Raw genomic sequence first — 57,671 nt, forward strand, 5'->3', positions numbered from 1 at the left:
ATCTGCCATACGAAAAACCCTCCCCAACCATTGAACGTGAGGCTAAGCCCTCACGAGATCGGGCGATGGATGCCGGTGTCCAGGTAAGGAGACTCGGGGGAGGGGCCCCGTTTTCCGTGCTGGGCACCGGCATCCAACGCCGTACAGCGAACTAGACGCGGGGCTTTTCCTTCAGCTCGATCGTCTCGATCTCATCCCCGATCTGGATGTCGTTGAACTTGCCGAGCCCGATACCGGCCTCGAAGTCCGTGCGAACCTCGGTGACGTCATCCTTGAAGCGACGCAGCGACTCGATGGCCAGGTTGTCGCCGACGACGATCCCGTCGCGGATGACGCGCGCCTTGGCGTTTCGCGTGATCGTTCCCGACCGCACGATGACACCAGCGACGTTGCCGAACTTGGAGGAGCTGAAGACCTCGCGGATCTCCGCGACGCCCGACTGCACCTCCTCGTACTCCGGCTTGAGCATTCCCTTGAGGGAGTTCTCGATGTCGTCGATGGCCGCGTAGATGACCGAGTAGAACCGAACATCCACGCCCTCGCGCTGTGCGCGGTCGCGGGCCTTCGGGTCAGGGCGAACGTTGAAGCCGATGATGATGGCGTTGTCGACCGTTGCGAGGTTGACGTCGCTCTCGGTGACAGCACCGACACCGCGGTGGATGATGCGCAGCTGCACGCTGTCGTCGACCTCGATCTTGAGCAGCGACTCCTCGAGCGCCTCGACGGCACCGGAGACGTCACCCTTGAGGATGAGGTTGAGCGACTCGACCTTGCCGTCTTCGAGGGCCTTGGTGAAGTCCTCGAGGCTGATGCGCTTGCGGCTGCGGGCCAGCAGCGCGTTGCGCTCCACTGCCTCGCGCTTCTCGGCGATCTGGCGGGCCGTGCGGTCGTCGTCGGTCACGAGGAACGTGTCACCGGCTCGGGGAACGGACGTGAGTCCGAGCACCGAGACGGGGCGCGCTGGCGTGGCGAACTCGACCGGGTTGCCGTTCTCGTCGAACATCGCGCGAACGCGGCCGTAGGCCGTTCCTGCGACGATCGGGTCTCCGACCTCGAGGGTTCCCGACTGGATGAGCACGGTCGCGACTGCACCGCGCCCCTTGTCGAGCTTGGCCTCGATCGCGACGCCGCGGGCATCCTTGTTCGGGTTTGCCCGCATGTCGAGACCGGCGTCTGCCGTCAGCAGCACGGCGTCGAGCAGCGTGTCGATGCCGATGTTGTTGAGAGCAGAGACGTCGACGAACATCGTGTCTCCGCCGTACTCCTCTGCCACGAGGCCGAACTCGGTGAGCTGCTGGCGCACCTTGGCCGGGTTCGCGCCGTCCTTATCGATCTTGTTGACGGCGACGACGATCGGAACACCGGCGGCCTGGGCGTGGTTGAGCGCCTCGACCGTCTGCGGCATGATGCCGTCGTCAGCCGCGACCACGAGGATCGCGATGTCGGTGACCTGCGCACCACGAGCACGCATGGCGGTGAACGCCTCGTGACCCGGCGTGTCGATGAAGGTGATGGCGCGCTCGATGCCCTCGTGCTCTGCGACGACCTGGTAGGCACCGATGTGCTGGGTGATTCCACCCGCCTCACCGGCGACGACATTGGCGTTGCGGATCGCGTCGAGGAGCTTCGTCTTACCGTGGTCGACGTGGCCCATGACGGTCACGACCGGCGGACGGATCTCGAGGTCCTCGTCGTTCTCGTCCTCTAGCTCCTGGTCGAGGTCGAGGTCGAAGCCGGCGAGCAGCTCGCGGTCCTCATCCTCTGGCGAGACCATCTGGATCTTGAAGCCGAGCTCGTCACCGAGGATCTCGAAGGTCGCCTCGTCGAGGGACTCCGTCGCCGTGGCCATCTGGCCGAGGTGGAAGAGGACCGTGACGAGGTTTCCGGGGCTGGTGTCGATCTTGTCGGCGAAGTCGGTGATCGACGCGCCACGACGAAGGCGGATGACGGTCGAGCCATCACCGCGGGGAACACTGACACCACCGAGCGACGGGGCTTCGCGCAGCTCGAACTCGGCGCGCTTCGTGCGCTTCGACTTGCGTGCCTTGCTCTTGCCGCCACCGCGGCCGAATGCTCCAGCGGTTCCACCGCCGGGACCGCGACCGCGACCGCCTGCTGGCGGACGGTTCGGGCCGAAGTTGGATCCGGGTGTTCCCGGTGCTCCACCGGCTCCACCGGGGCGGAAGCCGCCGGCACCGGCCGGACGACCCGCGCCACCCGGGCGCTGGCCTGCACCACCCGGGCGCTGCCCGGCTACACCGGGACGGAAGCCGCCCTGGCCGGGGCCGCCGGGACGCGGGGCTCCGGGACGCGGGGCTCCCGGGCGCGGGATGCCGGTCGCCGAGGCGCCCGGTCGCTGCATGCCCTGGTTCGACGCGAACGGGTTGTTGCCAGGACGCGGGATGCCGGGGCGTGCCGCGCTCTGGGTCGTGCCGAAGGGGTTGTTGCCAGGGCGCGGAATGCTCGGGCGCTCTGCGTCAACGGGAGCGGGGTTCGCGGCAGCCGCCTCGGCCTGGGCCTGGCGCTCTGCAACGGTCAGCGGAGCGGGGGCGGGAGCCTCAGCCTCGTCGTGGGTCTCTACAACCGGGGCTGCAGGGGCGGCGGGAGCCGGCTTGGCCGCGGCCGGCTTGGCCGGTGCTGCCTTGGGGGCGGCGGGGGCGGCTGGCTTGATGCCCTCCGCCTCGAGGGCTGCCTTCACCCGTCGTGCGACGGGCGGTGCGATGCTGGAGGACGGTCCCTTGACGAACTCGCCCATTGTCTTGAGGTGCTCAAGAACGATCTTGCTTTCAATGCCGAGTTCAGCTGCGATCTCGTGCACGCGTGGATTAGCCACAAATTCTCCTGTCTGGGTCTGCGCCCAGAGCAGGGAGCAGACATTTAGTGGACGGAACTCATTTCGAGCCGCTCATTAGTTGTCCATGTGTTTTCAGCCATTTCGTCTCGGGGAGTCGGTCGACTCCCCTGCCAATGCCAGAACTCGTGCCGTGTCGAGCGCCGTCGAGACCCGCAGCGCCCGGCCGAAGGCCCGGCGCTTGATCGCGGTCTCAACGCACTCGCGCGTGGGATGAACCCACGCGCCTCGACCGGGAAGTGTCGCAGACGGATCTGCGACAACCGCGCCATCCCGCGCGACAACCCTCAGCAGGGAGGGTTTGTCAGTGCGAAGACGGCAACCGATGCACGTTCTAACGGGATACAGCCTACTCCTCCAAAATGGAGTCGGGCTGTGTTTGCAGCGTTCCGGCGCGAGACAACGCTCTACGCGTTGTCCCGGCCGCGCGCGAATGGATATTCACGCTCTGCTAACCCTCAAGGATTGAGTCGGGTTGAATATCGATTCGCGCGCCCGTGAGCTTGGCCGCGAGGCGGGCGTTCTGGCCCTCCTTGCCGATCGCGAGCGAGAGCTGGTAGTCGGGAACGAGGGCGCGAACCGCCTTCGTCGACTCGTCGATGACGTACGAGCTCGACACCTTGGCGGGTGAGAGCGCGTTGGCGACGAAGGTCGCCAGGTCGTCGGAGTAGTCGACGATGTCGATCTTCTCGTTGTTGAGCTCTGCCGTGACCGCGCGCACGCGCTGGCCGAGCTCTCCGATGCAGGCACCCTTGGCGTTGATTCCGGCCTCGGTGGCACGAACCGCCATCTTGGTGCGGTGACCGGCCTCGCGGGCAACAGAGGTGATCTCGACGAGTCCGCTCGCGATCTCCGGAACCTCAAGGGCGAAGAGCTTGCGCACGAGGGAGGGGTGCGTGCGGCTCACCGTGATCTGCGGGCCCTTGAGACCGCGGGCGACACTCGTGACGTAGACGCGGATGCGGGATCCGTGCGCGTAGTCCTCGCTCGGCACCTGCTCCTCTGGCGGCAGGATCGCCTCGATCGACCCGAGGTCGACGTGGATCATGCGCGGGTTCGGGCCCTGCTGGATGACGCCGGCGACGATATCGCCCTCGCGCCCCTTGAACTCGCCGAGCACCTTGTCGTCGCCGATGTCGCGCAGGCGCTGGTTGATGACCTGCTTGGCCGCGAAGGCGGCGATGCGGCCGAAGTCGCGAGGGTCTTCCTCCGCCTCGCCGATGACATTGCCCTCGTCGTCATGCTCTGCGACGAATACAGAGACCTTGCCGGTCTTGCGGTCGAGCGAGACTCTGGCGTGCGATGCGTGCTCGCCGTCGCCCGGCTTGCGGTCGCTCTCGCCAGTGTGCTTGAGGTAGGCCGTGAGGATGGCCTGCTCGATGATCGCAACGAGTTCCTCGAATGGAATCTCGCGCTCACGTTCCATGAGTCGCAGTACGCTCAGGTCGATTTCCACTGAGGGCCTCCGATATTTTATTGTTGTCATCAGGCTGCGAATGCGCAGCCACCCAAGGATACCCGCTTAGCCTGCGAGGCGCGCCACGGCATCCGCGACGCTCAGTGCGGTGCGCTCGCCCGTGCGGCGATCCCAGTGCTCGACCATGCCGTCGGCCGCGCTGCGGCCGACGATGATGATCTCTGGAACACCGAGCAGTTCTGCGTCGCCGAACTTGACGCCGGGCGAGACCTTGGGCCGGTCGTCGAGCAGCACGTCGAGCCGGCGTGCCTCGAGATCCGCGGCAAGCTTCTCCGCCACCTCGTAGACGACCTCCTCGCGGCCCGCGGCGATGACGTGCACGTCGTATGGCGCGACGTTCTTTGGCCAGATGAGGCCCTTCTCGTCATTGTTCGACTCGGCGATGACGGCCATGATTCGCGTGACGCCGATGCCGTAGGAGCCCATCGTGACGGTGACGAGTTTGCCGTTCTCATCGAGCACCTTGAGGCCGAGGGCCTCTGCGTACTTGCGACCGAGCTGGAACACGTGCCCGATCTCCATACCGCGAGCGAGCTCGACAGGGCCGGAGCCGTCGGGAGCCTCATCCCCGGCAACGACCTCGGCGACCTCCACCGTGCCATCGGCGGCGAAGTCTCGGCCAGCCACGAGGTTGAAGACGTGACGCCCCTCCTCGTTGGCACCGGTGACCCAGCTCGTGCCCTCTGAGACGCGGGGGTCGAGGAGGTACGGGATCGTGGTGGTCGATGCCTCGCCGAGCACAGCTCCGGCGGCAGACCACGGCCCGATGTAGCCCTTCACAAGTCCCGGGTTCACGGCGAAGTCGGCCTCGGTTGCCGGTTCGACCTCCGAGGGGGCGAACGCCACCTCTGCGCGCTTGAGGTCGACGCCGCGGTCGCCGGGCAGCCCGACGACCACGAGCGAGCGGTTGCCCTCGAGGTCGGTCAGCGCGAGCACAACGTTCTTGAGGGTGTCGGACGCGGTGTAGCCACGTGCGGGGTCGATCGAGTTGGCCACAGCGACCAGCGTGTCGATGGTGGGGGTGTCGGGTGTCTCGTGCACGACGGCCGCAGGCAGCGCGTCGAACGCCACGGCAGCGGGAGCGGCGGTGGTGAATGCCTCCACGTTGGCGGCGTAGCCGCCCGCGGAGCGAACGAAGGTGTCCTCACCGACCGGGGTGGGGTGCAGGAACTCCTCGCTGCGCGATCCGCCCATCGCACCGGCATCGGCCTTGACGATGACGTAGTCGAGACCGAGGCGGGTGAAGATGCGCTCATAGGCGTCGCGGTGCTGCTGGTACGACACGTCGAGTCCGGCATCCGTGTGGTCGAAGCTGTAGCTGTCCTTCATCGAGAACTCACGACCGCGCAGCAGTCCCGCGCGGGGCCGCGCCTCATCCCGGTACTTGTCCTGGATCTGGTAGATCGAGAGGGGAAGGTCTTTGTAGCTCGAGTACAGGTCTTTCACGAGCAGCGTGAAGACCTCCTCGTGTGTCGGCGCGAGCAGGTAGTCGGCGCCCTTGCGGTCTTTCAAACGGAAGATGCCGTCGCCGTACTCCGTCCAGCGGTTGGTGACCTCGTAGGGCTCCCGGGGCAGGAGTGCGGGAAAGTGCACCTCCTGCGCGCCGAACGATCCCATCTCCTCGCGGATGATGTCCTCGATCTTGCGACGCACCTTGAGCCCCAACGGCAGCCACGCGAACACGCCGGGAGCCTGCCGGCGGATGTAGCCGGCCCGCACCAGGAGGCGGTGGCTGGCGACCTCGGCGTCAACCGGGTCTTCACGGAGCGTACGGACGAAGAGCTGCGAGAGGCGAGTTGGCACCCGCCTATGTTACTTGCGAGCTACGCCGTGACGACGACGGGGCTGCCCGTCGCGCTCGCTGGCATCTCTGCGGCGAGGCGGTTGGCCTCCTCGATGAGGGTCGCGACGATCTCTGCCTCTGGCACGGTCTTGATGACCTCGCCCTTGACGAAGATCTGGCCGCGGCCGTTGCCGCTAGCCACGCCGAGGTCGGCCTCACGCGCCTCGCCCGGTCCGTTGACCACGCAGCCCATAACGGCGACGCGCAGCGGAACGGTCATCTTCTCCAGGCCCGCGGTGACGTCGTTGGCGAGCTGGTAGACGTCGACCTGGGCGCGACCGCAGCTCGGGCAGGAGACGATCTCGAGCTTGCGCTCGCGCAGGCCGAGCGACTGCAGGATCTGCAGGCCGACCTTGACCTCCTGCGCCGGCGGCGCAGAGAGGGAGACACGGATGGTGTCGCCGATGCCCTCGGACAGCAGCACGCCGAAGGCGGTTGCGCTCTTGATCGTGCCCTGGAACTCCGGCCCTGCCTCGGTGACACCGAGGTGCAGCGGCCAGTCGCCGCGCTCGGCGAGCAGCCGGTAGGCCTTGATCATGGTCACGGGATCGTTGTGCTTGACCGAGATCTTGAAGTCGTGGAAGTCGTGCTCCTCGAAGAGGCTCGCCTCCCAGACGGCGCTCTCGACGAGAGCCTCTGGCGTTGCCTTGCCGTACTTCTGCAGCAGGCTCGGCTCGAGGGAGCCGGCGTTGACGCCGATGCGGATGCTGATGCCGGCATCCTTCGCCGCTTTCGCGATCGCGCCGACCTGGTCGTCGAACTTGCGGATGTTGCCGGGGTTCACGCGCACGGCGCCGACACCGGCGTCGATCGCCGCGAACACGTACTTCGGCTGGAAGTGGATGTCGGCGATCACGGGGATCTGGCTCTTCATCGCGATGATCTTGAGCGCGTCGGCGTCGTCTTGGTGGGGAACCGCGACGCGCACGATGTCGCAGCCCGTGGCCGTGAGCTCGGCGATCTGCTGCAGCGTTGCATTGATGTTCGTGGTCTGCGTCGTCGTCATCGACTGCACGCTGACCTGCGATTCACTGCCAACCCCGACCTTGCCAACGGCAATCTGGCGAGTCTTGCGGCGCGGGTGGAGGGTCTCGGGGGCTTTGGGCAGACCCAAATTGACGGCAGGCACGACAACAATTCTATCGGCCCCGGCTGGTGGCCGCGTGGGCCGTGTGCCTCCGGATTGGATTCGGCGGCGCAGCCAGAGAAAAACGCGGCTACAAGATCGAGATCGGCTTGACGATGTCTGCGTAGATCAGCAGCACGCTCATGAGGCCGAGCACGATCACGACGGCGAACGTGAGGGGAATCAGCTTCGCCACGTCGAACGGCCCGGGATCCGGCTTACCCCGCAGGGTCGCGATGCGCCGCCTGACCGCATCGAAGAGCGCGTTCGCAACGTGCCCGCCGTCGAGAGGCATGAGCGGGATGAGGTTGAAGACGAAGAGCGCGACGTTGAGCGAGGCGAGCACCTGGATGAGGGCAGAGGCGCGATCCGCGACGGGGACGCTGTCGAGGCTCGTGATCTCTCCCGCGATGCGCCCGACGCCGACGACGCTGATCGGGCCCTCCGGATCGCGCTCGTCTGGACCGAATGCCGCATTCCAGACATCGACGAGCCGCTGAGGAAGGTGAAGGATGATGTTGACAACCCGAACGATGTTGTCGCCGACCAGCGGCAGCACCGCCGTCACCGGCTGCTGCACCGTCTCGTAGGCGGAGCCGATGCCGAGGAATCCGACCTTCTGCACGATGGGCTCGCCGTCGGCATCCTTCTCGACCACGCCGTTCTCGTCGGCAACGTAGCGCTCGGTCAGCAGCGGCGTGGCGACGAGCGTCAGCGTTAAGCCGTCGCGCTCAACGACGATGTCGATATCGGTGCCCGCCGAGTCGCGGATGATCTCGGTCGCCTCATTCCACGAGTCGACCTCTGTGCCGTCGACGCTGAGGATGCGGTCGCCCGGCGCAAGTCCGGCCGCGGCTCCCGGTGCCTGCTCGTCATCGGGCGCGCACTCCGTCGCTGAACTGGTCGACGGGATGACGCACTCGCTCACCGAGCCGATGGTCGTGCTCGCCTGCGGGATTCCGAACCCGCACAGCACAACGGCATAGAGCAGGATGCCGATGAGCAGGTTCATGAACGGCCCGCCGAGCATGATGATGATGCGCTTCCAGGTGGCGAGGCTGTAGAAGACGCGGTTCTCGTCAGCGGCGACCGTGTCTGCGCTTGGTGTGCGGGCATCCTGCATGAGGGTCTCGAAGAAGCCGGTGCTCGCGGTGCGCGCACGGCCGCCCGGCTGCAACGGCGGGTACATTCCCGACATCGAGATGTAGCCGCCCATCGGGATGGCCTTGACGCCGTACTCCGTCTCGCCGAACTTTCGCGACCAGAGTGTCGGGCCGAAGCCGATCATGTACTGGCCGACGCGAACGCCGAACCGCTTGGCCGGCACGAGGTGCCCGATCTCGTGCAGCCCGATGGAGAGCGTGATGCCGACCACCATGATGAGGATGCCAAGGATGTACAGCAGCACGGTTTCCACGCGCTAACCATAGACCCGTTGATTCGAGAGGACGCTGAGTCGCGCGAATACCGGTCAGTGGATGCCGGGCGCGACCGCGTAAACTTCGGGCCAATGACTAGCAGCGACGCACACACACCCGGCATCGGCGATCTCGTGGCCGGCCGCTACCGCATCGAATCGGTCATCGGCACCGGAGGAATGGCGGTCGTCTACCGCGCCCTCGACGAGGAGCTCGGCAGAGCCGTCGCACTCAAGGTGTTCCGCGACAGCGTCGTTGACGCCGCGAGCGTTGCTCGTCAGGCAGAGGAGATCCGCCTGATCGCGAGCCTCGACCACCCCGCTCTCGTGACTCTCTACGACGCGGTACCCGGAGTGCCAGACGACCCGCACGCCACCGGGGTGCTCGTGATGCAGCTCGTCGAGGGCACGGACCTTCGTCACCTGATTGCCGCGGAGGGCCCGGTATCGCCGCAGAGGGTTGCCGCGATCGGAGCGGATGTCGCCGGGGCCCTGGCCTATGTGCACGGGCGTGGCGTCATCCACCGCGATATCTCACCGGCCAACCTGCTGCTGCCGGACCTTCAGGAGGATGGATCGCCCGCAGCCCGACTTGCCGACTTCGGCATCGCCCGGCTCATCGACTCTGCCGGGCTGACCCAGACCGGCACCGTGATCGGCACCGCGACCTACATGAGCCCGGAGCAGGCGGAGGGCAAGCCGCTCACCCCTGCGAGCGATATCTACTCGCTCGGACTCACGCTCCTGGAGGCGCTCTCTGGCGAGCGCGCCTTTGCGGGCACCGCCATCGAGTCAGCGATGGCGAGACTGAGCAGTGATCCGGTGATTCCCGGCTCGCTCGGAGCGGGTTGGGGATCCCTGCTCACCGCCATGACTGCCCGCTCCCCCGATGACCGCCCGACCGCGCTCGACGCGCTGGCATCGCTGCGAGAGCTCGCGCTCGTGAGCGATGCGGACGTGACCGCCGCGACGGCGCTGCTGCCCGCTGCCACCGCGGTGCTTCCCGCTGCCACGAAGCTCATGCCAGCGGCCGCGCTGGCATCGGCAGACGCGGCCACGGAGGTGCTGCGATCCAGCGCGCCAGCCGCGACGGAGGTGCTGCGGAAAGAGACAACGACCTCGACCCCACCGAAGGCCAAATCCTCGCCCGATCGCCGTCGCGTGATACTCATCCTCGTAGTCGTGGCCGTCATTGCCGCCCTGATCACCGTCTCCCTCATCGCCGCGAGCCTCTCTGGCCTCGGCGGACAGGTCGCGCCGCCAGAGACGCAGTCCTCCCCCAGCGTCGAGCCGGAGCCCGTCGTCGAGGAGCCCGTCGAACCGGTCTACCCGGCCGTCGAGGGCGAGCTCGGAGCCTCGCTCGCTGCCCTCCAGGAGCTCGTCGCCTACGGCCGCTTCGACGACACTCTCGCCGGAGCCCTGCAGCAGCAGGTGCTCGCTGTGTCGACGAGCGCGGCTGCCGGCGACTTCGAGTCGGCGCTGTCTCAGCTGGAGTCGCTCAAGGATGCCGTTGACGACGCTCGGGATGCCGGCACGATCGACGGGCCAGTCGCCGACGAGCTGCGCCGCGCCATCGACGAGGTCAAGAAAGACCTCGAGGAGGCGCAGGACGCCGCCGACGGTGGCCGCGACAAGCCGGGCAAGGGGCCGAAGGACGGCTAGGAGGCGGCGATCCGCTCGTCTGCGGTTCTGCGCCCCCATGCCTCGGCGTCGAGAACGACATCGAGGCTGAGCTCTGACGACTCCGAGTGGGCGTCCACCGTCGCTCTGACGACGTCGAGGATGCCAAGGTAGCCGATGCGGCCGGCATGGAACGCGAGCACCGCCTGCTCGTTGGCGGCATTGAACACGGCGGGGAATGTTCCGCCAGCGACGCCTACCTGCTTTGCGAGCGCAACGGCCGGGAACGCCTGCTCGTCGAGGGGGGCGAAGGTCCACTCGCTCGCCACGGTCCAGTCGAGCGGGGCACCAACGCCGGCGACGCGGTTAGGCCAGTCCAGGCCGAGCGAGATGGGCAGCTTCATGTTGGGAGGGCTCGCCTGCGCGATCGTCGAGCCGTCGATGAACTCGACCATGGAATGGACGATCGACTGCGGATGCACGGTCACGTCGATGCGGTCGTACGGAACGTCGAACAGAAGGTGCGCCTCGATCACCTCAAGGCCCTTGTTGACGAGAGTCGCGGAGTTCGTCGTGATGACGAGGCCCATGTCCCAGGTGGGGTGGGCCAGTGCCTGGGCTGGCGTGACATCGCGCAGCGACTCCCGGCTTCGACCGCGGAACGGGCCACCCGATGCCGTCAGCACGAGCCGTCGCACCTCGCTCGCCGACCCGCTGCGCAGGGCCTGCGCGATCGCAGAGTGCTCCGAGTCGACGGGAACGAGCTGACCGGGAGCCGCGCGGCCGGTGACAAGAGCGCCGCCGACGATGAGGCTCTCTTTGTTGGCGAGGGCGAGGGTCTTGCCCGACTCCAGTGCGGCGAGGGTGGGGGCGAGGCCGACAGAACCGGTGATGCCGTTGAGAACGACCTCTGCATCCACGTCTCTGGCGAGCTGCGCCGCCTCCGCGGCACCGACCGCGAGCGCGCTGACGCCGAACTCCGCTCCCTGCTGCTCAAGCACGACCCGGTTGGTGCCCGCGGCGAGCCCGACGAGCTCGAAGCGATCCGGGTTCTCTCTGATCACCTCGAGAGCCTGCACGCCGATCGACCCGGTCGAGCCGAGAACGATGACGCGACGGGCGGTCACGGTGGGCCTAGCCGGCGGCTGCTGGCGCGGTGGCGAGGATGTCGATGACGAAGACGATCGTGTCTGTCGCGGAGATCGATCCGTCGCTGCTGCCGCCGCTCGGGCCGTAGCCCAGCTCTGGCGGGATAACCACGAGCACCTGGGATCCGACCTTCTGGTCGACGAGGGCCTGGGCGAAGCCCGTGACGACACCGGTCGTGGCGAAGCTGCGGGCGCCGGAGCCCCAGCTCTGGTCGAAGACGGTCTTGGTGTTCCAGTTGATGCCCTGGTACTGCATCGTCACGGTGTCGCCGTCGCCGACGACGTCGCCATCGCCCTGCTTGAGCACGGCGAGCTTGAACTCGGCTGGCGGCGCTGCATCGGGGATCGTGATGGTGGGGGTGCCGTCCTCGGCGAGGTCGACGGTCGGCAGCGTGTCGTCCTCGACCTCGACGGGCTCGCCGTCGGCAACGCCGGATGCAACCGTGTCGACATCGATCACGAACAGCAGGCCCTCATTGGCACCGACGCCGAGGTCGGCGGAGCCGGTCTCGCCGAACGCCTCCGACCCGGGGATGACGCCGACGATGCGCGAGCCGGCCGTTGCACACTCGAGGGTCTTCGCGAGACCGACGAGCAGAAGGGACTCGCTTACCGTGAACTGCGGACGGGTCGCGGCGGTGTAGTCCGTGGCGTCGAGCTTGACGCCCGTGGTCGCGTTGTAGACGGCGAAGTCCACGAGAACGAGATCGTTGGTCGCTGCCGCCTTGCCGTCGCCCTCGATAGCCACGGTGCGCTGGGTCGACTCGACCGTCAGCGGCGCGTCGAAGGTGACCTCTGGCTCTGAGCCGAAGTCGCCCTTCACCGTGACGGCGTCCGAGACGGCGCCAGACGGGGTGCAGCCCTCCGGGGTCGGGCTTGGCGTTGGCGTCGAGCAGCCGGCAAGGGTGCCGACAAGGCCCGCCACGAGAACGAGGGCTACTGCAGTGCGCACGACGCACCCTTCTGTTGGGACTGTTTCCGGCATCCAGTCTGGCCTATTCCGGCTGTGGCTTTGCCACATAGACGCGACGGGGCCTATCTTGCCCGTCGACGACCGCGGAAGTGGCCGATGACGAGCCCGATGCCGATGAGCGTCCAGACAACCACGAGGGTTCCCACCGGCAGACCGAGCAGCGTCACCGGCCGGTAGTCGGTCACCGTCGGCAGCACGGAATCGTCGCTGATGGACTCGAAGAAGCCGATGTCGCTCGTGACCTGGTTCTTGGGATCCACGTAGGTGATGTCGAAAGCAGAGAGGTAGGCGCCGAGCTGCACGAGACGGGAGTCTGTCACCGGCCCGGCGTAGAGGTCCTCGATGTCGGCGTCGATATCGAGGGTCGGAGCGGCAGCTTGAGTGACGTCGTTGCGATGGTCGTCGAACACGAAGACGCGCACGTTCTGTTGAACAGTCTCCGACCGGGCGAGGCGCATCGGATAGACGAGGCGGTTGGTGTCGAAGGTGAGCCGGATGGGATCGATGTGCCCGTCGATCACGTCCTCACTCGTCAGCGAGATGAGGGTGAACGACCAGCCGTAGTCGGCGTAGGTCTTGATCGCGCTCGCCATCGCGTCGGAGACGACATAGCCATGGACGGTAAGCCACGCCTGCAGGCCGATGGGGTCGGATGCGGAGATGGTGGTTGTCGTGATGGGGTTCAGCGGAACCCGCTCGAGGGTGTCGGCCGCAGTCGGGAGCTCGTCGTCGACGAAGTAGTCGATGCCCCACCAGTCCTTCTCGACGAGCACTCTCGGTCGGATGACGCTCTCGATGACGTCGAAGGTTCGCAGGTCTCCAGCAGAGATCGCCGCCGGAGCAGGGGTCGGCACGATGAGTCCGGCCGACAGACTGTCGGAGTCGACGTCGAAGGTGAGCTCTATCGTCTCCTTCTCGCCGTCCCAGCTGACGATGGCGCGCTCACTCGAGGCCGTGACCGTGGTGTCGGGTGGACCGACAACACCACCGCACCCGCACGCATTGGCCGGCGCGACCGCGGAGGTAGCGAGGAGTGCGAGCGTGACGAAGCCAACCGCAAGAACTCGACGCATGACCCCAATCCTGCCAGAGGCAGAGCACAGAAGGGTTCGCGCCTAGCCGCGAACGACAACCTCCGGCTCGTGGGCGACGGCAAAATTCACCGAGGCTGCGATGAAGCACTTCTCACTCGCCTCGTGGTGGATGGCGAGGGCTACCGCAGGATCCCCCGCGCTGATCGTCACAACGGGTCGCAGGGTGGCCGAGGTGAAGTGGCCGCCACCGCCCGCTGTCTGCTCCATGGTGCCGGTCGCAGCATCCGTGTACTCCTCGACCACGATGCCGTGCAGGGTCGCCACGTGGAGGTAGCTCAGCATGTGGCACTGGCTGAGCGCGGCGAGCAGCAGCTCCTCCGGATTCCAGCGGTCAGGGTCTCCGTGGAAGACCCTGTCGCTGGAGCCCGCGATGTCGTGCTTGCCCTCTGCACTCACCACGTGGTCGCGACCGTAGGCGCGGTACGAGCTGGTTCCCGTGCCGCGATTGCCCGTCCAGCGCAGATTCATCGCGTAGTGATGCGCAAGGTTCATAGGATGAGTCCATCATGACTACCGTCGCCATCGCTGCCGAAAGACTCATCAGGACTGCCATTCCCGGTCCCCGCTCGCAGGAGCTGCAGGCCCGCCGCCTCGCCGTCGTCTCAACTGGCGTCTCCTCTGCGCTGCCCGTCTTCATCGACCGCGCTCACGGCGCGATCGTCGTCGACGTCGACGGCAACCAGTTCATCGACCTCGGCTCCGGCATCGGCGTGATGACCATCGGACACACCGACGAGGGCGTCGTCGCGGCGGCGCAAGGCCAGCTCGAGCTGCTGACGCACGCGATGTTCACCATCACGCCGTACGAGTCCTACGTTCGTGTCTGCGAACTGCTCGCAGAGCACACCCCTGGCGACTTCGCCAAGAAGTCGGTGCTGCTCAACTCCGGCGCAGAAGCCGTCGAGAACGCCGTCAAGATTGCCCGCAAGTTCACCGGTCGCAGCGGCGTCGGCGTGCTTGACCACGCCTACCACGGACGCACCAACCTCACCATGGCCATGACCTTCAAGTCGATGCCATACAAGCTGGGCTTCGGACCGTTCGCCCCCGACGTGCACCACGCGCCGAACTCCTACCCCTTCCACGACGGGCTCAGCGGCGCGGAGGCGGCAGCCCGCACGATCTCCTACCTGGAGAAGAAGGTCGGCGCCACCGATCTCGCGTGCGTCGTCGTCGAGCCGATCCAGGGCGAGGGCGGGTTCGTGGTTCCGGCTCCTGGCTATCTCGCTGCGCTGCAGGACTGGTGCACTGCCAACGGCATCGTCTTCATCGCCGACGAGATCCAGAGCGGCATGGCGCGCACCGGCCGCTACTACGCCAGCGAGCACATGGGGCTCACCCCGGATATCGTGCTGAGCGCCAAGGGAATCGCGGGAGGGCTTCCCATCGCCGCCGTCACCGGGCGGGCGGAGATCATGGATGCCTCCCACCCCGGCGGACTCGGCGGCACCTTCGCCGGCAATCCGGTCGCCGCCGCTGCTGCCGTCGCCGTCTTCGAGGCGATCGAGAGCCGCGGGCTCCTCGCGGAGGCGACGCGCATCGAGAGCGTGCTCAAGCCAGCTCTGCTCGACCTGCAGTCGCGCTACCCCGTGATCGGCGATGTGCGCGGCATCGGCGCGATGCTCGCCATCGAGTTCGTGCAGCCGGGCACGCATGAGCCCAACGCCGCAGCCGTCAGCGCGGTCACCGCCTTCGCGGCCCAGAACGGCGTGCTGCTGCTGTCGGCGGGAACCTACGGCAACGTCGTGCGTTTTCTCCCCTCGTTGGCGATCAGCGACGCGCTGCTCGCCGAGGCGGTCGGCGTGCTCGAGGAGGCGCTGAAGGCGCTCTAGGCGAAGAGGCTCTCGACAGCCTCACGGAATGCGACGGTATGGCGCTCGACGTCTGCGCTCGTGGTCACCGGGCACATGAGAGCCATGTTGTGGAACGGCGTCATGAGCACGCCGCGGTTGAGGGCGTGCAGGTGAAGGTACTGCTGCAGCTCGAAGTCGTCGGCGTCGGCCGCCTCGCCGCCGTCTCGGGGAGGCGTCGGGCGGAAGCTGTACTCGCTGCGCGCGCCGAGCTGGGTGACCTGCCACGGCACGCGGAACTCGTCGAGGGCGTCCTGCACCCCGACGGTCCACTCGCTCGCCCGCTCGATCATTCCGGGGAACACCTCTGCGGTGAGAACCTGGCCGAGAGTTGCCCGAATGCCGGCCATCGACACCGCGTTGCCGGCGAGGGTTCCACCCACTCCCCCGACGTCGATGTCCTCGAGGTCGAGGCTGTCGCGCACCCTCGCGGCCAGCGAGGCTGTCATGCCGAACGCTCCGGCCGGGATGCCGCCGCCGATCGCCTTGCCGACGACAACGGCATCTGGTTCGAGGCCATCGCGCCGGATCATGCCGCCGGGTCCGGCGCACAGCGTGTGGGTCTCGTCGATGACGAGGATGGTCGACGTCTCTGTGCACAACTCGCGCAGTGCCTCGTGCCAGCCGGGCTCCGGCAGCACGATGCCGATGTTGGTCATCGCTGGCTCGATGAGCACCGCGGCGACCTCGAGAGTGCGAAGGGCTCGCTCGAGGGCAGGGATGTCGTTGAACGGCACGACGACGGTCGTCTGGTCGAGCGGCACGGGTGCGCCGATGTTGCCGCGGCGAGAGACCACCTCGCCGTCGTCGTCGAGCACCGCGTAGGCCTCGTCAACGGTGCCGTGGTAGCAGTGGTCTATGACCAGCACTTTCGGTCTTCCCGTGACCTGGCGCGCATACCGGATGAGGCTGCGGTTCGCGTCGGTCGCCGAGAGGGTGAACTGCCAGCTCTGCACTCCGAACCGCTCCTCGAGCAGGGCGGCCGCCTCTGCCGCATCCCTCGTCGGCAGCATGAAGGTCGAGCCCTTCGCGAGCTGCTCGCTGATCGCCCGTACAGATGCCTCCGGTGCGTGACCGCACATGGCCCCGGTGTCGCCGAGGCAGAGGTCGACGTAGTCGATGCCGTCGACGTCGGTGAAGTGGGCACCGCCCGCCGCCTCGACGTAGACCGGCCAGCTGCCTGGCCACTTCGCCATCCAGAGCATCGGCACCCCGTCGGGCATGTGCGGAACGGCGTTCCTCCAGAGGTCGCCAGAGCGCGGGTGCAGCCGCTCGAACAGCTCGACCTCGTCGTTCCACAGGCGCGCGAGCCTGGTGCGATCCACGAACACCATTAGCCCGTGGCCGCTAGTCGCTTGCGCCGCGCCGCCGAGGTCAGCTGAACGGTGACGACCGCGATGATCGCGATGAAGAAGACGGCGGATGCCACGACATTCGCCTCCGCCGGCAAGCCGCGAGCCGCGGCCGTGTAGAGGAACTTCGGGAACGTGACGAACGGCCCGGAGTTGAAGTTCGTGATGATGAAGTCGTCGAAACTCAGGGCGAAGCTCAGCAGCGCCGCCGCGATGATGCCCGGCAGCAGGAGGGGGAAGGTGATGCGCAGGAACACCTGCGCCGGTGAGGCGTAGAGGTCACGACCAGCCTCCTCCATCGCCGGATCGAGGCTCGCCACCCGCGCCCGCACCGTCACGACGACGAAGCTGATGCAGAACATCGTGTGAGCGAGGATGACCGTCAGCCCGCTCTTGGGAACGCCGGCCGTCAGGAACTCGGCGGCGAGTCCAGCACCGAGCACGACCTCCGGGGTCGCCATCGGAAGGAAGAGCAGCAGGGTCGTCGCCGCCCGGAACCGGAACCGGTACCGCGCAAGGGCGATCGCGATCATGGTGCCGAGAGTCGTGGCGAGCAGGGTCGCCACGACGCCGACGAGGATGCTGTTGGCGAACGCCTGGCACACCCCCTGGGCATCGCAGAGGTTCGCCCACTTGTCGAGGGTGAAGCCGCGCCACTCGATATTGGAGCGGCGCGAGTCGTTGAACGAGAACGCGATCGTATAGACGATCGGAATCAGCATGAACACGAACGCGAGAACCGCGTAGATCCAGATGGTGTACTTCGAGAAGAAGCGGGACAGCGCATTCATCAGACGAGGTCCTCCGTTCCGCTGCGCCGCACGTAGGCCGCCACCAGCACGAGGATCGCCGCCATCAGGATGATCGACAGTGAGGCCGCCGCCGGATAGTTCTGCTGGGTGAGGAAGTTGCTCTCGATCGCATTGCCGATCATCGCGGTGTCGGGCGAGCCGAGGAACGAGTTGCTCGCATTCACGTAGTCACCCGCGGCAGGAATGAAGGTCAGGAGGGTTCCGGAGATCACACCGGGAGCAGACAGCGGGAGGGTGATGCTGAAGAACGTGCGCGCGGGACTCGCATAGAGATCGCCGCCCGCCTCGACATAGCGAAGGTCGAGCTTCTCGAGCGACGTGTAGATGGGCAGGGTCATGAACGGGATGAAGTTGTAGGCGAGCCCGAATATCACCGCGCCGGCCGTGCCGGTGACGTGCGCGTCGGCAGGCAGCACGGAGAGGTTCTTCAGCGTGCCGAGCACGATGCCCTCGTCAGAGAGGATCTGCTTCCAGGCCAGGGTGCGCAGCAGGAAGCTGATGAAGAACGGGGCGATCACCAACGTGAGCCCGAGCGCCTGCAGTAGCGGGAAGCGCCGCAGGGTCACCCCGAGGAAGTAGGCAAGCGGATAGCTGAACAGCAGCGCGAGGATCGTGGCGACGACGGCGAACCCGAACGAGCGGACAATGTGCTCCCCGTACTGCCCGACGACCGTGCCGTAGTTCGCGAACGCGAGGTCGAACTGGTACTCGCCGATGTCTCCGCCCGCGACCTTCGACTGGAGCGAGGTCATGACGAGCGAGACCAGCGGAACGAGGAAGAACAGCGCGAGATAGGCAAGACCCGGAAGCAGCAGGATGAGGGCGATCTTGCTTCGCCGACGCGGACCGGCCTCCGTCGGCGGTGCCGCTGTCGTTGTGAATGCCCCGAAAGCCATGCTCTAGGCCTCTTCCAGCTCCGCCTCGAGCTTCTCGCGTCTCTGGATCGCGAGGGAGCGCGTGGAGGTATCCGGCTCGAAGCGCGGCGTGTCCTCTGGGTCGTCGGCGAGCCCGAATCCGTGATCGACGGTCCAGGCGAGCCAGACCTCGGCCCCGACGTTGACGACCGGGCCGAAGACCATGTTCTGGGCGAAGACGACGATCGTGCCGAGTCCCTTGACCGCGACCTGGTACTGCGTGCTGACACCGCTGAACGACACGTCTGTCACGCGGCCGGGGCCGATGACGTTGGTGCCGCTGGCGGGCTTGGGCGCCGAGGTGTGCAGGATGAGCTTCTCTGGCCGCACCCCGATCGTCACCGCTCCGGCATGGCGCTGGGCTCGCTCGCGGGGCACCTCGATCTTGAGGTCGCCGACCGCGACGACGATCGAGCTGGCGCTCGACGATGTGACGGATCCCGTGAAGAGGTTGGACTGGCCAAGGAAGTTCGCGACGAACGCCGTCTTCGGCAGCTCGTACAGCTCTTCAGGCGCTCCCATCTGCTCGATCTCGCCCTTGTTCATGACCGCGACGGTGTCGGCCATGGTCATGGCCTCCTCCTGGTCGTGCGTCACGTGGAGGAAGGTCAGGCCGACATCCGACTGGATCTCCTTCAGCTCCAGCTGCATCTGCCGCCGCAGCTTGAGGTCGAGGGCGCCGAGCGGCTCATCGAGCAGCAGCAGTGCCGGCCGGTTCACCACGGCACGGGCGAGGGCAACGCGCTGCTGCTGGCCGCCGGAGAGCTGGGCGGGCTTGCGCTGGGCGACGTGGTCGAGCTCGACGAGGCGAAGCGCCTCGTGCGCGCGCGGGATCGCGTCGGAGATACGACGCCGCTTGAGCCCGAAGGCGACGTTCTCCAGCACCGTCATGTGCGGAAAGAGCGCGTAGCTCTGGAAGACGGTGTTGACCGGCCGCTGGTATGGCTTGGTCTGCGTCACGTCTTTACCGCCGATGAGGATGCGGCCAGCGGTCGGGTCCTCGAGCCCGGCCACAAGGCGAAGGGTCGTCGTCTTGCCGCACCCCGACGGACCGAGCAGGGCGAAGAACGAGCCAGCGGGGATGGTGAGGTTGAGATCCTCGATCGCCGTGAACCCGGGGAACCGCTTCGTGATCCCCACCAGCTCGAGGTCGGCGCCCGCCTCGGCGAACCCGGATCCACCCTCAGCCATGGTCAGACTCCAAGGAGGACGCTCTGGAACTGGTCCCCGAAGCTCTGCTCCTCTTCTGGGGTGAGTCCGCGGAAGATCTTGACCTTCGAGAGGGTCTCCTCGTTGGGGAAGATGAGCTGGTTGTCGGCGAGCTCAGGATCGATCTTCTCCGCCTCGGCCTTCGCTCCCTCGACCGGGGTGATGTAGTTGACCCAGGCCGCGACCTCTGCTGCGACCGCCGGGTCGTAGTAGTAGTCGATGAGCTTCTGCACGTTCTTGAGCTTCGTTGAGCCGTTGGGAACGACGAAGTTGTCGTTCCACAGCGTTCCGCCGGTCTCTGGAATGATGAACTCCCACTTGTCGCCAGACTCGGCGTTGAGCGTCGTGACGTCGCCCGACCAGACGATGGCCGCGAGGGTGTCCTCGTTGGTGAGGTCGTCGATGTACGAGTTGCCCTTGATGTTGCGGATCTGGCCGCTCTCGACCTTCTCGCGGAAGACGTCGTTTGCCTTCGCGAAGTCCTCTGCGGAGAAGTCGCTGGAGATGTCGACGCCCTGCTCGAGCATGATGAGGCCGATCGTGTCGCGCATCTCGGAGAGCACTCCGACGCGACCCTTCAGCTCTGGGGCCCAGAGGTCGCTGACATTCTTGAGGCCGCCCGGCAGCTTCTCCTTGTTCCAGCAGATGCCGGCGAACCCGCCCTGCCACGGGAGGGACTTGGTGCGACCCGGATCCCAGTCGGGGTTCGACAGGCTCGGCAGCAGGTTCTCGGTGTTCGGCATCTTTGAGCGGCCGAGATCCTGCACGTACTCCTGGCGGATGAGGCGCGCAACCATCCAGTCGGTGAGGCAGACCGTGTCGGCGCCGATGTCCTGGCCGAGGGCCAGCTGGTCTTTGACCTTGGCGTAGTAGGTGTTGTTGTCGTCGACATCGACCTGGTAGCTGACGCGGATGCCGCTCTCGTCTTCGAAGCGGTCGAGCGTCGGGTAGTCGCCGTTGTCATCCTCGTCGATATAGAGCGCCCAGTTCGCCCAGGTCAGGCTCTCGCCGGACGGCGCACATGCCGTAAGGCTCACGGCAGACGCAGCGCCGATGGTGCCAGCGGTGCCGAGGAGCATGGCGCGGCGCGACATCTGCGCCTTTCGCGCTGCGGCAACGAGGCTGCGGATCATCGGGTCTTCAGGAAGGGCTCTTGGCATCTCGTTCCACTCCTCGGGGGTCGGTTGCCGCGTAGTTCGATCTACGCCGCTCGCGTGATTTGATACTGGCACAGCGACGCGCCAATGGGCACTCCGAAGGGGCAAATCCGCCACGCTGTAACAAGAATTTCACGAAATCAGCACTATTCGCGGCAAATTGCTGCGGATTCCATCGCCGCTCCGGACTACGCTTGTGCGCATGAAGGTCAGCGCATGAAGGTCGCGGTCGCAAAAGAGATCAAGAACAACGAGTTCCGGGTTGCCATAACCCCGGCCGGTGTGCACGACCTGGTGGCCAACGGCCACGAGGTCACCGTCGAGACGGGCGCCGGCCTCGGGTCCTCGATACCCGACGAGGCCTACGCGGCGGCTGGAGCATCCATCGCTCCCGATGCAGAGAGCACGTGGGGCGGCGCAGAGCTGCTGCTCAAGGTCAAGGAGCCGATCGCCGCCGAGTACGGCCATCTGCGCGACGACCTCGTGCTGTTCACCTACCTCCACCTCGCGGCAGACCGTCCGCTGACCGACGCCCTCACAGCGTCTGGCATCACGGCAATCGCCTACGAGACCGTTCAGCTCCCGACCCGCGCGCTGCCCCTGCTCGCGCCCATGAGCGAGGTGGCGGGCAGGCTCGCCCCGATCGTCGGGGCCAATGCGATGCTGAAGCCCAACGGCGGACCGGGGATGCTGGTGCCCGGCGTTCCCGGAACCCACCCTGCGACGGTGGTCGTGCTCGGCGGCGGCGTCGCTGGAACCAACGCGATCTCCGTTGCCGTCGGACTCGGCGCGGAGGTGACCGTGCTCGACACCAACCTGCAGAGGCTTCGCGAGCTCGACGCCCTCTACGCCGGTCGCATCAAGACGATCGCGTCGAACACCTTCGAGATCGACCGTGCCTGCGTCTCCGCCGACATGGTCATCGGCTCGGTGCTCGTGCCGGGGGCCAAGGCGCCCAAGCTCGTGAGCAACGAGCTGGTCTCGCGCATGAAGCCGGGCAGTGTGCTCGTCGATATCGCGGTCGACCAGGGTGGATGCTTCGCCGACACCCACGCGACGACGCACGCCGACCCCACCTACATGGTGCACAACTCGCTCTTCTACTGCGTCGCGAACATGCCGGGCGCTGTGCCGAACACCTCGACCTATGCGCTGACGAACGCGACGATGCCCTACGTGCGGGCCATCGCCGGCCTCGGCTGGAAGGCCGCCCTTCGCGCCGACGCGGCTCTCGCCCTCGGGCTCAACACGCACGCCGGGTCGATCACCTACGAGCCGGTCGCCGCCGCCCACGGGCTCGCGCACGTGTCACTGGAGTCTGCGCTCGCCTAGCTGACCACGAAGAACTGCTCCCCGATGCTGACCCGGGTGCCGCGCACGACGCGATAGCGCTTTCCGGCGTCGCAGCGAGAGGGAGCCGCATCCGGCTCGCGAACGATGGTGCCGTTGCCGGACCAGCGGTCGGAGATCCAGAAGACGCCACCGGTCTGCCCGAACTCCAGGTGCGTCTTCGAGACCGACTTGCCCGGATCGATGATCGTCACGAGCTGGTCGAAGTACTCCCCCGGCTGGGCGACGGGGTTGCGGCCGATGAGCCCGGTGCCAAAGACCGTCACGCTCTCTCCCGTGCTGAACTGCAGCACGAAGCGCGCGCCGGAGGTTCCGCGCTGAACGATGCGCGTTGCCTCGGTGTCGTCCTCCGGCTCTGGCTCTAGTTCAGGCTCCGGCTCGGGCTGCGCCTCCGGCTCTGGCTCCGGCTCTGGCTCTGGCTCTGGCTCCAGTTCCGGCTCCGGCTCCAGCTCCGGCTCCGGCTCCAGCGGCATGGCCGGCACGAGGTCGATGACCTCCGGCTCGGCAGTGACGAGCGTCACCGGCTCGGAGAGCGGCGCCGGGGTTGCGACGGGACCAGAGCTGGGAAGAGGCTCGGGCTCGGGCGCGGGAGTCGGGACCGGCTCCGGCACTGTCGCCGACTCCGCCACCGGCGCTGCTGCTGGTCGTCGCGCTGGCTGGCTCGACTGCGCGAGCGAACGGCCGCACTCGCCGCAGAACAGGGCGGTGGCTGGCAGCTCTGTGCCGCAATGACTGCAGATCATCGGCGCTGCCCTCGCGATCGCGACTGGCGCGCAGCCTGGCGGGCGACAAGGCCCCGAACACTGTCGCCGCCGAGAGAGCGCAGCGAGACACGCGCACGGATGCGGGCCCAGCGGCTGAGTCCCTCATCCAGTGACGCCGTCAGCTCGTCGACCGACCGCCACAGCTTCGCTGCCTCATCGGCGCTCGGCCGCGTCGGCGCGAAGGTTGCGCGATCCGCCACCGTGGCAACCAGCAGCGAGGCGCTGCGCATCTCGTCGTCGCGCCCCACGGCGGCGGCGAGCTCTGTGCGGGTCGCCGCTGCGGGCGGGGTGAACCCGTGGTCGACCACGGCATCCTCGAACTCCCGCCAGCCACCCGTGATTCGTGCGAGCGGGCTTGCCGCTTTGCGCCGAAGGGCGCGGCGACGCAGCTTCGCGCCGATGATCACGAGGAACGGCGACACGAGCACCCCGAGAATGAGGATGGTCCAGCCGAGCACCTTCGCGACAGCGAGCAGCACGAGCAGCCACGGCTCTGTGACGTCCTGGTCGTTGTCGACTGCCTCCGTCGGCGACTGGTTGTCGAGGATCTCCTGCTCCTCGATCGGCGGCTGGACGACCGATTGGGGTCGTGAGACCGTCGCGGGGTCTTCCGGCTCCTCCTCGGGAATCTCGCGCTCCTCCGGCGTCGGATCGAGTGCTACCCAGCCGAGCTCCGCCGTGTCGATCTCGATCCACGCCGAGACCATGCTGCCGGTCACATCCACGGCACCATCGCCGCTCTGCTCCGGAGTGAATCCGAAGACAACGCGAGCCGGGAATCCGATCTGCCGCGCCATGAGGGCAGCAGCCACCGCGTACTGCTCTCCGTCGCCGATCATCTGCTGGGCGGTGACCAGCTCTGTGATGCGGTCGGACGAGTGTCCTGACCGGCTTGGCGGCGCATCCTCGCCGATGCCGTGGCTGATGTAGCCGTCGTCGGCCAGGCCCTCGAGCACGGCGGCGAGCCGCTCGCCCTGCCCGTCGAGGCCGCTGGTGTATCGCTCGATTCGGCTCGTGAGCTCGGCTGGGATCGTCGGCTCCGGCACCGTTGCAGCACCGGCGCTCAGCGACGAGAGCTGACCTGCAGTGACCTCCGCGGGCAGCACAGCGGTGAGTGTGTACTCGTCACCGGTCTCGAGCCCTCCGATGACTGCTGCGGTACCCGAGGTGTCGTTGTAGTAGAACGCGTCTCGAAGCGCCGAGGCGCGACGGCCGTCGAAGTCGATGGATTCGAACTTGCCAACCGTCGGAAGCCAGACGCCGTCGTAGTCGCCGACCCTGAGGTCGACGGAGACGGGAGTTCCCGCGACACCCGACTGGTCGAAGCGCTGTGGCACCCGCGTGAAGGATCCAGACTCGCTCGACACGTCGGCGCTGCCGACCGCGTAGACGATGCCGTCGTAGCTGTCGAGGGTGGCGATGCGCAGCCGTGCTCCAGCGGGAAGGCCGTCGACGGTGAAGATGACAGCGTCATCCATTCCGTCTCTGAGGTACTGCCGGAAGCCGACGAGCGGCGAGGGGTAGTCGCGCGGGTCGAACGGCTGTTCCACCGACGTTCGCAGCACGGTGCGCTCCTGCTGAGGAGGGAGCCCGAGAGAGGCGCCGATCGCCAGTGCTCCCGCGACGAGGAGCACGATGAGGGCGCTGGCAATCGTGCGGAACCCCACGAGCCGCTGTCGCGCCGCGCTGTCGTGCATCCTGATAGCGGCCCGGCGCCGGTGCCATCGGCGCCAGATCAGCCACAGCAGCGTCACGGCAAGGAGGGCGAGGGCGAGCTGCATCGGCCACGCCGCCTCGCGGGAGCCGAACGCGATGCCGACGATGAAGAGCACCATAGGGCCGGCCGCGGCGATGTCTCCCCTGCGCGCACGCAGAGCGATCGTCAGGCTGATCACAACGGTAAGCAGCACTGCCACGAACGCTGGCACCAGGAGCCCCTGGTATGTGCCGACCGGAAGAGTGATCGTGAGCATCTGCTTCCAGCCGAGCGCAACGCTCGCGAACAGCGACCGGAGTCCCTCGAGCGTCGGCACGACACGGTAGAGCGCCTCTGCCGGAACGGCCAGCGCGACGCCGAGTGCGGCGAACGCGACCAGCGTGAGCGGCACGACGACGGCCGACGGCCAGCGCCAGACGGCTCCAGCCACGGCGATAGCCGACCCGACCACGATGGTGACGGCGACCATGACGATGAAGTGGACATCCTCGTAGATCGGCCACCATGCGGCAGCGGCGACGACAACGGCGATGGCGAGCAGCAGGGTGTTTGCCGCGATGAACCCCGCAGACGGACGCGGCTTCACGAGGTCGCCCGCAGCAGAGACCGGTTGAGCTCGTCGAGGTAGCCGATGGTGAGCACACTCAGTCCTGCGACCTGACGGAACCCGGGGATCGACTCCGGGTCGCAGACGACCGCGACGACCTCGACCCCGACGGGGAACTGGATGGATGCCGCGCGCAGCTCCGCGGGCGTCGTCAGCGACCCGCAGATGATGAATGCAACCGACACGCCAGGAACCCTGCCGCCCGCGACCCGCGCGACGTCGACGAGCGGGAGCGCTGTCTCTGAGTGCTCGACGAGGGCGAGGTCGTCGAGCAGGCGGTTGCGGCTGAGAGTCGCGAGGGCCTTGACCGCGAACACCTTGCGCTTGGCAAACTCCGGGGTGCGCTCGCTCACGATCACCGAGACATCGCGGGTGTCGCGAATGGCCCGGGCTCCGAGCGATCCGGCCACGCTCACCGCGAGCTCGAACTCCTCGTCGCTGGCGTAGTCGACGGAGGCGAGGCTGAGGGCGATAACGAGGTGGCTGCGCTTGGTCTGCTCGAACTGCCGCACCATGTAGGTGCCGGTCTTGGCCGTCGACTTCCAGTGGATGTTGCGGCGCTCGTCACCGGCGACGTACTCGCGGAGTGCGTGGAAGGAGATGTCGCTCGACGTGAGGTCGCGCGTCGCGCTGCCCCCGAGGTCGCGCACGAAGCCGGTGCTCATGCTCGGGATCCCGATGGTGCGCGGGTGCACGAACAGCTCGCTCGCCGCCGTCCAGATGTGCTCGCGACGCACAAGCCCGATGGGGTCGGCGCGCACGGTGCGCACCGGGCCGACTGCAAGAACCCCACGACGACTCGCCGGCACGGTGAAGTCCTGTGTCTGCTCTCCGTGTGGCGGAATGCCAGAGACGACGACCTCGGCGAGTGCGGCGCCGACGGGAACCTCGAGCGTGAACGCCGAGGTGCGAAAGCGCCCGGGGTTGGCAACGACGAGCTCGCCGATCACGGGCTGGCCCACCACCGTGCGGCTGTGCGGAAGGCGGAGCCTGACGCTGAGCGACGGCGAGCCGATCAGGTACAGCACCGCGATCAGCAGCAGCACCGCACACGCCCACGCGGCGACGACGAGCTCGAGCCAGCCGAGACGGTAGCCGAGGATGAAGCCGAACGGCACGAACACGATCATGATCCAGCCGAGCGGGGTCACGACATCCCCGGCCCTCGCAGCGAAGCGGGAGCCGACGTCTCGAACGAGCCGTCCGGTGCGCACCGCAGCGACGACGAGGTCGGCGAGGAAGCCGGTGCGGCTTCCGACGATCCGCGTGCGCGCGTTGGTGAGCCCGTCAGTCCCGGTCGGAAACTGGGTGTCGGTTCGAAGGGTCACACGGCTTGCCGATCACTCGGCGGCGGCGTCTCGATGATGATCTGCCCGATGACGCTCGTCGAGCTGACGCCGTCGAACTCAGCCTCCGGGTCGAGCACGAGTCGGTGGGCGAGCACGGGCTCGGCGAGTGTCTTGATGTCGTCGGGAATGACGTAGTGCCGTCCATTGGCCGCGGCGAGGGTCTTCGCGGTGCGCACGAGAGCGAGCGCGCCGCGAACGCTCGCGCCAAGTCGCACCTCGGTGGCCGAGCGGGTGGCGTCGATGAGCCTGCTGACGTAGTCGTTGATCGATGGGTCGACGTGCACGGTGCGGGCGATCTCGGACATCTCGGTGATCACCTCGGAGGTCACAACCGCCGGAACGGTCGTGTCGTGGGCCTTGGTTCCGGCGCCCTCGAGGATGCGGAGGGTCGACGAGTGGTCTGGGTACCCGATCGACGTCTTCATGAGGAAGCGGTCGAGCTGTGCCTCGGGGAGCCGGTAGGTGCCGGCCTGCTCGATGGGGTTCTGCGTTGCGATGACCATGAACGGCGACCCGACAGCGTGGGTGACACCGTCAACGGTCACGCGGCCCTCTTCCATCACCTCGAGCAACGCGGACTGGGTCTTCGGACTGGCACGGTTGATCTCGTCGGCGAGCACGATCGACGAGAAGATGGGGCCCTTGTGAAACTCGAAGACCGCGTGGCCCTGGTCGTAGATGCTGACACCCGTGATGTCTCCGGGCAGCAGGTCTGGTGTGAACTGGATGCGGTTGTTGGTGCCCTTGACGCTCTGCGCCATGGCGCGGGCGAGCGAGGTCTTGCCCGTTCCGGGGAAGTCCTCCAGCAGCAGGTGCCCCTCGCTCAGCAGCGCGGTGAAGGCGAGCCGGATGACGAAGTTCTTGCCGAGCAGCACAGTCTCCACGTTCGCGGTGAGGCGCGTGAAGATGTCGGAGAACCAGGCAGCCTGTTCGGGTGTCATGGTCATAGCTGTGCCTCTCGGGTACGGGGTATCAACATCAGGTCGTGCACGTGAACTCGCCGTAGCCGGGGTCGACGTATCCATTGACAGTAGCCGTCACCCGCATCGAAATGGCGCTGGACGGAACCGGGTCGTCTGGCGAGCCGTAGCTTCCGTAAAGCACCCAGGGGAACTCGAGGTAGCTGACGGTGTAGACGGTGGTGACGGCACCGCTGTTCGTCGGCTGGGTGATGACAGGGGCAGTTCCGGTGGTCGCGTCGCAGGTCGCAATCGTGACGCGCGTGTTGACGGGTGTCAGCGTGGTCGGCCCTGACGCCGATCCGCAGTAGGCATCGGAGTCGTTGCGGCACGCGCGGAAGACGACATCGATCGACTGGCCGTATGCAGCGCCGGGCGAACCGAGGGTTGTCAGCCAGTTGTCTGCCGGAACATCGCGCCATGTGCCGTCGGTGCTGAGCTGGTACTGGTACTTGAAGACGGTTCCGCTTGCCGACAGGGCACCGGCGAGGATGTCGAACTGGCCGGTTCCGCGATCGCTCACTGACGCGGATCCGCTCGCAGCACCCGGAGCCTCGAGGCTGACCGTCGCGCCGGTCGCCGCCACGGTGCAGTAGCTGCCGTTGTCTGCAAGCACGAAGTAGGTGTATGTCTCGCCGTCGACGGCTGTCGGGTCGGTGTACGGGGACGCCACGCTCGACGCGAGCACCGTGCCGGTCGTGCAGTCGGCCGGGCTCACCGCGCCATCCGCGCGGGCGACGGAGTACACAACCGGGCCGCCGCAGTTGGAGGCGCTCGGCCCCCAGGTCACGGTGATGTCGCCATTCGTGGCGCTCGTCGCCTGGGGTGCCGGATTCGGCGGAGGCGGCGGGCCGACGGTGTGGGCCGTCGTCGAGGAGCGGTTCCAATCGGCCGCCGAGGTGACCTGTGCCGCGTTGGTCGCGTAGACCTCGACGGTGTAGACCACGTCGTTGGGGAGTCCGCCGATCGTCGTCGATGTTGTCGACGGTCCGACCTGGGCCGCGATCGAGCCGTTCAGCAGAACGGTGTAGCCCGAGACCTGCGTGCCGGGGTTCGGGTCTGGCACCGAGGACCACGAGACGTCGATCGAGCCGCCCGATGGCGCCGATGCAGGAGCCGTCGGTGTCGCGGACACCGACGCAGGAGCCGACGGCAGATAGTCGATCGAGTACGCGTCACTGAGCGGGCTTGGCGCAGAGTCGCCGATACCGTTCGTCGCCACGACCTGGAACGTGTACAGCTGCCCGACCGTCAAGCCCGGCAACGAGCAGACAAGAGTCGTTCCGCAGTCGTGGCTGTAGCTTCCGTTGCTCGAGCTCACGATTCGGTAGTTGGTGATCGGCGAGTTGTTGGGCAGCGGAGGGGTGATCCTCAGCCGCAGCTCGCCGTTGACGAACGTGTTCGCCTGGCGCGTGAGCTTGGCTGGCACATCGGGAACGTCCTGGATCGAGATATGGACGTAGCCCCAGGCATAGCGGTCCGGGTCTCCGGTGGCATCGGCCACCTGGTACTGAAGGTTGATATCGACGGGCGCGGCATCGGCGGCCACGGTCACGGTGATCCTGCTCTGGTTCTCTGTCACGCCGACCGAGACACCAGCGGGAAGGCTCGCGCTGTCAGCGCCGGTGACCTGGACGACCCGGAGCGGCTGGCCCGGGAAGGGGTTCGTCGCCCCGTCGTTGTCGAGCACGTCGATGACCGTCGTCTCGCCTCGTCGCGTTGTGGCGTTGTCGGCGGCCGGGCGCGCGATGGGGCGGGTCGACGGCACGACACTGAGTTCGATCCGACCGGATCTGCCCTCGTTGACCGCGTCACGAACGCCGAGCGTCATCGCGGTCGACGTTCCCTTGACGGCGTCGTCGTCGGCCGTGATGGTGAGCGACTGGCCGTCGAGCTCGTAGGTGAATCCGACGGGGTCGGAGTCGATCACGCTGAACACGAGCTCGTCGAGGTCGTCTTCGTAGCGGTAGTCGGTGAGTCTGACGAGATCGAGCGTCTTCGACTGGCCCGGCTCGAAGTCGATGACCGCACCGGTGAACGAGGGGGGCTGGTTGGTGCGCGGCTGCACAGTGATCGGCAGCACAAGAGTCGCCTTGCGGCCATCGGGGTCGGATGCGGAGGTGCCGTCGGTGACCTCGAACGAGATCGAGGCTGGTCCGAAGTAGAGCTCTGCCGACGTGTAGGTCAGCGTGTCGCGGTCGACGACGAGCGACGTGCCATCGGAGTGGGTTGCCGCGACCGTGCTCGAGTCGGTGAGTCGCACCTGCTTGCCACCGACGGCGAGCACGTAGTCGTTGAGGTCGATCTCGAGCGTGTCCTCGCTGTTGACGACGAGCGGCTTCGCCCGCCTGTCGATCTGCGGGAGAGCATCGTTGTAGCCGGGCACCCAGATGAAGGCGTAGGAGCGAAGGGTCGAGTCCTCCGGATGCGACACGGCGAACGGGATGATCTGGCGCTCATCGCCAACAGTGACCCTGATCGACTTGTCGGGCAGCACCGTCGTTCCGGGATACCCCTGCAGCACTGAGACACCGAGATCGGTCACCGCACCGTCGGCGAAGAACACCCTGGAGAGCACGTCGACGTCGACGGTGTCGTTGTCGAGGATGTCGGAGAGGGTCAGCACGGTGTCCGACGCGATCGGATACGCGAGCGGCGCATTGTTGGAGACGATGACGGTGATGAAGTTGGAGCTCGTCCCCCCGCGCTCGTTCGCGATCGTGTACCGGAATCCGTACCGGCCGACCTCCGCTGGCGGTGTGATCCTCACGATGTCGCCGTCGACGATCTCGGCCCGCGAGTCCTCGTCGTTGGACAGCACCTCCGTCACGCTCAGCGGACTGCCATCCGGGTCGGAGTCGTTGGCGAGCACCTGCACGGAGACCGTTGCCCCAGGACGCGATCGCACCTCGTCCTCGATCGCCACAGGGTTGCGTGCGCCGTCGAGCCGCGGCGAGATGCCGACCCGCACGATGCCGGTCGCCCTCGCCCCGAGCGCGTCGATGAGCGTGTAGGTGAAGGTGTCGGTGCCGGCAGAGTACTGCCCTGCCTCGTACATGAGGTAGTTCGACCCGACCTCGGTGACCGAGCCCTTCTCTGGGCTCGTCTCCTGGCCGAGAAGCTGAACGGAGTCGCCATCCGGGTCGATGCCGTTCAGCGGAACGTCGATTCTCACCTTCTCGCCAGACAGCACCCGCGCGGTGATGCGGTTCGGCGCCGGTGCGTGGTTGGTATCGAGGCTGGGCTCGCGCACCTGAATGGACACCTGAGCCTGTGCCGTCTGCCCGAAGGGTCCCGCGATCTGGTACACCGCCGTGAAGTTGCCGGCCTTGTCTGGCGCGAGATAGCGCAGCGTGTTGGCGGAGGCGAACAGGAGCCCGGCATCCTCACCGACGTTCTCGACCAGTTCCGGATCGAGGGTGATCGACTCCCCGTCGGGGTGCTCGTCGTTCTGCATCACGTCGATCGTGATGGCGTCCCCGACCCGCACCGTCACCGTGTCATCTCGCGCGATCGGCGGTTGCAGGACCTCTGGGCTCGGTATCTGGATGACGGTGATGGTGCCTTGGGCCTCAGAGAGGCCGTTGCTGATGCGGTAGTTGAAGATCACGGGGGCAGCGATCGGCCCCTCGAGGGTGACGCGCACCGCACGCTGCTCTAGCACCTCCGCCCGCACCGGCGCGCCGACAGGCATGTTCATGACCCCGGTGACGAGAAGAACCCCGCCAGCCGGATCGATGTCGGTCGCCGCTACGTCGATCGTGACGCTCTTGCTGGCCTGGACGAAGATGGTCTTCGGCACCGTGATGGGCGTCGTGTTGGTGTCTGGCGGCGCCGCGACGTCGATGCGCACCACTCCCGTGACGGTCTGGACGTCGTCTGTCACCACGTACTCGATGTAGTGAGTTCCGACGGTCTCACTGGAGAACCGGAAGGAGCCCCGAGCGAAGTTCGGCTTGATCGTCACACCGCTCTTCGACGGCACAGCGTTGAGGCGAACGGGCGCACTGCCGCCGCGCACGTGCTCGAGGGGCAGCACGCGCTCCTCGACGCCGGCATAGGCGAGCACGACGAACGGATCAGCGATGAGTGGCACCTCACCCGGCCGACTGACGGTCACCGTGAGGGTTCCGAACCCCTCGGCGGAGCCATCGGAGACGGCGACGGTCACGGTCTTCGTGCCCGCCGATGCCTCGCCCTTGTCGGAGAAGATAATCTCGCCATCGGCCTTGTGGCTCACGGTATCGGGGCCGGGAACCGTTGCATCTGAGACGAACATCGGGTCGCCGTCGGGATCGACCCAGTCGCCAAGCACCTGCACCGTCACGAGCCCGCCGGAGACGACCTCGACGGTGCTCGCACGCGCCTGGATCGGCGGGGAGTTCTCTGAGTCCGCCCGAACCGCGACCGTCACCGTCGCACTCGCGGTACCGCCGCGCCCGTCGCTGATCGAGTAGGAGAAGCTCACCGGTCCGACCGCGCCGGGGGTCAGGGTGAGCTGCAGCTGCTGGGCCTCGTTGATGATGTCGACCCTGCCGACCGCATCCCCGGGACCGTCGACGGCGGAGACCACCAGCACGTCGCCATTGGGGTCGTAGTCGTTGAGCAGAACGGGCAGCACGGTCGCGCGGCCAGGGCGAGCACCGAACTCGTCGTTGACGGCCACGGGGGGCGCCTGCAGCTCCTCCGTCTGCGGCGGTGTGCTCTCGTCGTTCTGCTGGATCTCGTCGTCGTCGTCGAGCACGGAGATCAGGTCGTCCCAGTTGTCGATGAGCTCGCCGTTCGCCTGCACCGCCCACGCGTCGCCACTGCGGGAGTCGTTCAGCACAACGCGGTTGCCGTTGGACTTGAACTGCAGCGACGGTGCGCCCGGCATGCTGTCGAGACCGAGGAGGTCGGCATCGTCCCCCGCGCCGCAGTCGCGCCAGGCCTGCCCCTCCGACCACGCTGCGAAGGTGCATCCGTCGATGACGACGGGGGCCGCGACCGCACCAGCGCGCCCGTCGACGAGGCTGCGCGGGCCGCCGCCGAAGGGAACAGAGAGGAGCCCGCCCGCGTAGGCGACGAGCACCTCATCACCGTCGACCGACGGCTGTTGCAGCACGGGAGATCCGCCTGCGTCGACGGCCGCCGCGAGGCTCACCGAGCCGGCCTCCGTCTCTAGCACCGCGTCATCCGATTCGAGCACCGCCCAGCGACCGCCGACGGAGGTGATGCTGAAGTCGCCGTTCGTCGACGCAAACGACGTCGTGCTCACCTCTTCGACCAGCCCGGCCGTCGCGGCATCGACTCGGAACACCTGCTGTGTCTCTGGTGAGAAGCCGAACAGCACGCCGTTGGCGTCGACGCTGACGACCGTGTCGGCGCCGAGATTGAGGATGGGCGCCTGGGCGGTCTCGAAGCCCTTGAGCCCCAGCAGCGGCACGCTCCAGAGCTCGCCCGTTCCCTCTGAGTAGATGACGACGTTGGCCCCGGCGAGGAACACGCGCGGGGTGTTGGGAGGAAGGGCGACGCTGTCGAGCACCACCGAGGTCGCAGCATCGACGATGTCGAGCTTGGCATCGCTGCGGTCGAACAGCAGCACGGTGGCTCCGGACTGGATGACCTCGACCTCGTCACCCGCACTCTCCACCACGGTGTTGAGCTCGAACACCTCCGTGTTCGCGCGGCCGATGTACTGGTCGGCCTGGTTGGCGATCCAGACGGAGGAGTCGTTGAGGTCGAGTCGCTGCGCGCTGTATCCCGTTGAGATCACCGCGGTCGCGACGACGAGCGCAACCACGAGAACGCTGCTCGTCGCCGTGATGGCGAGCGAGAGGTGTGAGCGGAGCCAGGAGCGCATGGGCTACTCGTCGACGTCCACGCACTTTTGCGCGCTGGGAGCACCGAGTTTGCCGCCCTGGTTGACGGTGACGATGAGGCAGACCCGCTCGCCCGGCTGCGCGGAGTACGGGAAGCTTGCGGTCTTCTGCACGCTGAGGGCGCCGCCGTTGATCTCGACCTGGTACGAGTCCTCTGCGCCGATGCCGGGGTCTGGCCAGCTGAACTCGACGTTCTCGCCGCTCACCGAGGCCTGAATGTCCTGTACGACGGGAATCTCGCCAGAGGTCGACCGGATGAGCACGAGAGTGGCAATCGCGGCGAGCGCGATAACGAGGGCGGCGCACCCGATGAGGATCCACTGGAGCACCTGGATGCCGCGGGCTCGCGGAGCCGGTCGCGTCATGGTGTTACGGGCGTTCGGCACGTTGCCCGTCTGCCGCAACAGCGTTCCAACAGGGCTGTACTCGCCCTGCACTGCGGCAACGCGGCGGCGGCGCTTGCGAGAGTTGGCGGCCGTTACGGCACCGGAGACACCGCGCACACGCGTGCGGTCCTCGAGATCGGCGACGGTCGCGAGCGCCCAGTCGTCCATGGCGACCTCGACCTGCGTCTGGGGCAGCCCCAGCTCCGTCTCGACCGCCTGCAGCTCTCGCACGAACTCGAGGACGCTCGCGTGCCGGTTCTCCGGCTTGCGCGACATCGCCCGCGACAGCGCCGACTCAAGGCTGGAGGGAACGTCGCTGCGCTCGATCGGCTGGATGCGCGCCCTGGCGATCCGCGCGATCAGATCGGTCGACTTGTTGGAGTCGCCCGGCACCTCGAACGGCGACCGGCCCGCGAGGAAGGAGTAGACAGTTGCGGCGAGCGACCACACCTCTGACTCGACGGTTCCGGCGGTCTCGTCGAGCAGCACCTCTGGCGCCGACCACGGAATGGACATGCCGACCACGGCGCCTTCATCTGGCGCACCGAGCGTCGAGCCGCTCAGGGTCGACGCGATGCCGAAGTCGGAGAGCACGGGGTGCCCATAGGCGGTGAGAAGGATGTTGGACGGCTTGATGTCGCGGTGCAGCACGCCGGCACGGTGGGCTGTCTCGATCGCGCTGCCGATCTTGATGGCGATGCGCAGCACCTCCGCGACGGCGAGTCGCTCCTGCCGATAGCGCTGGCTCAGAGCAGAGGAGCAGAGTTCCATGACGAGATACGGGCGGCCGTCGCTCGACACGCTCGCCTGGTACACCGTGAGGATCGACGGATGGGCGCTCAGCTGTGCCATGAGGTTGGCCTCTGCCTGAAACATCTGCCGAACCTGGTCATTGACCACCTCGCTCAGCATGACCTTGACGGCCACCTGACGGCGCGGCATGTTCTGCTCGTAGAGGAAGACATCGGCGAAGCCGCCAGCTCCAAGCACGTGGAGGTGGTTGAAACCGGGCAGGGTCGGAGGCTGGGATGGCAGACGGCGCGCCACGAGACCCCCTCTTCACCGTAGACAGGTGTCATCATTCTAGGCAGTCGCGTGAGCCCGCAACTGGAACTACCCCCGGGTTGGGGTGCTATGCAGGCAGCTCGACGCTGAGCACCTCGACCACGATGACGGTGACGTTGTCACGGCCGCCCGACGCGAGGGCAGCATCCACGAGCGCTCCCGCCGTCTCTGCCGGGCTCAGGCGCGCGGCGAGGTTCAGCCGGATGCGCTTGTCGTCGAGCTCGCCAGTGAGGCCGTCGGAGCAGATGACGAGACGCAGCCCCTTCTTCAGCGGCAGCATCCAGTAGTCGGGGGTCGGCTGCGACTGGAAGCCCACGGCGCGCGTGATGATGTTGCCGTCGGGGTGCTTGGCGACCTGAGAGCGGGTGATCTGCCCCGCCTCGAACATCTCCTGCACGAGCGAGTGGTCGACCGTGACCTGCTTGAGGCTGTTGCGTTCGAAGCGGTACACCCGGCTGTCGCCGATGTTGAACACCGCGAAGGTCGGTATGCCGTCGACAAGAGTGAGTACAGCCCCGGTCACCGTGGTTCCGACACCCAGCTCGCTGTCTCCCGCGACGATCGCGATATCTCTCGTTGCCTCCTCGAGGGCGAGCTCGACCAGCTGAGGAGCGGCGACCGGTCCGGTGATGGCCTCGTCGAGCCGGTCGACGACGGCTGCGCTGGCGAGGTCTCCCGAGAGGTGCCCGCCCATTCCGTCGGCGACGGCGAAGACGGGCACCCTGGCCAGGTAGCTGTCCTCGTTGGCCTTTCGTCGGCGTCCGACATCCGTCTCTGCGGCCCAGGCCAGCCGCACGGTCGCGCCGCCTGGCAGGGTGAAGGTCTCCCCGGGGTTGTCGGAGCCGATGGTCGTCATGAGCGGCCCGGTGCCGTGCGCTCCTGCAGCGGCAGGATCTCGATGACGATGCGGTCGCCGATGTCGATGAGGGTGCCTGGGGTCACCACGAGCGACTCTCCCTGCCGCAGTCGGCGAACGGCGAGCCCCGGCACGCCGACGGCCGTTCCGTTGGTCGATCGCATGTCGGTGACGACGACGGTGCGGCCGACCTGGCGAAGCTCGAGGTGCGTGCTCGAGACCTCGCTAGTAGCCGACGGCACGCGAACGAGACGCGGCATCCCTCCTCTGACCACGCGTGGCGCGCTGGGCCGACGACCGATGTACACGACGGCATCGAGAAGGATGACGGCGCTCGATCCGACCCGAAAGCCGTAGAACTGGGGGGCGGGCGGCGCGATCGGCACGTCGGGCACAGTGGATCGCTGGCGCCCGGGCAGGGAGCCCTCGGTGGCCGGCCATGCGCCGTGCGATCCGTACCGCTGCTCCGGGGGCGCGGGAGGCTCCACGAGCTGATGGGGCCGCTTCGTGCCGTGCGTGGCCATGACGGTGTCAGAGGAGTCGGGCTCGGCGCGCGTGCCGGAGGCGTCGACGGGTGCAACCGTCACCGTATCCTCGAAGTCCGACTCCACAGGGCAAGTCTACGAACGTGTCACCCACCCGGGTGACAACCGGGCGCGACTGGTCGCAATACGGGTGCGGCGTCGAGCACTATCCGATGTAGCTCATGACGTGCTTCACCCGCGTGTAGTCCTCGAAGCCGTAGCTCGAGAGGTCCTTGCCGTAACCCGAGTGCTTGAAGCCGCCGTGCGGCATCTCTGCGACAAGTGGGATGTGGGTGTTGATCCAGACGCAGCCGAAGTCGAGGTTCTTCGCCATCCGCATCGCGGTCGAGTGGTCGGTCGTCCAGACGCTCGATGACAGGCCGTACTGCACGTCGTTCGCCCAGCGGGTAGCCTCCGCCTCGTCGCGGAACTTCTGCACCGTGATGACGGGGCCGAAGATCTCGCGCTGGATGGCGTCGTCGGTCTGCTTCAGACCCGATACGACTGTCGCCTCGTAGAAGTAGCCGCTGTCACCCTGGCGGTGCCCGCCGAGCTCGACGACGGCGTTGTCGGGCAGGTTGTCGATGAATCCGCTCACCTGGGCGAGCTGGTTCGCGTTGTTCACCGGTCCGAACAGGATGCCCTCCTCGTGCGGAGCACCGGTGCGCGCGTTCTCCTTCGCCCACGCCACGATCGCGGCAACGAACTCGTCGTGGATCGACTCGTGCACGAGCACGCGCGTCGCCGCGGTGCAGTCCTGGCCGGCATTGAAGTATCCCGCGATGCCGATGCCCTCGACGGCCGCCTCGATGTTCGCGTCGGCGAAGACGACAACGGGAGCCTTGCCACCGAGCTCGAGGTGCACGCGCTTGAGGTCGCCGGACGCCGCCTTCGCCACCTCCATACCCGCCCGCACCGATCCCGTGATCGAGATCATCTGCGGCGTGCGGTGGTCGACCATGGCGGCCCCGGTCGTACGGTCGCCGGTGATGACGTTGAGCACGCCCTTCGGCAGGAACTCTGCCGCGACCTCGGCGAGCAGCAGGGTGGAGCTCGGCGTTGTGTCCGAGGGCTTCAGCACCGTCGTGTTGCCGGCCGCGATGGCGGGAGCGAACTTCCAGACGGCCATGTTGAGCGGGTAGTTCCACGGGGTGACCTGGCCGATGACCCCGATCGGCTCCCGGCGGATTGACGAGGTGTGGTCTTTCATGTACTCGGCGCTCGCCATGCCGCTGAGGTGGCGGGCCTCCCCCGCGAAGAAGCGGATCTGGTCGACAGAGAGCATGATCTCGTCGTCGACAAGACTCGCGCGCGGCTTGCCCGTGTCTTGCGACTCGGCGTCGGCGAACTCCTCTGCCCGCGCCTCCATCGCGTCGGCAATGCGGAACAGCGCGAGCTGGCGGTCCGCTGGGGTGGTCTCGCGCCATCCTTCGAACGCCGACTTCGCGGCGGAGAACGCCGCGTCGACATCGGCCGCGCTGGAGACCGGTGAGGTCGCGTAGGACTTCTCGGTCGCGGGGTCGATCACCTCGAAGGAGGCATCCCCTTTCGCGTCGACGAACTCGCCATTGATGAAATTACGGATCTCCCGAGCGCTCATGAGTCCACCATAACCATCAGGGTGGGTGGGCTTCTACCCCGCAGACAGTGGATTTCGTCGTGAAAACCCGCCTCAAAGTGCGGAATCGCTTGTCGGCGGCATCCGCGGCTGACAGAATCAGGTGCATGCCCACCTCTCCGCGACCGCCGGCCAAGCCCGTGCAGCTCGATGACGTGTCCAAGGCCATCATCGAGCAGCTGCAGGCCGATGGACGCCGCTCGTATGCAGAGATCGGCAAGGCCGTGGGCCTCAGCGAGGCAGCGGTTCGGCAGAGGGTGCAGAAGCTCACCGACTCCGGCGTCATGCAGGTGGTCGCCGTCACCGACCCGATGCAGCTCGGCTTCTACCGCCAGGCGATGATCGGCATCCGCGTCACCGGCGACACGACCGAGGTGGCGCGAGCCCTGTCGGCGCTGCCCGCCGTCGACTATGTGGTGCTGACCGCCGGCAGCTTCGACCTGCTCGTCGAGATCGTCTGCGAGAACGACGACGACCTCATCGCGCTCCTCAACAAGGAGATCCGCATGATCCAGGGCGTGCAGTCAACAGAGACCTTCGTCTACCTGAAGCTCGTCAAACAGCAATACAACTGGGGAACTAGATAACCATGCACACGGAATACGACAACGACGATCTCCAGCAGAAGGCGAAAGACCATCTCTGGATGCACTTCTCCCGCCAGTCCGCGGCGGAGGCCAACGGGGTGCCCATCATCGTCAAGGGTGAGGGACACCACATCTGGGACAGCACCGGTCGCAAGTACATCGACGGACTGAGCGGCCTCTTCGTCGTCAACGCCGGACACGGGCGCAAGCGCCTCGCCCAGGCTGCCGCCAAGCAGGCAGAGGAGCTCGCGTTCTTCCCCATCTGGTCGTACGCGCACCCGAACGCCATCGAGCTGGCCGACCGACTCGCCGACCACGCTCCCGGCGACCTCAACCGCGTCTTCTTCTCCACGGGAGGCGGCGAGGCGGTGGAGACCGCGTTCAAGCTCGCCAAGTACTACTGGAAGCTGCAGGGCCAGCCGGCCAAGACCAAGGTCATCTCCCGCGCGGTCGCCTATCACGGCACCCCGCAGGGCGCGCTCTCGATCACCGGTATCCCGGCGATGAAGTCGATGTTCGAGCCGCTGGTGCCCGGCGGATTCCGCGTGCCGAACACCAACTACTACCGTGCGCAGGAGATGGGCTTCGATGGCACTATCGAGCAGTTCGGCCTCTGGGCTGCGAACCGCATCGAGGAGATGATCCTGTTCGAGGGTGCCGACACCGTCGCCGCCGTCTTCCTCGAGCCGGTGCAGAACAGCGGTGGATGCTTCCCGCCTCCCCCCGGCTACTTCCAGCGGGTACGAGAGATCTGCGACCAGTACGACGTGCTGCTCGTCGCCGACGAGGTCATCACCGCGTTCGGGCGCATCGGCAACGTCTTCGCGTCGACCACCTACGGCATCCAGCCAGACATGATCACGTGCGCGAAGGGCATGACAAGCGGATACTCGCCGATCGGCGCGACCATTGTCTCCGACCGGATCTACGAGCCGTTCCGCCACGGCACGACCGCGTTCTACCACGGCTACACCTTCGGCGGGCACCCGGTCAGCGCTGCTGTCGCGCTCGAGAACCTCGACATCTTCGAGGAGGAGAAGCTCAATGAGAACGTGCGAGAGAACTCGCCCCTGTTCCGTGCCGCCCTCGAACGCCTGAGCGACCTTCCGATCGTCGGTGATGTGCGCGGCGACGGGTACTTCTTCGGCATCGAGCTCGTCAAGGACAAGGCCACCAAGACCACGTTCGACGACGACGAGTCGGAGCGCCTCCTGCGCGGATTCCTCTCCAAGGCGCTGTACGAGGCCGGCCTCTACTGCAGAGCCGACGACCGTGGCGACCCCGTCATCCAGCTTGCTCCCCCGCTGACGATCGGGCCGGCCGAGTTCGACGAGATCGAGGGAATCCTGCGCGGCGTGCTCACCGAGGCGTGGACGCGGCTGTGACCTTCCGCTGGTGACCGACTACCGGGCGCTGTCGTTCTGGCACGACTCCGTCGACGACGACCTCACGCCCCGGGCGGCACTGCCCGGTGACGCGACGGCAGACGTCGCGATCATCGGCGCGGGCCTCACCGGACTGTGGACGGCGTACTACCTGCTAGAGCGCGACCCATCGCTGCGCGTCGTGCTGCTGGAGAAGCACATCGCGGGATTCGGCGCGTCGGGTCGCAACGGCGGCTGGTGCTCTGCCCTCTTTCCCGCATCCACCGCCTCCCTCGAGCGCCGCCACGGCCGTGACGCCGCTATCGCCATGCGCCGCGCGATGATCGCGACCGTCGACGAGGTTGCACGGGTCGTCGCCGCAGAACGCCTCGCGTGCGACTTCGCGCGAGGGGGCACCATCGCCTTCGCCCGCTCGGAGGTGCAGCTCGCCGCAGCGAGAGCAGAGGTGGAGGAGGCCGACGCCTATGGGGTCGACGAGCTCGAGATGCTCGACCCCGACGTGCTCGCCGGAGCCAATGGCGCCCTCGGGGCGAGCTTCGACCCGTCGTGCGCGCGCCTGCCCCCCGCCGCCCTCGTGCGGGGCCTCGCGCGGGTCGTCGAGGCGCGCGGAGCCGTCATCCACGAGCAGACAGAGGTGCTCGACTGGGAGCCGGGCACGGTGCGCACGACCCGTGGCTCCGTGCGGGCACCGCACGTGGTCGTTGCAACGGAGGGATACGGTGCGACCCTGCCGAAGACGCACCGCCGCATCCTTCCCCTGTACTCCCTCATGATCGCGACAGAGCCGCTCGACGACGCAACGTGGGACTCGATGGGGATCGCCCATGGCCGCACCTTCACCGACTTCCGGCACCTGCTCGTGTACGGACAGCGCACGGCCGACAATCGCGTCGCCTTCGGCGGGCGCGGTGCCCGCTACCACTGGGGCAGCAGCATCCAGCCGGGTTTCGACCGCTCCGCGGCTGTCTTCTCGCATCTCACGACGGCTCTCGCAGAGCTCTTTCCCCAGACGCAGGGAGCGGAGATCACCCACCGCTGGGGAGGGCCGTTGGGAGTGCCGCGCGACTGGCACGCGAGCGTCACCCTCGATCGCTCGACGGGGATCGCGAGTGCCGGCGGCTACGTCGGCGACGGCCTCAGCACCACGAACCTCGCGGGGCGAACCATCGCCGACCTCATCGCCGGGGCCGACACAGACCTCACGAGCCTGCCCTGGGTCGATCACCGCTCACCGTCGTGGGAGCCGGAGCCGCTGCGATTCATCGGATCCAATCTCGGCATGCTCGCCATGCGTGCGGCAGATGCAGAGGAGCGCGTTACCTCACGGCAATCCATTGCTGCGAAGATTATGGGGCCGCTCGTCGGCCACTGACCCGCACGGAGGCACCCATGACATACAACCCGGGCACTCCTCCTGAGCCGTTTTCCTGGCAGGCAGCGCCTCAGCAGACTCCGGCCGCCTACGTTCCGATGCAGTACCTCCCTCCCGGGCCACCCCCTCTTCCGCCGCGGCGGCGGCGCGCTCCCGCGATCGTCTCCCTCATCGTGCTCGCGGCGGTCGCCGTTGGGGCGTACGCGGTCGTGACCAACCGCCAGGCCATCGTCGACCAGTGGGTCGTCTGGAACGCGGAGCCGGATGCGACGATCGCCGCCTACATCGACCGCGCGAAGCTGAGCGACCACGGGGAGTTCCTTCTGCTCGCGAGCCAGCCCCGCATCGCCGATGGCGAGGCATTCAACAGCATTTGCGGCAGCCAGGAGGAGGGCGCTGGCGTGCTCGGGTGCTACACGTCCAACGACATGCGCATCACGCTGTTCGACGTCACCGACCCGCAGCTCGACGGCATCGAGGAGGTGGTGGCCGCCCATGAGATGCTGCACGCGGCGTGGGACCGCATGCCCCTCTCCCAGCGCGCCGAGCTCGACACCCTCTTGGAGAAGCAGTACGCCGCCCTCGGAGACGACGAGGCCTTCGTTGAGCGCATGGACATCTACGCCCGCACCGAACCGGGTCAGCGCGCCAACGAGCTGCACTCGATCATCGGCACGGAGGTCGGCGAGCTGATTCCAGAGCTTGAGGAGTACTACGCGCAGTACTTCGACGATCGGGCAACGGTGGTGCAGCTGCACACGACCTCCAACGCCGTCTTCGTCGAGATTGAGGCGAAATCGGCTGCCCTCGTCGCGGAGCTCGACGAGCTTCGCCATGGCATCGAGGCAGACAGCGCGAGCGCCAGCGCCCAGCAGGAGCAGTTGAACGCCGACATCGAGAACTTCAATGAGCGCGCTGACTCTGGGACGATGACCCAGGAGGAGTTCGACCGTGAACGTGCGACTCTCATCAGTCGACAGGATGCGATCAGCGCCCGGTTCGACGACATCGAGGCGCGAATCACGCTCTTCGACGCCAAGAGCGCAGAACTCGAGCAGCTCAACGCTCAGGCTGCCGCTCTGAACACAGCGCTCAACATCACGCCGCGCACGACGGAGACGATCGAGTAGCGGCTACTTCGCTGCCTCGAGCTTGGTGACCTCGCTCGAGTCGGGCCCGTCAGTCAGCACGCATGGGCCCGTCGCATCGATGTGCACCGTCGCGCCGACGCCATCGGCGTCGCCCTCCGTCGAGGTGAAGACGAGCGTGGACACGGCGCCGGGGCGCGTGAGGGTCGTCGTGTTCTCGCCGTCCTTGGTGCCGGAGACGTACCACCCGTCGTCGATGAACGAATCGGCGACGTCAGAGCTGATCTGCGCGACCCGCCAGGCCGCGTCCTTGTCGATGTTGGCAAGGAGGGAGGACTGCCATGAGCGGTAGAGCCCCTTCGGGTCTTCTTCTTCTGTCTTGCAGGCGACGGAGCCATCTTCCTCGCCCGCGATCGACTCGATAGCTCCAGACGGGATTCGGGAGGATGCCTCGTTGCGCAGCAGCTGCGTCGGACCCTTCGTCTCCGTCAGCGACGCCGTTGGCGACTCCGACTCACCGGCGCAGCCAGTGAGCACGAGAACGACAGACAGTGCCGTCACCCCGACGACGGACTTCATTGCTGGGAGCATCGTTGCAACCTCTTTCACCCGCGCGCCACCGTATGGCGTTGGTTCCCTTGAATTCGAACTTAGCCTGTGAACGGTCACAAACGGGTCTCGTTTCCGCCCCAGTACAGGGGATGCGCGAGTACAGGGGATGCGCGCGGCACTTGCGACTCCCCGTCACTGCGACGACGCTTGGGACATGAAGATCCGCTCAGCGCTCGTGCTCCTCGCCTTTATCGCCATCTCGTTCGGCGCCGCGGCACTCGGCACCATCGCCACCATCCAGAATGTCGACGGCTGGTACGCCGAGGCGGAGAAGGCATCGTGGAGCCCGCCGAACGCCCTCTTCGGCCCGGTGTGGACGCTGCTCTACACCCTCATGTCGGTCGCGGCCTGGCTCGTCTGGAGGCAGCGCGACCGCGTCGACGTGCGCCCGGCGCTGACGGCGTACGTCATCCAGCTCGTACTGAACGCGCTCTGGACCCCGGTCTTCTTCGGGCTGTACCCCGCGGCAGGAGCGCCGGCGCTGTGGATCGCCCTCGCAATCATCGCCGCCCTCGACGTGCTCGTGCTGGTGACGATGCTGCGGTTCTGGCCGGTCAGCCGAGCGGCGGCGTGGATGCTGGTTCCCTACTGGATCTGGGTGCTCTTCGCCACGACGCTCAATGCGGCGGTCGCCGTGCTCAACAGCTAGGCGAGGGCGACCCGCGCCGCGTCGATCACCGCTGCGGCAACGGCATCGAGCGCTGCCGTGCGCAGCGACCACTGCTGCCAGTAGAGGTCGACGTCGACGTGGCGCCCCGGATCGACCTCGACGATGGCATCGCTCGCCTGCTGGTCTGGCACCATGCCCCAGCCGAGTCCGAGCTCGACGGCGGCGACGAAGTCCTGCGACCCGGGGATGTAGTGGCGGGGAGGATCGAGGCGCGCCCTGCTGCGCGAGCGGAGGTAGCGATCCTGCAGCTGGTCCTTGCGGTCGAACACGACCACGGGCGCGGCGGCGAGTGCCGCCGTCGAGACACCTTCGGCGAACCAGCGCTGCACGAAGCCCCGGGTGGCCATCGGACGGTACCGCATCGTGCCGAGGCTCGTGACGGTGCACCCCTGCACGGGTCGGTCGTCGGTGGTGATCGCGGCCATGACCGTTCCCGCACGCAACAGCTCGGCAGAGTGGTCCTGGTCTTCCCGCTGCAGGTCGAAGACGATGCCCCCCTCGATGCTCGCGAGCGCCGGGAGCACCCACGTGGCCAGCGCATCGCTGCTCATCGCGAGAGGGATCGACACCGTCGCCGTCTCCGCGAGCCCAGCGTCAGAGACCAGGGCATCGACCTGCCTCGCGAGCCGAAGGTAGGTCTCGCCCGCTGTCGTCACCGTCGTCGGCTTGGAGCGCCGAACGAGCACCTGCCCCGCACTGCCCTCGAGCGCCTTGATGCGCTGGCTGACCGCCGACGGGGTCAGGTGCAGCGCCGCTGCCGCTGCCTCGAAGCTGCCAGTGTCGACGGCAGCGGCAAGGGCGCGAAGGTGGTCGAGATTCACATTAGCAACGCTAATCCAGACCTTGCTTATTTAGCTACGCTTTTGCATTCAGTCGCCCTAGTCTCGAACCGTGCTCCTCTCCGCCCTGTCTGGCCTCGGCTTCGGCCTCTCGCTTATCGTCGCCATCGGCGCCCAGAATGCCTTCGTGCTGCGGCAGGGGCTGCGCCGGGAGCACGTGCTGGCCGTCGTTGCCATCTGCGCCATCTCCGACGCGATCCTCATCGCACTGGGTGTCGGAGGGCTCGGCACGCTCGTGCAGCTCGCCCCGTGGCTGCTCGTCGTGGTGCGGATCGGCGGGGCGGCCTTCCTGCTCGGCTACGGCATCCTCGCCGCTCGCCGCGCGATCCGACCGTCACGACTCGTGGCCGACGAGTCCGGGTCGTCAACCGCACTCTGGCCGACGGTGCTCACCGTGCTCGCCCTCACCTGGCTCAACCCGCACGTGTATCTCGACACCGTCGTTCTCCTCGGCTCGGTGGCGGGAACCCACGGAGACGACCGCTGGTGGTTCGCGGCCGGCGCGATCGCGGCGAGCATCGCATGGTTCTCTGCCCTCGGGTTCGGTGCGCGACTGCTTCGACCCCTCTTTGCCAGGCCGGTGTCGTGGCGCGTCCTCGACGCCGTCATCGCGATCGTCATGATCGCGATCGCCGTCTCGCTCGTGGTCGGGTTGTTCTAGGCGGTGTTCCCCGTCGCGAAGATCGCAGAGATAGCCGCGATGTCGTCTGCACTGGCGTTCCAGCTGCCAGCAGCATCCGCGTTCTGTCGCACCTGCTCCGGCCTCGTGGTGCCAGCAATCACGCTCGTGAGCCCCGGCTGGGCGAGCAGCCAGGTGAACGTGGCCGTGAGCATGCTCACCTCGCGCTCTGCGCAGAAGGCGGCGTAGCGCTCGATCGTGTCCCACGGCGCATTCGCCGCGATGTGCGGTCGGATGCTCATGATGCGGGAGTCGGCTGGCCCGCCCTCGCGGGTGAACTTGCCGGTGAGAAGGCCGTTGTAGAGCGGGAAGAAGGGGAGGAAGCCAAGCCCGTAGGCGTTGACCGCCGGAAGCACCTCCGCCTCGACGGATCGCTCGAGCAGGCTGTACTCGCTCTGCGCCGAGATGAACCTGCTGTGCCCGCGCAGCTGGGCGAGGTACTCCGCCTCGACCACCTGCCACCCCGCGAGGTTGGAGTGGCCGATGTAGCGCACCTTGCCCTCGGCAACGAGCTCGTCGAGCGCCGCGATCGTCTCCTCCACCGGGGTCAGCGGGTCGGGCCGGTGCAGCTGGTAGAGGTCGATCCAGTCGGTCTGCAGCCGCCGCAGCGACGCCTCGACGGCGATCCGGATGTAGCGCCGTGATCCGCGGGCCTCCCAGTCCGGTCCGTTCGCACCCGCCATGTCCATGCCGAACTTGGTGGCGAGCACGATCTTCTCGCGCTTGCCGCCCCGCAGCGCCTCGCCCATGAGCGACTCGCTCAGGCCGCGCTCTGATCCGTAGATGTCTGCCGTGTCGAAGAGGGTGATGCCCGCGTCGATCGCGGCATCGATGACGGCATTCGTGCCCTCTTGGGTCTCGGTGATCGTCGATGCACGGCCGAAGTTGTTGCAGCCGAGTCCGATGGTCGAGACGCGAAGACCGGAGCGGCCGAGGGTGCGGTATTCCATGCATTGAGCCTACGACCACTCCCCCACAGCGAGCCTCGATCACGAGAGCGCACCGAAGCCCTCCGCTGCTTCTCGATGTCGGATGCCGGGGCTACAGTCGTGCCATGATCACCTCAACGCTTACCCGGCCGGCACCGGCCTACCTGCGCCGCGTCGACAGCCCTATCGGCCGACTCGAGATCACGAGCAACGGCACCGCCATCACATCGCTCTCCATCGAGAAAGACGGCCACCTGCCGCTCGAGGAGCACGCGGAGAACAGCAACGCCCTCCTCGACACCGCGGCCCAGCAGCTCACCGAGTACTTTGCCGGCGCCCGCCACGACTTCGACCTTCCCGTCGTCTTCGACTCCGGCACCGAGTTTCAGCGCTCCATCTGGGCCAAGCTCGTCGACCTCGAATGGGGTGAGGTCGTCTCCTACGGTGAGCTCGGCCTCGCCACCGGTCGCGCGACTGCTGGCCGCGCTGTCGGCGGTGCGGTCGGGGCCAACCCGGTGCCGATCATCGTGCCATGCCACCGTGTGCTCGCCTCCAACAACCGCATCACCGGCTACAGCGGCGGCAACGGCATTCCCACCAAGGCATGGCTGCTTGCCCACGAGGGCATCGCGCACAGCGTATGACGGTCGTTGTCGGCGACGACGGTAGAGCACGTTGCTCGTGGGCGGCCTCCGACGAGGAGTATCGCCGCTACCACGATGAGGAGTGGGGGGTGCCTCTGCACGGCGACCAGCCCCTGTTCGAGAAGCTGAGCCTCGAGGGGTTTCAGGCGGGGCTGTCCTGGATCACGATCCTCAAGCGGCGACCGGCGTTTCGCGAGGTCTTCCATGGCTTCGAGCTTGACCGGGTGGCAGCGATGACGCCGACCGAGGCGGACGCACTCATGGATGACGCCCGCATCATCCGCAACCGCGCCAAGATCGAGGCGACGATCTCCAATGCGCGCATCGCGCTCGAGCTCACCGCTGGCTCCCCCGGGGCGCTCGACACCCTCATGTGGAGCTTCGCTCCCGTCGGCCGCGTCCGCCCGGCGGCGGTGCCGGCGGTGACCGACGAGTCGACGGCGATGAGCACGGCGCTGCGCTCCCTCGGATTCCGCTTCGTCGGGCCAACGACGATGTACGCCCTCATGCAGTCCGCCGGCATGGTCGACGACCATGACCAGCAGTGCTTCAGGGCAGCCGCGTAGCGGTGCCTACTGAGCCGTGTACGGCTGCTCGCCCTGGCTGGCGGCAGGCTGGTAGCTCGCACGCTGCTCGTAGGGCACCGAGCCGAAGCCGGCAATCGGCGGCGGAAAGCCGTGTGCCCTGAGCAGCTCTGGCTGGTAGACCTCGTTCTTGCCGCCGAGCATGAACGCCCAGACGAACGGCAGGAAGATGCCGAGCACGACAAAGGCACCGTCCTTGCGGAATGCGAGGCCGGTGCGATACATCCCGATGTACAGAAACACCCATGTCACGTACGCGCCGAACGGCACGAACGTCAGCAGCGACAACCATCCCTGGAATCCGCCGACCTCCAGCCACTTCCAGTTGCTGTAGACAGGCACCCAGGCGATCCACGGCTCGACGCCCACCTTGCGGAAGAACGACGACAGCGCGAGTGCCATAAGCACGTAGACGCCGACCGCCAGCACCAGGTAGAACACGAGCATCCCGGCGTAGATGGCGAGCATGGCCGCAAGGGCGGAGTCGTTGACGTCGCTGTAGTCGCTCATGTGATCAGACTACGAGGTCGAGCTCGCCTGCAACGCCACGCTCCAGCGTGAAGCCGGAGACCGCAGCCCACTCGAGCAGGCTATCCACCGACTCGTGGCTGATGCCTGCCGCGATGACGGCACGGGCAAAGACGCCCTTCGCCTTCTTGTTGAAGTGGCTGAGCGCCACGCGTCGACCCGACGCCCCCTCGGACACGACACGGAGGTAGACGGCGTTCTCCCGCCGTGGTGCAGCGCCGAGCGACGCATAGGCCTCCGACCTCGCGTCGACGACGAGCCCGTCGTGAGCGGCGAGCTCTGCACTCACCGCCGCTCGCCAGTGACGGCCGAGCGGGAGCCCGGGCAACCGCGAGTTGTGCGACAGGCGGTAGGCCGGCACGGGGTCGTCAGAGCCGAGCAGCCCGAACAGGGCGGAATGGATGGCGACGTTCGACGCCGCGAAGGCGCGTTCCGTCGCTGTAAGCGAGGCCGCATCCAGCCCGTCATAGAGCACGCCGGTGTAGCGCTCAATGGCAGGGAGGACGGCGGAGGTCGCAATGACCCGGTTTCGCTCGAGCTCGTGCTGTTGCGTCGGGCCGAGGCCGAGGGCTCCTGCCGCGAGGTTATGGTCACGCGACAGCGCCGCGAGAGCGCTCAGCGCCGCCGTGCGCTGCGGAGTGAGCGACGAATAGGACAGGGCAGACAGGTCGAGGAACGACCCCTCTGCCCCGCCGTCCCGCTTCGTCTCCGACTGGGGAAGGATCAGCAGCATTGCGGCGATGCCTACTCCAGAAACCGCAGAGCGCGGTCGACGTTCGCGGCGAGCGGCTCGACTGAGTCGAGGGTCAGGCGCTCGACCTCGGCACTCACACCACTCCACTCGTCGTACTCGTCGAGGCTCTGCTCGACGGCGTGCCAGGTCGGCTCGCTCACGTGGGGAAGGTTGCGCTGACGAGCCTCGAGACGCTCACGGTGCACCTCCGGGTCAGAGCAGACCACCTCGATGAACTTGATCGCATCGCCGTGCCGCGCGGCAAGCGCCACCCACTGCTCGCGCGCAGGGTCGACCGCGTTGACCGCGTCGACGATGACGCTGTTGCCCGGGGCCATGACGCTCGATGCGAGCGACTCGGCAACAAGGTAGGCGGCCAACCCTGTCGGCTGGTCGGAGTCGATTCCCGCACTGAGTATCGCCGACTCCAAGGGGTCGACGGAGATCACCGGAATCCCGAGCTTCTCACCGAGAACATCGGCGATAGTGCTCTTGCCGGCTCCGGGAAGTCCCGCGGTGACTATCAGCATGCGCGGAACCTCACGATCGGTTGGTGCGGGATCAGGCCAGGGCGGCGCGACGAGCCACGATCGTCACGTTGTTGTTCTCCACCGAGAGGAATCCGTCTTCCGCGTTCGCCGTGACGACCGCGCCGTCGGCGAGGGAAATGCGCACCTCGCCAGCGCCGAGGATCGCCAGCAGGGGCTCGTGACCGGCAAGGATGCCGATCTCGCCCTCTGTCGTGCGCGCGCTCACCTGCTTCGCCGTGCCTGACCACACTTCCTGGTCGGCCGAGACGAGGCTCACCGTGAGATCGGCCATGGCTAGCCGTTCTCCTTCTGGATCTTCGCCCACTGCTCTTCGACGTCGGAGATGGCGCCGACGTTGAAGAACGCCTGCTCTGCAACGTGGTCGAACTCGCCCTTGGCGATCGCGTCGAACGACTCGATCGTGTCCTTCAGCGGAACCGTCGAACCCTCGACACCGGTGAACTTCTTCGCCATGTAGGTGTTCTGGGAGAGGAACTGCTGGATGCGACGTGCGCGCGAGACGGTGATCTTGTCTTCCTCAGAGAGCTCGTCGACACCGAGGATCGCGATGATCTCCTGCAGCTCCTTGTTCTTCTGGAGGATCTGCTTGACCGTGGTCGCCACGCGGTAGTGGTCGGCGCCAAGGTAGCGGGGGTCGAGTATGCGGCTGGTCGAGGTCAGCGGGTCGACGGCCGGGTAGAGGCCCTTCGATGCGATCTCGCGGCTGAGCTCCGTCGTCGCGTCGAGGTGCGCGAAGGTCGTCGCCGGAGCCGGGTCGGTGTAGTCGTCAGCAGGCACGTAGATGGCCTGGAGCGACGTGATCGAGCGACCGCGGGTCGAGGTGATGCGCTCCTGCAGGATGCCCATCTCGTCGGCGAGGTTCGGCTGGTATCCAACGGCGGATGGCATGCGGCCGAGGAGCGTCGAGACCTCGGAACCGGCCTGCGTGAAGCGGAAGATGTTGTCGATGAAGAGCAGAACGTCCTGGTTCTGCACGTCGCGGAAGTACTCGGCCATGGTGAGGGCAGAGAGGGCGACGCGAAGACGCGTTCCCGGCGGCTCGTCCATCTGGCCGAAGACGAGGGCGGTCTTGTCGAAGACTCCCGCCTCCTCCATCTCGCTGATGAGGTCGTTGCCCTCACGGGTGCGCTCGCCGACGCCGGCGAACACGGAGACACCACCGTGGTCCTGCGCAACGCGCTGGATCATCTCCTGGATGAGCACGGTCTTACCGACACCGGCGCCACCGAAGAGGCCGATCTTTCCACCGAGCACGTACGGCGTGAGAAGGTCGATGACCTTGATGCCGGTCTCGAACAGCTCGGTCTTCGACTCGAGCTGGTCGAATGCCGGGGGCTTGCGGTGAATCGGCCAGCGCTCAGCGAACTCGAACTTCTCGCCGGGCTCGCCGTTGAGCACCTCGCCGATGACGTTGAAGACCTTGCCCTTGGTTGCGTCGCCAACGGGAACGGAGATCGCCTCGCCGGTGTCGCGCACCTCCTGGCCGCGAACGAGGCCGTCGGTGGGCTTCAGCGCGATCGCGCGAACGAGGTCGTCACCGAGGTGCTGCGCGACCTCGAGGGTGATCTCGGTGCTCTCGGTGCCGATGGTGACGGTCGTCTTGAGCGCGTTGTAGATCTCGGGGATCGACTCGTGCGGAAACTCGATGTCGACGACCGGGCCGGTGACGCGTGCGATGCGTCCGACGCCGGCGACCTTGACGGAGTCCGCCTTGGCGGAGCCGCTCTTCTTGGCAGGGGCTGTTGTAGTCATGGTTTCCCTTGTCTCTTCTTTACTTCGAACCCGAGAGGGCGTCGGCGCCGCCGACGATCTCGGAAATCTGCTGGGTGATCTCCGACTGGCGGGCGTTGTTGGCCAGTCGTGTGTAGTCCTTGATGAGCTTGTCGGCGTTGTCGCTCGCCGACTTCATCGCCTTCTGGCGCGCTGCGTGCTCTGACGCAGCGGACTGCAGCATGGCGTTGAAGATGCGGCTCTCGATGTAGACGGGCAGGAGCGCGTCGAGCACGTTGTCGACCTCTGGCTCGAACTCGTACAGCGGCAGAACCACGTTGTCGCCGGGCTCTTCCACACCCTCTACGACCTCGAGGGGAAGAAGGCGAACGACCTCAGGCACCTGCAGCACGACACTGACGAAGCGGTTGTAGACGATGTGGATCTCGTCGACGCCACCCTCGCTCGCGGGCTGGAGGAACTTCGCGACGACTGCCTCGCCGATCTTCTGCGCCGTCTCGAACTCCGGCTTCTCAGTGCCGCCTGCCCAGACCTCTTCCGCGTCGCGCTTGCGGAAGGCGAAGAACGCCGCCGCCTTGCGACCGACGAGGTAGAAGACGACTTCCTTGCCCTGGCTGCGCAGCAGCGTTGCGAGCTCGTTCGACTCACGCAGCACGTTGCTGCTGAACGCTCCCGCGAGTCCGCGGTCAGACGAGAAGATGACGATCGCAGCGCGCTCGATCTTCACCGGCTCGGTTGTCAGGATGTGGTCGACGTTCGAGAACGTCGCGACAGCGGAGACTGCGCGCGTGATCGCGCGCGAGTACGGACCGGATGCCGCAACCCGCGCCTGCGCCTTCTGAATGCGCGAAGCGGAGATGAGCTCCATGGCCCGAGTGATCTTCTTGGTCGTCTGGGCAGACTTGATCTTCTGCCGGTAGACCCGAAGTTGCGCTCCCATGTCTTACGTCTTCCTTAGTAGTCGGTGATCGAGGTCGGCGAGCGCTTAGCGCCTGCTCTTGACGATCTTCTCCTGGTGGACCTCTTCTTCTTCGATCGGCGCGAACTGCTCGCTGCCGACCGACGCAAGCGGCTTGCCCTCGCCCGTCTGGAACTCGAGCTTGAACTTGTCGACCGCCGCGTCGAGGTCGCTCGTGGTCGCGTCGTCGAGCACGTTCGTGTCGCGCAGCGTGTCGAGAACCTTCGTGTTGCGGGCAAGGAAGTCGTGCAGCTCCGCCTCGAAGCGCAGGATGTCTTCGACCGGAACCTCGTCGAGCTTGCCGTTCGTGCCGGCCCAGATCGAGACGACCTGGTTCTCGACGGGGAACGGCGAGTACTGCGGCTGCTTGAGCAGCTCGGTGAGGCGGGCGCCACGGGCCAGCTGACGACGGCTCGCCGCATCGAGGTCGCTCGCGAACATCGCGAAGGCCTCGAGCGAGCGGTACTGGGCCAGCTCGAGCTTGAGCGTTCCAGAGACCTTCTTGATCGACTTGACCTGCGCGTCGCCACCGACGCGCGAGACCGAGATGCCGACGTCGACAGCGGGGCGCTGGTTGGCGTTAAACAGGTCGGACTGGAGGAAGATCTGGCCGTCTGTGATCGAGATCACATTGGTCGGGATGTAGGCGGAGACGTCGTTGGCCTTCGTCTCGATGATCGGCAGGCCGGTCATCGATCCGGCGCCGAGCTCATCGGAGAGCTTCGCGCAACGCTCGAGCAGACGGGAGTGCAGGTAGAACACGTCGCCGGGGTATGCCTCGCGTCCCGGCGGGCGGCGCAGCAGGAGGGAGACAGCGCGGTAGGCCTCTGCCTGCTTCGACAGGTCATCGAAGATGATGAGCACGTGCTTGCCGTCGTACATCCAGTGCTGGCCGATGGCCGATCCGGTGTACGGGGCGAGGTACTTGAAGCCGGCGGGGTCGGATGCCGGGGACGCGACGATGGTCGTGTACTCCATGGCGCCGGCCTCTTCGAGCGCGCCCTTGACGGCAGCGATCGTGGAGCCCTTCTGGCCGATGGCGACGTAGATGCAGCGCACCTGCTTGTTGGTGTCGCCCGACTCCCAGTTGGCCTTCTGATTGATGATCGTGTCGATCGCGATGGCCGTCTTGCCGGTCTGGCGGTCGCCGATAATGAGCTGGCGCTGTCCGCGGCCGATCGGGATCATGGCGTCGATGGCCTTGATGCCGGTCTGCATCGGCTCGTGCACGCTCTTGCGCTGCATGACGCCGGGGGCCTGCAGCTCGAGGGCGCGACGCGCGGTTGCTGCGATGTCGCCGAGGCCGTCGATCGGCACGCCGAGCGGGTCGACGACGCGGCCGAGGAATGCGTCGCCGACGGGGACGGAGAGAACCTCGCCCGTGCGGGTGACCTCCATGCCAGCCTCGACGCCGCTGAACTCACCGAGCACGACGACGCCGATCTCGCTCTCGTCGAGGTTCTGCGCGAGGCCGAGCGTGCCATCCGCGAAGCGGATGAGCTCGTTCGCCATCACACCGGGGAGGCCCTCGACGTGGGCGATGCCGTCTGCGGCGTCGGTGACATAGCCGACCTCGGTGGTCGCGGTCTTGCCCGGCTCGTAGGCCTTGACGAAGTCCTTCAGCGCGCTGCGGATCTCGTCCGGGCTAATGGTCAGTTCTGCCATGGGGTGTGTCTCTCTTCTTGAGGTTCTTGGCTTCGGAAGTCTCTGATGGACTCAGGAAGCTAGCTGAAGTCTGAGGTCGTTGAGCTTGGTGGCAACGCTGCCGTCGATGACCTCGTCACCGATCTGAACGCGGATGCCACCGACGATCGACGGGTCGATCACGTGGTTGATGCGCAGGTCGCGGCCGTGCGCCTTCGAGAGGGCGGCGGCGATTCTGCCGAGCTGCTTGTCGTCGATGGAAGCCGCGCTCGTCACCGTGGCGACGGCGAGGCCTGCCTCGTCGGCGACGATCGAGGCAGCCTGACGCAGCAGAGCGGCAATGCGACGGCCGCGCGGCTGCTGCACGAGATGGTCGACGATGGCCAGCGTCTGTGCGCTCGCCTTGCCACCGAGCAGCGTGCGAACAAGGGCCGACTTGTCGACGGCCTTGCCGAGCTTGCTGCTGACGGCCAGTTCGAGCTCCGGGTCGGTGCCGACGATGGCGCCGAAGGAGAACAGCTCGTCCTCGATCTTCGTGGTGCCTGCGGAGCGCGCCAGCACGCGGAAGCCGAGCTCCTCGACGGCGGCAAGCAGATCCTGGTCGTCAGACCAGCGATTGCTCACCACGGTGCCGAGAAGGCTGCGGGCACCCGCCGAGAGCGACGAGAAGACCGCGTCGATGATCGATACCTTGTCGGCCGACGCAGCAGAGGAGTCGGACAGCGCGGCGAGCAACTGCGCGGAGTCGCCGATGACCCGGCCAGCGGCGAGCAGCTGCTCACCGGTCGCCACGTCAGCGGTGCCGAGGGAGGACAGAGCCGCCGTCGACGCGCTGAGAGCCTGCCGTGTTGCCGAGCCCATTACTTGCCTGCCTTCGCCTTCGCGGATTCGGACGCCTCGAGCTCAGCGAGGAACCGGTCGACGACGGCCGCAGCCTTCTTGTCGTCGCTCAGCGACTCGCCGATGACGCCGGAGGCCAGGTCGATCGCGAGCGAGCCGACCTCGGAGCGCAGCGAGACGAGGGCGCTCTGGCGCTCCGCCTCGATGGACGCCTTGGCGCTCGCTGTGACGCGAGCTGCCTCGATCGTTGCCTGCTCCTTGAGCTCTGCGATGATCGCGTTGCCGTCGGCGCGAGCCTGCTCGCGGATGCGAGCTGCCTCTGCACGAGCGTCGGCGAGCTGCTTCTTGTACTCCTCGAGCGCGGCGTTGGCCTCGGCCTGGGCGTTCTCCGCCTTGGCGATGCCACCCTCGATGAGCGACGCGCGCTCGTCGAGGGTCTTCGTGACCCGCGGCAGCACCTTCCAGATGAAGGCGACGAGGATGATCGCGAAGCACACTGCCGACCACAGGAGGTCATAGCTGGCGGGAAGGAGAGGGTTGATCTCTTCCTCTGCCGCTGCAGCGGCGTTCAGGATTGCGGGAAGCATCCTGATCTCCTAACGGTGGGTGTGACTACGGGAACGGGATGAACGCGACGGCGATCGCGATGAACGCGAGTGCCTCGGTGAACGCGATGCCGAGGAACATGAGGCCGGTGAGGCGACCCTGCAGCTCGGGCTGGCGGGCAACCGACTCGACGGTCTTGCCGACGACGAGGCCGACGCCGATCGCGGGGCCGATGGTTGCGACACCGAATGCGAGGGGCGCGATGTTGCCGGTCAGTTCGGCAACGGTCGTGATGGGGTCCACGTGTGGTTCCTTCCGTGATGGATGGCTGGCGGGTGCCGAGCCGGTTTAGTGCTCTTCAGCCAGCGCGAGCTGGATGTATACAGCGGTGAGAAATGTGAATACGTATGCCTGCAGCACAGCGACGAGAATCTCGAAGACGGTGAATGCGAGGCCGAAGGCGAGGGTGCCGATGCTGAACAGGCTGAAAGCGCTGGCGGTCGCGAGGAAGAACGAGGTTGCAGAGAAGCAGAGCACGAGCAGCATGTGCCCGGCGACCATGTTCATGAGAAGTCGGATGCTGAGCGTGATGGGACGGAGGATGAAGGTCGAGAGGAACTCGATCGGCGTCACGATCACGTAGAGCGGCAGTGGCACGTTCGGCGGGAAGAGCGACGACTTGAGGAAGGTGCCCGGGTGCTTCTTGAGGCCCGCGTAGATGAACACGACGTACGACACAAGGGCGAGAACGATCGGCATGCCGAACACCGAGGTGCCCGCGAGGTTGAGCCCGGGGATGATGCCGGTGATGTTCATGAACAGGATGAAGAAGAACATCGAGATGAGCAGCGGGCCGAATCGGCGGCCGTCTTTCTCACCGAGGTTCTGAACGACAACGTTGTTCTGCACGAAGCCGACGGCCAGCTCGAGCACGCTCTGGCCGCGGGTCGGAATCACCTTGAGGGCGCGAGAGCCGACCAGGAACAGCACGAGCAGCGCCGCGACCACGAGGAAGCGGATGAGCATGAGCCGGTTGATCTCGAAGACAGTGCCATCGAAGAAGATGGCCGGCGGGAAGAATTCTTCCAGCGACGGCCCGTGGAATTCTGCCGTGTCGCCGGACTCGTCATCGGTGGCGAACGGGAGAAGCAGGCTGAGAGCGTTATGTAGCAGCGCTATCTCCGAAAATCGGGGCACACATGCGTGTGCGGCGATGAAAAAGGGGGGTGATTCGCCTTCAGCCTATCAAGAGTTTCGACGGGCGCAGAATCCCCGCGCTGAGGGTCGCCTTGCCTTACTCGGAGCCGGGCAGCTCAACGTCGACATATGGCGTGCGCGAGCGCACGTAGGCGAGCATGTCGACGACGAGACTGCCGATCACCGCGGCGAGAACCGCAACGAAGAAGACCATGGGGTCGAGGAATGGAGCCCCGCGTAGCAGCACGACGATGACGATGAACACCACGAACTTGAGGAACCATGCCCCGAGGATGACCCCGAAGAAGAGCGCGATCGACGGCTGGTCGCGCGTGACCCGCTGGGCGATGATGATGCTGACGGCGGTGAAGGCCATGAACACGGCGGTGACCGCGGCACCGATGAGAGCGCTGACCAGTCCGTTGGTGCCGGCGACGAGATAGCCGAGGAGAGATCCAAGTGCGGCGATGACGATCGCGAGGATCGCGCCGTAGATGAGCGCCGTGCGCAGGATGGGAGTCGGTGTCATGGGGTGGGTGTGCCGTTCTTGGTGGTGGGGATGGCATCCAGCGCCTCATGCATCTGGCGCTCGAGGATCTCGTTCACCTCGTCGGGGCCGCCGAGGGCTGCGTCGCTCAGCACCCTGGATCGGCCACGCAGAGGGAGAAGGGTGACGGCGGTGCAGGCGACCAGCGCCGCGAGGATCACGAGGGATGCGGACTGCCACGGCATGATCATGAAGGCGAGGCAGCCGAGGGAGAAGGCGGCTGTCCATCCGTAGAAGATCAGCACGGCCTGGAGGTGGCTGTGCCCCATGTCGATCAAGCGGTGGTGCAGATGCTTGCGGTCGGCCGCAAAGGGCGACTTGCCGGCGAGGAGCCGGCGGATGACGGCGAGCCCGAAGTCGAGCAGCGGCACCACGAGCACGGCGAACGGCAGCAGGATCGGCAGGAAGGCCGGGAACAGGAGCCCGCCGTACGCCCACGTCTCCGGATCGACCTGACCGGTCACGGCGATGGCAGAGGCCGCCATGAGCAGCCCGACCAGCAGGGCGCCGGCGTCGCCCATGAAGAGCTTGGCCGGGTGGAAGTTGAGCGGGATGAATCCGGCGCAGGCCCCGATGAGAACCGCCGTGATGAGCGACGCGAGGTTGAAGTACTCGGTGTTGTTCGAGGTGGCGAGCACATAGGCGTAGACGAAGAAGACGCCGTTGGCGATGAGGGCGACACCCGCAACGAGACCGTCGAGGCCGTCGATGAAGTTGATCGCGTTCATCACGAGAACGACCGTGAGCACGGTGACGACAAGGGAGACACTGGCGGGCAGGATCGTCACGCCGCCGAGGATCGGAAGGGTGTAGATCTGGATGCCGGAGGCAGCGAGCACCCAGCCGGCGATGATCTGCCCGGCGAGCTTCGTCACCCAGTCGAGATCCCAGATGTCGTCGGCGACGCCGATGAGCACGATGATGAGCGCGCTGCCGAGCACGCCCCACACCTTGAGCGGCTCGGAGAAGATGAGGCTGAAGGTCGGCAACTGCGAGGCGATGCCGATCGCTGCGACGATGCCGACGAACATCGCCACCCCGCCGAGGCGCGGGGTCGGCCGGGAGTGCATGTCGCGCTCGCGGATCTTGGGGTAGAGCCGGTAGCGGT

At 66.8% G+C, this 57,671-nt stretch carries 51 protein-coding genes (1 of these 51 running past the window's edge); 11 read left to right on the forward strand and 40 right to left on the reverse strand.

What is annotated here, in order from left to right; genetic code table 11:
• Window positions 1–151: 151 nt before the first annotated feature.
• From infB to AC14A7_RS07595, 6 genes are all read right to left on the reverse strand, one after another.
• Window positions 152–2,833: a translation initiation factor IF-2 gene (infB, locus tag AC14A7_RS07570; protein WP_484007788.1), complete on the reverse strand. Its 2,682-nt coding sequence runs from the start codon at window positions 2,831–2,833 to the stop codon at window positions 152–154.
• 93 nt (window positions 2,834–2,926) lie between these two features.
• Window positions 2,927–3,292 (reverse strand): YlxR family protein, encoded by a 366-nt coding sequence (locus tag AC14A7_RS07575; RefSeq protein WP_484007881.1) that lies wholly within the window; start codon window positions 3,290–3,292, stop codon window positions 2,927–2,929.
• Window positions 3,293–3,302: 10 nt separating this feature from the next.
• Window positions 3,303–4,307, reverse strand: a complete 1,005-nt coding sequence (gene nusA / locus AC14A7_RS07580; protein WP_484007790.1) for a transcription termination factor NusA — start codon at window positions 4,305–4,307, stop codon at window positions 3,303–3,305.
• Window positions 4,308–4,373: 66 nt separating this feature from the next.
• On the reverse strand, window positions 4,374–6,131 hold the full coding sequence (locus AC14A7_RS07585) for a proline--tRNA ligase (RefSeq protein ID WP_484007792.1): 1,758 nt from the start codon (window positions 6,129–6,131) through the stop codon (window positions 4,374–4,376).
• A gap of 20 nt (window positions 6,132–6,151) precedes the next feature.
• Entirely contained in the window at window positions 6,152–7,300 is a 1,149-nt protein-coding gene (gene ispG, locus AC14A7_RS07590) for a flavodoxin-dependent (E)-4-hydroxy-3-methylbut-2-enyl-diphosphate synthase (protein WP_484007794.1), read from the reverse strand.
• A gap of 88 nt (window positions 7,301–7,388) precedes the next feature.
• Window positions 7,389–8,714 carry a M50 family metallopeptidase gene (locus AC14A7_RS07595; RefSeq protein WP_484007796.1) on the reverse strand — a complete coding sequence of 442 codons (1,326 nt, stop codon included), beginning with the start codon at window positions 8,712–8,714 and terminating at the stop codon, window positions 7,389–7,391.
• A gap of 93 nt (window positions 8,715–8,807) precedes the next feature.
• Between AC14A7_RS07595 and AC14A7_RS07600 the strand changes: the two genes are divergently transcribed.
• Window positions 8,808–10,376, forward strand: coding sequence for a serine/threonine-protein kinase (locus AC14A7_RS07600; protein WP_484007798.1), 1,569 nt, complete (start codon window positions 8,808–8,810; stop codon window positions 10,374–10,376).
• Here AC14A7_RS07600 and dxr read toward each other — a convergent pair.
• The 4 genes from dxr to AC14A7_RS07620 form a co-directional block, all read right to left on the reverse strand.
• A complete protein-coding gene (dxr, locus tag AC14A7_RS07605) occupies window positions 10,373–11,461 on the reverse strand; it encodes a 1-deoxy-D-xylulose-5-phosphate reductoisomerase (protein WP_484007799.1) in 1,089 nt (362 codons plus the stop codon). The two genes, AC14A7_RS07600 and dxr, sit on opposite strands and share 4 nt — an antisense overlap.
• A gap of 7 nt (window positions 11,462–11,468) precedes the next feature.
• Window positions 11,469–12,434, reverse strand: coding sequence for an FKBP-type peptidyl-prolyl cis-trans isomerase (locus AC14A7_RS07610; RefSeq protein WP_484007801.1), 966 nt, complete (start codon window positions 12,432–12,434; stop codon window positions 11,469–11,471).
• Between the two features lie 83 nt (window positions 12,435–12,517).
• Window positions 12,518–13,528: a DUF2330 domain-containing protein gene (locus tag AC14A7_RS07615; RefSeq protein ID WP_484007803.1), complete on the reverse strand. Its 1,011-nt coding sequence runs from the start codon at window positions 13,526–13,528 to the stop codon at window positions 12,518–12,520.
• Between the two features lie 42 nt (window positions 13,529–13,570).
• Window positions 13,571–14,041, reverse strand: coding sequence for an OsmC family protein (locus AC14A7_RS07620; RefSeq protein WP_484007805.1), 471 nt, complete (start codon window positions 14,039–14,041; stop codon window positions 13,571–13,573).
• Window positions 14,042–14,055: 14 nt separating this feature from the next.
• Here AC14A7_RS07620 and gabT point away from each other — a divergent pair, with 14 nt between their 5' ends.
• A complete protein-coding gene (gabT, locus tag AC14A7_RS07625; protein ID WP_484007807.1) occupies window positions 14,056–15,381 on the forward strand; it encodes a 4-aminobutyrate--2-oxoglutarate transaminase in 1,326 nt (441 codons plus the stop codon).
• Here the strand turns inward: gabT and AC14A7_RS07630 are convergent.
• Genes AC14A7_RS07630 through AC14A7_RS07650 form a run of 5 tightly spaced genes read right to left on the reverse strand, consistent with a single transcriptional unit; the run spans window position 15,378 to window position 20,846 of the window.
• Window positions 15,378–16,733, reverse strand: a complete 1,356-nt coding sequence (locus AC14A7_RS07630; RefSeq protein WP_484007809.1) for a transaminase — start codon at window positions 16,731–16,733, stop codon at window positions 15,378–15,380. The two genes, gabT and AC14A7_RS07630, sit on opposite strands and share 4 nt — an antisense overlap.
• On the reverse strand, window positions 16,733–17,542 hold the full coding sequence (locus tag AC14A7_RS07635; protein WP_484007811.1) for an ABC transporter permease: 810 nt from the start codon (window positions 17,540–17,542) through the stop codon (window positions 16,733–16,735). Before AC14A7_RS07635 ends, AC14A7_RS07630 begins: the two co-directional genes overlap by 1 nt.
• Window positions 17,542–18,459 (reverse strand): ABC transporter permease, encoded by a 918-nt coding sequence (locus tag AC14A7_RS07640; protein WP_484007813.1) that lies wholly within the window; start codon window positions 18,457–18,459, stop codon window positions 17,542–17,544. The genes AC14A7_RS07635 and AC14A7_RS07640 overlap by 1 nt, the downstream gene beginning before the upstream one ends.
• A gap of 3 nt (window positions 18,460–18,462) precedes the next feature.
• Complete coding sequence (locus tag AC14A7_RS07645) at window positions 18,463–19,668, reverse strand: ABC transporter ATP-binding protein (RefSeq protein WP_484007815.1); 1,206 nt, start codon at window positions 19,666–19,668, stop codon at window positions 18,463–18,465.
• Window positions 19,669–19,670: 2 nt separating this feature from the next.
• Window positions 19,671–20,846, reverse strand: a complete 1,176-nt coding sequence (locus tag AC14A7_RS07650; protein WP_484007817.1) for an ABC transporter substrate-binding protein — start codon at window positions 20,844–20,846, stop codon at window positions 19,671–19,673.
• 213 nt (window positions 20,847–21,059) lie between these two features.
• Here AC14A7_RS07650 and ald point away from each other — a divergent pair, with 213 nt between their 5' ends.
• A complete protein-coding gene (gene ald, locus AC14A7_RS07655; RefSeq protein WP_484007818.1) occupies window positions 21,060–22,175 on the forward strand; it encodes an alanine dehydrogenase in 1,116 nt (371 codons plus the stop codon).
• Here the strand turns inward: ald and AC14A7_RS07660 are convergent.
• The 9 genes from AC14A7_RS07660 to AC14A7_RS07700 all read right to left on the reverse strand — a co-directional run bounded on the left by AC14A7_RS07660 (window position 22,172) and on the right by AC14A7_RS07700 (window position 37,881).
• Window positions 22,172–22,936: a zinc-ribbon domain-containing protein gene (locus AC14A7_RS07660; RefSeq protein ID WP_484007820.1), complete on the reverse strand. Its 765-nt coding sequence runs from the start codon at window positions 22,934–22,936 to the stop codon at window positions 22,172–22,174. The two genes, ald and AC14A7_RS07660, sit on opposite strands and share 4 nt — an antisense overlap.
• Window positions 22,933–25,260 carry a transglutaminase TgpA family protein gene (locus AC14A7_RS07665; RefSeq protein WP_484007822.1) on the reverse strand — a complete coding sequence of 776 codons (2,328 nt, stop codon included), beginning with the start codon at window positions 25,258–25,260 and terminating at the stop codon, window positions 22,933–22,935. Before AC14A7_RS07665 ends, AC14A7_RS07660 begins: the two co-directional genes overlap by 4 nt.
• Window positions 25,257–26,609 carry a DUF58 domain-containing protein gene (locus AC14A7_RS07670; protein ID WP_484007824.1) on the reverse strand — a complete coding sequence of 451 codons (1,353 nt, stop codon included), beginning with the start codon at window positions 26,607–26,609 and terminating at the stop codon, window positions 25,257–25,259. The genes AC14A7_RS07665 and AC14A7_RS07670 overlap by 4 nt, the downstream gene beginning before the upstream one ends.
• Window positions 26,606–27,577, reverse strand: a complete 972-nt coding sequence (locus tag AC14A7_RS07675) for an AAA family ATPase (protein ID WP_484007826.1) — start codon at window positions 27,575–27,577, stop codon at window positions 26,606–26,608. Before AC14A7_RS07675 ends, AC14A7_RS07670 begins: the two co-directional genes overlap by 4 nt.
• 31 nt (window positions 27,578–27,608) lie before the next feature.
• Window positions 27,609–33,431 carry an Ig-like domain-containing protein gene (locus AC14A7_RS07680; protein ID WP_484007828.1) on the reverse strand — a complete coding sequence of 1,941 codons (5,823 nt, stop codon included), beginning with the start codon at window positions 33,429–33,431 and terminating at the stop codon, window positions 27,609–27,611.
• A 3-nt stretch (window positions 33,432–33,434) separates the two neighbouring features.
• Complete coding sequence (locus tag AC14A7_RS07685) at window positions 33,435–34,883, reverse strand: protein kinase domain-containing protein (protein WP_484007830.1); 1,449 nt, start codon at window positions 34,881–34,883, stop codon at window positions 33,435–33,437.
• A gap of 85 nt (window positions 34,884–34,968) precedes the next feature.
• Window positions 34,969–35,757, reverse strand: coding sequence for a PP2C family protein-serine/threonine phosphatase (locus AC14A7_RS07690; RefSeq protein ID WP_484007832.1), 789 nt, complete (start codon window positions 35,755–35,757; stop codon window positions 34,969–34,971).
• Window positions 35,754–36,368, reverse strand: a complete 615-nt coding sequence (locus tag AC14A7_RS07695; protein WP_484007834.1) for an FHA domain-containing protein — start codon at window positions 36,366–36,368, stop codon at window positions 35,754–35,756. Before AC14A7_RS07695 ends, AC14A7_RS07690 begins: the two co-directional genes overlap by 4 nt.
• A gap of 79 nt (window positions 36,369–36,447) precedes the next feature.
• A complete protein-coding gene (locus tag AC14A7_RS07700; protein ID WP_484007836.1) occupies window positions 36,448–37,881 on the reverse strand; it encodes a gamma-aminobutyraldehyde dehydrogenase in 1,434 nt (477 codons plus the stop codon).
• A 125-nt stretch (window positions 37,882–38,006) separates the two neighbouring features.
• Here AC14A7_RS07700 and AC14A7_RS07705 point away from each other — a divergent pair, with 125 nt between their 5' ends.
• From AC14A7_RS07705 to AC14A7_RS07720, 4 genes are read left to right on the forward strand one after another with little or no spacing between them, the layout of a single operon-like run.
• Window positions 38,007–38,486 (forward strand): Lrp/AsnC family transcriptional regulator, encoded by a 480-nt coding sequence (locus AC14A7_RS07705; protein ID WP_484007838.1) that lies wholly within the window; start codon window positions 38,007–38,009, stop codon window positions 38,484–38,486.
• 2 nt (window positions 38,487–38,488) lie between these two features.
• A complete protein-coding gene (locus AC14A7_RS07710; RefSeq protein WP_484007840.1) occupies window positions 38,489–39,871 on the forward strand; it encodes an aspartate aminotransferase family protein in 1,383 nt (460 codons plus the stop codon).
• 10 nt (window positions 39,872–39,881) lie between these two features.
• The gene (locus tag AC14A7_RS07715) at window positions 39,882–41,243 is read left to right on the forward strand and encodes an NAD(P)/FAD-dependent oxidoreductase (RefSeq protein ID WP_484007842.1); all 1,362 of its coding nucleotides are present in this window, start codon (window positions 39,882–39,884) and stop codon (window positions 41,241–41,243) included.
• Between the two features lie 17 nt (window positions 41,244–41,260).
• Window positions 41,261–42,373 carry a hypothetical protein gene (locus tag AC14A7_RS07720; protein ID WP_484007844.1) on the forward strand — a complete coding sequence of 371 codons (1,113 nt, stop codon included), beginning with the start codon at window positions 41,261–41,263 and terminating at the stop codon, window positions 42,371–42,373.
• Between the two features lie 3 nt (window positions 42,374–42,376).
• Here the strand turns inward: AC14A7_RS07720 and AC14A7_RS07725 are convergent, their stop codons facing one another.
• Complete coding sequence (locus tag AC14A7_RS07725) at window positions 42,377–42,910, reverse strand: hypothetical protein (RefSeq protein ID WP_484007846.1); 534 nt, start codon at window positions 42,908–42,910, stop codon at window positions 42,377–42,379.
• 187 nt (window positions 42,911–43,097) lie between these two features.
• On the opposite strand from AC14A7_RS07725, the gene AC14A7_RS07730 reads away from it, so the two are divergent.
• Window positions 43,098–43,592 carry a TspO/MBR family protein gene (locus tag AC14A7_RS07730; protein WP_484007848.1) on the forward strand — a complete coding sequence of 165 codons (495 nt, stop codon included), beginning with the start codon at window positions 43,098–43,100 and terminating at the stop codon, window positions 43,590–43,592.
• Here the strand turns inward: AC14A7_RS07730 and AC14A7_RS07735 are convergent.
• Window positions 43,589–44,434: a LysR family transcriptional regulator ArgP gene (locus tag AC14A7_RS07735; RefSeq protein WP_484007850.1), complete on the reverse strand. Its 846-nt coding sequence runs from the start codon at window positions 44,432–44,434 to the stop codon at window positions 43,589–43,591. The genes AC14A7_RS07730 and AC14A7_RS07735 overlap by 4 nt on opposite strands.
• A 70-nt stretch (window positions 44,435–44,504) precedes the next feature.
• Between AC14A7_RS07735 and AC14A7_RS07740 the strand changes: the two genes are divergently transcribed.
• The gene (locus tag AC14A7_RS07740) at window positions 44,505–45,113 is read left to right on the forward strand and encodes a LysE/ArgO family amino acid transporter (protein ID WP_484007852.1); all 609 of its coding nucleotides are present in this window, start codon (window positions 44,505–44,507) and stop codon (window positions 45,111–45,113) included.
• Here AC14A7_RS07740 and AC14A7_RS07745 read toward each other — a convergent pair.
• Window positions 45,110–46,081, reverse strand: coding sequence for an aldo/keto reductase (locus tag AC14A7_RS07745; protein ID WP_484007854.1), 972 nt, complete (start codon window positions 46,079–46,081; stop codon window positions 45,110–45,112). The two genes, AC14A7_RS07740 and AC14A7_RS07745, sit on opposite strands and share 4 nt — an antisense overlap.
• A 104-nt stretch (window positions 46,082–46,185) precedes the next feature.
• Between AC14A7_RS07745 and AC14A7_RS07750 the strand changes: the two genes are divergently transcribed.
• Window positions 46,186–46,704 (forward strand): methylated-DNA--[protein]-cysteine S-methyltransferase, encoded by a 519-nt coding sequence (locus AC14A7_RS07750; RefSeq protein WP_484007856.1) that lies wholly within the window; start codon window positions 46,186–46,188, stop codon window positions 46,702–46,704.
• Window positions 46,701–47,270, forward strand: coding sequence for a DNA-3-methyladenine glycosylase I (locus AC14A7_RS07755; protein ID WP_484007858.1), 570 nt, complete (start codon window positions 46,701–46,703; stop codon window positions 47,268–47,270). Before AC14A7_RS07750 ends, AC14A7_RS07755 begins: the two co-directional genes overlap by 4 nt.
• A gap of 6 nt (window positions 47,271–47,276) precedes the next feature.
• On the opposite strand, the gene AC14A7_RS07760 is transcribed toward AC14A7_RS07755, so the two are convergent.
• From AC14A7_RS07760 to AC14A7_RS07820, 13 genes are all read right to left on the reverse strand, one after another.
• Window positions 47,277–47,798: a DUF5684 domain-containing protein gene (locus tag AC14A7_RS07760; protein ID WP_484007860.1), complete on the reverse strand. Its 522-nt coding sequence runs from the start codon at window positions 47,796–47,798 to the stop codon at window positions 47,277–47,279.
• A 4-nt stretch (window positions 47,799–47,802) separates the two neighbouring features.
• Entirely contained in the window at window positions 47,803–48,549 is a 747-nt protein-coding gene (locus tag AC14A7_RS07765) for a YaaA family protein (protein WP_484007862.1), read from the reverse strand.
• A gap of 11 nt (window positions 48,550–48,560) precedes the next feature.
• Window positions 48,561–49,079, reverse strand: coding sequence for a P-loop nucleotide/nucleoside kinase family protein (locus AC14A7_RS07770; protein ID WP_484007864.1), 519 nt, complete (start codon window positions 49,077–49,079; stop codon window positions 48,561–48,563).
• Between the two features lie 31 nt (window positions 49,080–49,110).
• The gene (locus AC14A7_RS07775; protein ID WP_484007866.1) at window positions 49,111–49,371 is read right to left on the reverse strand and encodes a F0F1 ATP synthase subunit epsilon; all 261 of its coding nucleotides are present in this window, start codon (window positions 49,369–49,371) and stop codon (window positions 49,111–49,113) included.
• Window positions 49,372–49,373: 2 nt separating this feature from the next.
• Window positions 49,374–50,852, reverse strand: coding sequence for a F0F1 ATP synthase subunit beta (atpD, locus tag AC14A7_RS07780; protein WP_484007868.1), 1,479 nt, complete (start codon window positions 50,850–50,852; stop codon window positions 49,374–49,376).
• A gap of 19 nt (window positions 50,853–50,871) precedes the next feature.
• Complete coding sequence (locus tag AC14A7_RS07785; protein ID WP_484007870.1) at window positions 50,872–51,771, reverse strand: F0F1 ATP synthase subunit gamma; 900 nt, start codon at window positions 51,769–51,771, stop codon at window positions 50,872–50,874.
• 45 nt (window positions 51,772–51,816) lie between these two features.
• Window positions 51,817–53,454: a F0F1 ATP synthase subunit alpha gene (gene atpA, locus AC14A7_RS07790; RefSeq protein ID WP_484007872.1), complete on the reverse strand. Its 1,638-nt coding sequence runs from the start codon at window positions 53,452–53,454 to the stop codon at window positions 51,817–51,819.
• Between the two features lie 51 nt (window positions 53,455–53,505).
• Window positions 53,506–54,294 carry a F0F1 ATP synthase subunit delta gene (locus tag AC14A7_RS07795; RefSeq protein ID WP_484007873.1) on the reverse strand — a complete coding sequence of 263 codons (789 nt, stop codon included), beginning with the start codon at window positions 54,292–54,294 and terminating at the stop codon, window positions 53,506–53,508.
• Window positions 54,294–54,860 carry a F0F1 ATP synthase subunit B gene (locus tag AC14A7_RS07800; protein ID WP_484007875.1) on the reverse strand — a complete coding sequence of 189 codons (567 nt, stop codon included), beginning with the start codon at window positions 54,858–54,860 and terminating at the stop codon, window positions 54,294–54,296. The genes AC14A7_RS07795 and AC14A7_RS07800 overlap by 1 nt, the downstream gene beginning before the upstream one ends.
• 25 nt (window positions 54,861–54,885) lie before the next feature.
• Entirely contained in the window at window positions 54,886–55,122 is a 237-nt protein-coding gene (gene atpE, locus AC14A7_RS07805; protein ID WP_130980424.1) for an ATP synthase F0 subunit C, read from the reverse strand.
• 45 nt (window positions 55,123–55,167) lie between these two features.
• On the reverse strand, window positions 55,168–56,016 hold the full coding sequence (gene atpB, locus AC14A7_RS07810) for a F0F1 ATP synthase subunit A (protein WP_484007877.1): 849 nt from the start codon (window positions 56,014–56,016) through the stop codon (window positions 55,168–55,170).
• Window positions 56,017–56,113: 97 nt separating this feature from the next.
• Window positions 56,114–56,545: a Cg1360 family ATP-synthase-associated protein gene (locus AC14A7_RS07815; RefSeq protein ID WP_484007879.1), complete on the reverse strand. Its 432-nt coding sequence runs from the start codon at window positions 56,543–56,545 to the stop codon at window positions 56,114–56,116.
• Window positions 56,542–57,671 carry the 3' portion of an MraY family glycosyltransferase gene (locus tag AC14A7_RS07820; RefSeq protein ID WP_484007883.1) on the reverse strand. 79 nt of this gene lie beyond the right edge of the window, so 1,130 of the gene's 1,209 nt are visible here — the last part of the coding sequence; its start codon lies beyond the right edge, outside the window; its stop codon occupies window positions 56,542–56,544. Before AC14A7_RS07820 ends, AC14A7_RS07815 begins: the two co-directional genes overlap by 4 nt.

It is taken from the genome of Conyzicola sp. (genome assembly GCF_057073975.1).

What these genes read in the sequence shown, in the direction of transcription:
- AC14A7_RS07800 (WP_484007875.1), bottom strand. Translation starts at nt 54,860, where the DNA reads ATGCTTCCCGCAATCCTGAACGCCGCTGCAGCGGCAGAGGAAGAGATC.
- AC14A7_RS07660 (WP_484007820.1), bottom strand. Translation starts at nt 22,936, where the DNA reads ATGATCTGCAGTCATTGCGGCACAGAGCTGCCAGCCACCGCCCTGTTC.
- AC14A7_RS07775 (WP_484007866.1), bottom strand. Translation starts at nt 49,371, where the DNA reads ATGGCCGATCTCACGGTGAGCCTCGTCTCGGCCGACCAGGAAGTGTGG.
- AC14A7_RS07705 (WP_484007838.1), top strand. Translation starts at nt 38,007, where the DNA reads ATGCCCACCTCTCCGCGACCGCCGGCCAAGCCCGTGCAGCTCGATGAC.
- AC14A7_RS07620 (WP_484007805.1), bottom strand. Translation starts at nt 14,041, where the DNA reads ATGAACCTTGCGCATCACTACGCGATGAATCTGCGCTGGACGGGCAAT.
- AC14A7_RS07650 (WP_484007817.1), bottom strand. Translation starts at nt 20,846, where the DNA reads ATGCCAAGAGCCCTTCCTGAAGACCCGATGATCCGCAGCCTCGTTGCC.
- AC14A7_RS07630 (WP_484007809.1), bottom strand. Translation starts at nt 16,733, where the DNA reads ATGGTGTTCGTGGATCGCACCAGGCTCGCGCGCCTGTGGAACGACGAG.
- AC14A7_RS07710 (WP_484007840.1), top strand. Translation starts at nt 38,489, where the DNA reads ATGCACACGGAATACGACAACGACGATCTCCAGCAGAAGGCGAAAGAC.
- AC14A7_RS07760 (WP_484007860.1), bottom strand. Translation starts at nt 47,798, where the DNA reads ATGAGCGACTACAGCGACGTCAACGACTCCGCCCTTGCGGCCATGCTC.
- AC14A7_RS07720 (WP_484007844.1), top strand. Translation starts at nt 41,261, where the DNA reads ATGACATACAACCCGGGCACTCCTCCTGAGCCGTTTTCCTGGCAGGCA.
- AC14A7_RS07815 (WP_484007879.1), bottom strand. Translation starts at nt 56,545, where the DNA reads ATGACACCGACTCCCATCCTGCGCACGGCGCTCATCTACGGCGCGATC.
- atpD (WP_484007868.1), bottom strand. Translation starts at nt 50,852, where the DNA reads ATGACTACAACAGCCCCTGCCAAGAAGAGCGGCTCCGCCAAGGCGGAC.
- AC14A7_RS07615 (WP_484007803.1), bottom strand. Translation starts at nt 13,528, where the DNA reads ATGCGTCGAGTTCTTGCGGTTGGCTTCGTCACGCTCGCACTCCTCGCT.
- AC14A7_RS07745 (WP_484007854.1), bottom strand. Translation starts at nt 46,081, where the DNA reads ATGGAATACCGCACCCTCGGCCGCTCCGGTCTTCGCGTCTCGACCATC.
- AC14A7_RS07750 (WP_484007856.1), top strand. Translation starts at nt 46,186, where the DNA reads ATGATCACCTCAACGCTTACCCGGCCGGCACCGGCCTACCTGCGCCGC.
- ald (WP_484007818.1), top strand. Translation starts at nt 21,060, where the DNA reads ATGAAGGTCGCGGTCGCAAAAGAGATCAAGAACAACGAGTTCCGGGTT.
- AC14A7_RS07785 (WP_484007870.1), bottom strand. Translation starts at nt 51,771, where the DNA reads ATGGGAGCGCAACTTCGGGTCTACCGGCAGAAGATCAAGTCTGCCCAG.
- AC14A7_RS07770 (WP_484007864.1), bottom strand. Translation starts at nt 49,079, where the DNA reads ATGCTGATAGTCACCGCGGGACTTCCCGGAGCCGGCAAGAGCACTATC.
- AC14A7_RS07690 (WP_484007832.1), bottom strand. Translation starts at nt 35,757, where the DNA reads ATGACGACCATCGGCTCCGACAACCCCGGGGAGACCTTCACCCTGCCA.
- AC14A7_RS07680 (WP_484007828.1), bottom strand. Translation starts at nt 33,431, where the DNA reads ATGCGCTCCTGGCTCCGCTCACACCTCTCGCTCGCCATCACGGCGACG.
- AC14A7_RS07640 (WP_484007813.1), bottom strand. Translation starts at nt 18,459, where the DNA reads ATGGCTTTCGGGGCATTCACAACGACAGCGGCACCGCCGACGGAGGCC.
- AC14A7_RS07725 (WP_484007846.1), bottom strand. Translation starts at nt 42,910, where the DNA reads ATGAAGTCCGTCGTCGGGGTGACGGCACTGTCTGTCGTTCTCGTGCTC.
- AC14A7_RS07600 (WP_484007798.1), top strand. Translation starts at nt 8,808, where the DNA reads ATGACTAGCAGCGACGCACACACACCCGGCATCGGCGATCTCGTGGCC.
- AC14A7_RS07700 (WP_484007836.1), bottom strand. Translation starts at nt 37,881, where the DNA reads ATGAGCGCTCGGGAGATCCGTAATTTCATCAATGGCGAGTTCGTCGAC.
- AC14A7_RS07755 (WP_484007858.1), top strand. Translation starts at nt 46,701, where the DNA reads ATGACGGTCGTTGTCGGCGACGACGGTAGAGCACGTTGCTCGTGGGCG.
- AC14A7_RS07765 (WP_484007862.1), bottom strand. Translation starts at nt 48,549, where the DNA reads ATGCTGCTGATCCTTCCCCAGTCGGAGACGAAGCGGGACGGCGGGGCA.
- gabT (WP_484007807.1), top strand. Translation starts at nt 14,056, where the DNA reads ATGACTACCGTCGCCATCGCTGCCGAAAGACTCATCAGGACTGCCATT.
- AC14A7_RS07675 (WP_484007826.1), bottom strand. Translation starts at nt 27,577, where the DNA reads ATGACCATGACACCCGAACAGGCTGCCTGGTTCTCCGACATCTTCACG.
- AC14A7_RS07795 (WP_484007873.1), bottom strand. Translation starts at nt 54,294, where the DNA reads ATGGGCTCGGCAACACGGCAGGCTCTCAGCGCGTCGACGGCGGCTCTG.
- AC14A7_RS07645 (WP_484007815.1), bottom strand. Translation starts at nt 19,668, where the DNA reads ATGGCTGAGGGTGGATCCGGGTTCGCCGAGGCGGGCGCCGACCTCGAG.
- AC14A7_RS07730 (WP_484007848.1), top strand. Translation starts at nt 43,098, where the DNA reads ATGAAGATCCGCTCAGCGCTCGTGCTCCTCGCCTTTATCGCCATCTCG.
- AC14A7_RS07635 (WP_484007811.1), bottom strand. Translation starts at nt 17,542, where the DNA reads ATGAATGCGCTGTCCCGCTTCTTCTCGAAGTACACCATCTGGATCTAC.
- atpA (WP_484007872.1), bottom strand. Translation starts at nt 53,454, where the DNA reads ATGGCAGAACTGACCATTAGCCCGGACGAGATCCGCAGCGCGCTGAAG.